The following is a 57,671-nucleotide window of genomic DNA, read 5'->3' on the forward strand; positions in this document are numbered from 1 at the left end:
AATTTTTTTATGCTGTATTTCTTCGCTTGTATTCATGCGCCACCGATTTACACAATCGAACGAGGGGCAAGCTAAGGAACCCGGACGACAATTTTTCCGATGTTGGCGTTAGATTCCATATAATTATGGGCAGCGGCAATATCCTCGAAATCGAATACCGAGTCGATAACAGGATGAAAACGGCCGTCCGCAAATCTCGGCAGCGCAAAATCGGCGAACTGTCCGGTAAGCTTTATTTTATCCTCGACCGTTCGCGACCTTAAAGCGGTCCCGATGATTTGCAATCGACGGGAGAGAATTTTGCCGAGATGGACGCCGTCGACGGATGCGCCTCCCAATGTGCCGATAACAATGAGCTTACCGTCCATGGCAAGCGCCGAAATATGGTCCGGGAAATAGGGTGCGCCGACGAAATCCAGCACGATATCGACGCCCTCGCCTCGTGTTTGCTCCCTCAGCCAGGGGAGAAATGAGCCTTCCCGGTAGTTCCAACAAGCAGCGGCGCCCAGCTCCGTCGCTTTATTCAGCTTTTCGGGAGTTCCGGCCGTTGCGTATGCCTTGCCGCCGATCTCGCGGATTAACTGGATTGCGGCTGTTCCTACACCGCTGCCGGCGGCGTGAACAAGCACGCGCATTCCCGGCTGAATGCCGCCCAACCACACCAAGTTTAAATAAGCCGTTAAGAAAGCTTCCGGAATTGCGGCGGCCTGTTCAAAGCTTAACGGTTCCGGAATTCGCATGGCCATGCCGGAAGGGATCGCTGCGTACTGCGCGTACCCGCCGCCGGGCAGCAGCGCGCATACCCGGTCCCCCGGTTTCCAACCGGTCGCGTCCGGCCCGATTTCCTCCACTTCTCCGGCCATCTCCAGCCCTAATATATCCGTTGTGCCGGGCGGGGGCGGATATTTTCCCATTCGCTGAAGCAGATCCGCGCGATTTAACGCGGTCGCTTTGATGCGTACCAATATTTCTCCTTCACGGACCGCCGGAACAAGCCGGTCGACGATCGTCAACGCCTCCGGTCCACCAGGAACAGTTACTCCAATAGCTTTCATACAAATCCCTCCGGCAATCGCAATTAACTTTCGGGAAGATGCCCGGACGCTCCAAGGCCGTTGAACACGTAGCGAATCGTATCGTGAATTCTGTCTTCCATCGTTTGCTCGCCTTCCGTAAACAATGGGCTGAAATAGTAGGATCGCTTATAGAAAAGCAAAGATCCGAGGACCATCATAAGTGTGGAATCCAAGGACCGGAAATGAAATACTCCTTGTTCCCTGCCCTTCTGCAGCAGGTCTCTTAACTTTGTCCAGACCGGGAATGCCCGGCTTTGAATGTATTCCATCCTCGGGGAGCGCATCAAAATTTCCTGCTCGATGATATTCGCAACGTCCGGAGCGCGGGTCCGGTAAACCGTGATTTGCTCTATCAGGAGCATCAGTCCGGCGATCGGGTCGCGGAGCACTTCACCGCTCTTTTCCAGCATTTCCGCACTGGGAAAATATTCATCGACGATCGAGTAGAAGACATTTTCCTTGCCGCCGAAATAATAAGACACAAGCGCAACATTGGCTCCGGCTTCCTCGCATATTTGCCTTACGGTGGTCGCCCCGAAGCCTTGCTTTGAAAATAGCCGTATGGCGGCATTTAATATCTTCGTTCTCATATCCAAGCTTGAATCTTGTTGCATACCATAACTCCTTACACGATAATGCGAATGTTTGGCAGCGCTTACCTTAATTAAACCGTAAATTTTCGATTCTTTCAAATATGGAAGTTTCAATTGAAAGGAGCGCCCCGAAGGACGCTCCGTTATAATCTAGACGGTCGGTTTCGCATGAAGGGCGGATGATTGTGCCGGCTCGGCAGCCGAACTTGCAAAGGCATGCTTTTCCTTGCGCGCCAGCACCGCCAAAACGCTTAAACCTAGTGCGGCAAGTATAATCCATAGAAGTGCGAGCGCAGGCTCGGATACGTCCGGACCGCCGAACAGAACGTTCATCACACCTTCCACCGCATAAGTAGCCGGGAACAGGCCGCCAAGACGGTAGAAGAAATCGGAGAGCAACTCCCTCGGAACCATCGCTCCGGATGAGACAAGCTGCGCGGAGAGCAAAATAATGTTGAAAACCATTCCCGCCGGTCCGAGAAGGAGGACGAATATTTGCGCCGTCGACATGAACGCGAACAAGAACAACGCTTGGAAGCCCCATAAGGTTATGAACCCTTGTGCCGCAGAACCTCCAAACAGTACGACAAGCGTTGTGCCGATCAGCGAAACGGCGATCGCAGCCGCCGCGTTAATGATTTGTCTTGCGGCAAACCGCTTCCACTTGGAATGCCCCCCTGCAATGGCTGCGGACGATTGCTCCACGTTCATTGCAAGCAGCATGGAGCCGACATAAGAGGCCAGCACCATCATCATGGGAACCATTTGCTTGGACATGCTGGACACCGGATTGGTGTAGTGAAACTCATTCGTAACCCTTTCCGATATTCCTGCGGCCATAGCGGCCGCTTGCTCCGCCGGAACGTTCAACCCGGTCAATACGGCTTGCGTTCCGTTCTGCACAGCTATGCGATTCACTGCGGCGGTGATGCCCCCGGCTGCACCGGTCATCATATTTTTCACAGTTGCCGGGTTCGACTCGTTGATATAGAAATCAAGCGTCCCTTTCGACTCCGGGGACATTACGGCTGCGCTGAACTGCGCCGGAATATGGACGATCATCTGGACGTCGCGTCGATCCAATTTTTGTTGCGCTTCTTCCAAGCTGTTCATTTCCACAACCGCAAAAGGCATTTGTTCGCCAATGCGTTTGGCCACCGTTAGGCCGAGCTGTTGATCTTCATTGACAACCGCCACCTTTAAATTACCGGCGTTGTCGCTCACTCCGTCGTATCCGGTCATCCAAACCACACTGAAAATGAGTTGGAACATGACCGCCACGGCGATTCCCACCCTGGTCGTCGGCATCCTAAGCAATGCTCTTAGTGTATTTCCCATGCTTCTCTCTCCCATTAAACAATTGTTTTAATTAAACGTTTGTTTAATATTGTAGGCGGAGATATTTGCATTGTCAAGAGAACAAAATGTGTTGCAATCAAGTCTTGTTGTCGAGCAACGAAAAATTAGCGAAACAATCGAAAGAGGTACATAATGAGCGACCCGACCACACTGATGACAATGCATGTCACGACCGGGAAATAAAACCGGAAATTTTCACGCTCAATCGCTATATCTCCAGGCAGCTTGCCGAGGAACGTCAAGTACTTCCCGCCGAGTTGCCAAACCAATCCTGCTATGACACAGACGATTCCGATGATGATTAGAAATTTCGCCGTCGGGTTCAAAGAACTCAGGCCTCCCCGTCACACATACGGATTATGTTCTTTCTCATAAGCGATCGTGGTCTTCGGACCGTGTCCGGGCAAAACAACGGTTTCTCCCGGCAAACGGAACAGCTTGTCGTGAATGGAGTCATACAGCTCGCGGGAGCTTCCTCCGTACAAATCCGTACGGCCTACGCCCAGCTTAAACAACACGTCTCCGGCAAAGGCATATCCGCCCCATACAAGCGTGACGCTCCCGGGCGAGTGTCCCGGAGTATGCAATATTTTGAATGTTTCACCTAATAGCTTTAACTCCATGCCTTCGTCCAGCGCAAATTCCGCCGGCTCCGAAACGACCGGCTCGGTCGTGTCCGGCCATCTTAGAGATCCGTTTAGTTCCGGGTCCGTCAACCAATCCGATTCCGCGTCGTGCAGATAAACCGGACAGCCCTTCTCTTTCCGGATCTCGTTCAGCCCGGCGATATGATCGAAATGTGCGTGAGTAAGGACCACGGCTTCAATGTGCATTCCTTCGATCCGTTTCAACAGCCTTCCCGGCCGCTGCCCCGGATCGATGACGAATCCCTTATTCGATTCGGGATCGAACACAAGATATGCATTGGTGGCTAACGGACCGAGAGAATACGTTTCAATATTGAGCGCCATATAATCACCTAGAATGAAGAAATCAATTCACGAAGCTCTTTGACGATTATGTGCTGATATCCCGTTCCTTCGCCGTACCGCTCGCCCATCTCTTTTCTCGCTTGCGCGAGCTTCTCTTGATAATCGGGCGCTTCGCGGTCCGGATTGTCCGTCTTGAACTTTGTCATCACATCTTGAACATGACTCGGACGCGGCCCCCAATGGCCCAGCACGAATCCGCCCGTATCGGTGAAGATGACGACCGGAATCGATCTGCCGCCCATGGTTAAAAACTGATCCATCACGTCGAAGTTCTGTTCGAGGATCAGCACTTCCGTCGGAACGCCGCTAATTTCAAGCGCCTTGAACACGGCCGGAACGTTGCGGACGACGTCTCCGCACCAATCGGCCGCAAGGATGAGGCAGCGCAAGTCATCGCGGTTATTTAAGCTTTCGAAGAACTCCTTATCCTCCTCATTCATCCATTCGAACTTCTGCAGCCAATCCTCAAATTTATCCTTGTTTTTCGTCATGCCATCGATGAAAGCTTGCGGGGTCAAACCCGTACCCAGTTTTTCGGTAAGTGGTTTCGTCACAAACATCCGCCTCCGTTCGTTTATTCGATCCGTACTAATTGTATCAAACGGTGCCGACTGCACCAAATTTTGACTGATTATTTCACCGTATGCTCGCGGATCGCCGCCGCGATGCGCTGCACATTGCGCGCGTCAAGCGGTCTCTTTGAGCGGAAAGCGTTCATATAGTGCAGCAGCCGATCCGCTCTCACCGTCGCAAACGCAGGACTTTTCCCTAGCAATCTGACATCGGGATGCGTGAATACAAGAACGCCGGTGACGTCGGTTTCGACCCCAACGGACCGAACGAGCTCTTTCAACACATATTCGTGCCGATACAACTGCGAGGTCGGATCTTTCGACGGAGCGCCGTCACGCAGCATTCCGCCCGCTTCGAACGCAATCTCCCCGCTCCAATGCTTGGACTCGAAGTGGAACACGCCTTTCGGTCCCACCGCAATATGATCGAACTCTTGGACGCGGCCTCCTGCACGCAGCTTCACGCCATGGAATATGACGTGATCCTTGCCCAGGAAACCTAACTGGTGAGCCGTTTCCCGTTCGCCTTGTTCTCCCGCGCGGCGTATGCCTTCTTCACGTTGACGCCTGGACTCGCGGCGGCGCCCGCGCACCCATTTCCACCCGACGTAAAACACAAGCAGCGCCACTGCAACGATCATTGCCGGTTGTATGTATTGTCCCGCCACTTCGTCAATCGTGTCCCATTGCTCCCCGAGCGTCAAGCCGAGCCAAACAAACAGAATCGACCATGGAATAACCGCCAGCGTCGTAAGCAGCGTGAAACGGCCGATCGGCATTCTCGCGATGCCTGCGGGAATCGATATCGCATGGCGGACGACGGGGATAAACCTTGCCGTAAAAATAACGCCTGTCCCGTAACGATCGAACCATTTTTCCGCAACGTCTATGTGATGTTTATTGATTAATATATACTTGCCGTATTTCTCAAGAAACGGACGTCCTCCGTATTTGCCGATCCAATAGACGAAAAGCTGCGCGATCGTCCCTCCGATCGTACCGAACACCACGGCGCCCGTAAAAGATATTTTCCCTTGAGAAACAAGATAGCCGCCGTAGGACAGCACGATTTCGCTTGGAATAACCTCGATCATCAATCCGATCATAATGCCCCAATAACCCAACTGCTCCAACCACGCCAATAAACCTTCAATAATATCGTGCATAATAGACCTGCCTTTATCCGATAGTTTCGATAACCATTGTAAAGCATTCGGACAATGAAAGGAACATGCCCGAGAAAGACAAGCGACATAATCGCAGGGACAGGACATACACTGTTACAAAAACAAGGAGGATCGGGACTTGTATGTATAAGACCATTTTTGTTCGCAGAGGGCAGCTGATTGTGCTTGCCGCCGGTATTTGCGCGATCGCATTCATGACGGTTCTTTGGGAGAGGAGCCAAGCGGTGCCGGCCGATGCGATGCCTGTGAGCGAACGCGTCATTCATATGGTGACGGGGGAGTTCAAAACGATAACGAAAGACGGCGAAGAGCTCGAAGCTTACCGTTGGGATCCCGGCACCGTCTTTGTAAACAAAGGAGAAAATGTGAAGCTCGTGCTGCTCGGCGTAAACGGGGAAAACCATCCGTTCGTCATCGAAGGGTTGAACATTCAAGGGAGCGTCACCAAAGGCAAAGAAACGATCGTCAACTTTCACGCTTCGAAAGAAGGCATCTTCCGCATCATCTGTCTCGCTCATCCGGACGCCTCCAACAACGGGCCGATGATCGGTTATATTGTGGTCGACTGACGCCCGCGCCTTCCCCTGCATACGATGTGGGGAAGGAGTGAGTCGAACATGAAGCCGAATGAAAAGCACAAAGCGCCTCTGCCTTCGCCTCGCGGCATAAGGCGGGCATGCAGCCGGGAATTATACCGTACGGTGAAGCGGTTGGGCGTATACATTCCCCCGGAACGTCTGACGGAAGCGGAAGAATTATATTTTAAGAAAGTGGTCGGAAACTTGATTTATATTTTCGAGCATCGGGACAATAAGAAAAAACAAGCCGATTGGTGGGAGGAACACGTGGCTCCCGACATTGCAAAGCTGTGGCAAATCGACGAAGGCGCGCTCGTTCGCGCGTTTCGCAGCGGATACGGCGGTTGATTGACGGCGGTTCACAGCTGTTCTCGGCGGTTAACGGATCGAAGGCAAAGCGAACAGCCTGGCATTTCGTCGGCAGACGGTTGCCAGGCTGTTCTTGGCGTTACCCTTTGTTCGGCTTCTGGAACATCTCCAACCGTTCGCCGCTCGGTCCATAGAAGAATGCGATCCGGACGCCGTCCAAAATCGTGCGGGGCTGTTCGTCGATCAGCGAAACTCCGGCTTGCTTTAAACGCTCCAATTCTTTATCGATGTTATCTACCGTAAATGCGATATGGTTCACGATGCCGCTGGCGGCAAGACTGTCGTCCCATCGCGAAATGAGCTCCACTTCGACGCTTTCCTGCCCCGGGAAGTGAAGAAACACGAGCTCAATATCTTCGTTCAACCTCTCTCTTCTGTCAAGCCTCATTCCCAAAACTTCGGTATAAAACCGGATCGATTGTTCCATGTCTTTCACCATCACGCCGATATGTTCCAGTTTCTTCATCCCGCTCATCCCCTGTCTCAAATTTTATTGCGGATTTTTTATTCGGTTTTCGGAAGCTTGTAAGTGAGTATTCCCAGCAATGGCAAGATGCTCGCTCCCACGATGACGGATTTGAGCCCGAATACGTCGGCCATGCCGCCGAGCGCCACGGCTCCGAGCGCGCCCATGCCGAAGGCAAGCCCGACGATGAGACCGGAAGCCATCCCGATACTGTTCGGCATCAGCTGTTGGGCGTAGACAACGGTAACCGAGAAGCCGAGCATAAGAATAAATCCTAACGCCATCATTACCGGCGCTACCCATAACAAGCTTACGAACGGCAACAGCAGGGCAAAAGGCGCAGCTCCCGCCATCGATAGAAAAATGATGTTCCTGGGACCGAAACGGTCGGCTAGCGGCCCGCCGAACAGCGTTCCGGCGACGCCCAATATGCCGAAGAGGAATAATGGAATTTGCGCGTGCGCCACATCGAGCCCGTAAGTGGATTCATAATAGTATTGATAATAGTTTGCGATGGCGGCGTGATACGTCGATCGGGCGAACACCAAAACCACGAGCAGTCCCAGGCCGATCCAAACGAAACCGGCGGTTTGTTTTTTCTCCGCAGCCGCTGCGGCTTCGCCGGTTTGCGGTACCTTCGAAGCAGGCTTGCGAAGGCGGAGATGAAGGTTGCCCTTATACCAACGGGAGACGATCAGCGAAACGACGACAGCCAGCGCGGCCACCGCCGTAAACCATAATGCCGCGATTTGCCCGAAAGGCAGAAAAATATATTTTGTCATCAGCGGGCCTGTTGAGCTTCCCCCGTTTCCGCCTACTTGATAGACGGATTGCGCCAATCCCCTTCGATTCCCGGCCGTCATGTACACCACCTTGGAAGCTTCCGGGTGAAAGACGGCCGAGCCTAATCCGACCAATACGACGGATGCGAGCAAAACCGGATAATTCGGAGCGAAAGCGATGCCGATCATGCCGAGGAAGCTCATTGTCATTCCGATCGGCAGCATGAACGGTGACGGCTTCCGGTCCGAATAGTAACCGACAAGCGGCTGCAATACGGATGACGTCATGTTCAGCGCAAACAACACGAATCCGATTTGAGTGTAAGTCAACGCCAACGTTTGCTTCAACGCAGGCACGACCGCGGGCACGACCGCTTGCATGCTGTCATTGAGCATGTGAATGAGACTCACCGCAAACAGAATCGGAAAGACGGTCTTCTCTGCAGCGGGTGCGGGTGCGGCCCGCGCATTCGTTGCGAGTTGAGTCATGGGATGGTTTCTCCTTTTTTTCTAATTTAGTAACAGTCTAGAAACCGCTCCCCGCTGCGTCAAGTGTTTTTTCGCCCCGGCGGCAGGCAGTACCTTCGAAAAACATAATATACATGACTCCGGTGAAGGCGTTTGTCCCAAAGTGTTGAAGTTGCCGGATAAAATCGACGACATTGCGTGAAAATGCTCCTGAGTTATGTACATCATTCGTTGTGAGGGATACATGCGCCGTTGTGATGAACCTGAGTCATGCACATGCGCCGTTGTGATGAACCTGAGTCATGTACATGCGCCGTTTGTGGCAAAGGTGTATGCAACATTACAAAACCGCCGCCGCGCTGTCCGCCCGCGGATCGACGCCGCCGATCAGCACGCCGCCCGGGTCGCGCACGATGATTTGTCCGCGGCCGAACGAGCCCGATCCAAGCGCCCGGCGAACGTTGTGGCCGCGCCGCGATAAGGCGAGCGCGATCGATTCCTCTACGCCGTGCTCCAGCTCGACGGTCATTCCCTCCGTCCATTGCCAGCGGGGGGCGTCAAGCGCCGCCTGCGGATTAAGGCCGAAGTCGATCATATTCATGACGACCTGCAGGTGTCCTTGCGGCTGCATGAAGCCGCCCATGACGCCGAACGGGCCAACCGGAGCTCCGTCTTTCGTCAGAAAGCCGGGGATAATCGTGTGGTACGTCTTCTTGCCCGGCTCGAGACCGTTGGCGTCGCTTTCATCGAGCGAGAAATTGTGGCCGCGGTTTTGGAGGGCGATGCCCGTGCCGGGCACGACGAGACCGGAGCCGAACCCCATGTAGTTGCTTTGGATAAACGACACCATATTTCCGTCGCCGTCCGCTGCGGCCAAGTAGACGGTGCCGCCGGCATCAGGCCTGCCGGCTTCGGGCTGGCGAGCCTCATGCCCTATGAGGGTGCGGCGTTCCGCGGCGTAACGCGCCGACAGCAGCAATGCGGGATCGACCGTCATCTTTTCCCGCTGCGTAATGTACCGTTTGCCGTCGGCAAACGCGAGCTTCATCGCTTCGATTTGCAGATGGTACGAAGCGGCGTCCTCCCGTGAGGCGAACGTATCTCCGGACAGCATGTTAAGCGCCATAAGCGCGATCAAGCCTTGTCCGTTCGGCGGGATTTCCCACACGTCGTATCCTTTATAGCGGACGCCGATCGGTTCGACCCACTCCGGGGCATACGCCGCCAAATCGTCCCCGCGAATGAAGCCCCCGTGCTCCCGCGAGAACGAGTCGATACGCTCCGCCAGCTCGCCGCGGTAGAAGGAAGCGGTGCCGGAAGCGGCGATCAGCTTCAACGTCGCGGCATGATCCGGGGATCGCCATAATTCGCCGACCGAAGGCGCGCGCCCTCCCGGCGCGAACACGTCAAACCAAGTCTCGAATTCCGGGCCTTTGAGGATGTCGCGATACCGCTTGGCGGCGAGCGTCCAGTAATAGCCGACCGTCGGCGATACTGGGAAGCCTTCTTCGGCATACCGGATCGCGGGAGCGAGCGACTCGGCGAGCGGCAGGCGGCCGAACCGCCGGGAAAGCTCCGCCCATGCGGCCGGAGCGCCGGGCACGGTTACCGGCAGCCAGCCGTGGGCGGGCATCGTTTCGTGGCCGGCGGCGCGAACGGCATCGATCGTGAGCAGCTTTGGCGCCGGACCGCTCGCATTCAGGCCGTGCAGCTTGCCGCCGGTCCAGACGAGCGCGAACGCGTCGCCTCCGATGCCGTTCGACGTCGGTTCGACGACGGTCAGACAAGCGGCGGCGGCGACAGCCGCATCGATCGCGTTGCCTCCGCGGCGAAGCGCCTCCAGGCCAGCTTCGGCGGCGAGCGGTTGAGACGTCGCGACCATGCCGCGGCCGGCGTAGACGGCATTTCGTCGCGAAGGATACGGGTAATGCAGCGCATCGAACGAAATCATGGAAACAAGTTCAACTCCTTCGCGGCGGAGCCGCATAAATGAGGTACAGGTCATTGCCGTCCAAGGGCTTGCTTATGACATGTAATCCGTGCTCCTCCAACAGGCGGCATAACCGATCCGCCTCAGAGGCAAGCTCGTCGGCGAAGCAAAACCGGCCGCCGGGCTTCGCAACGCGAACCATCTCTTCCACCGCAACCTCAAGCTGCGAGTCGTCCAGCAAGCGCAGCGCGTAGCTCGATACGACGAAATCAAAGGACGCATCGAAGAAGGGGATCGCCAATGCGTTGCCAAGCCGGGTCTCGACGTCCGGCAGCTTCGATCTGCACCTCCTCACCATCTCGCGGGACTGGTCGACGGCGCTCATCAGCGCACCCGCTTGCACAAACAAGCCGCTTAAATTGCCGGTCCCGGCGCCGATATCGATGCCCTGTTCTCCGGGCTGGGGTTCGATTGCCTTCACAATCCCGGTAAGAGCTTCGTCATAACCCGGATGCCTCGAACGGACATCTTCGTCGTGAGTCGCCGCCCGCACGTCGAACCCCCAGCGGTCTGCCCAGCCGTCCCTCACTTCCCGCATGCGCCGCGCTTCCGCGGCCAATTTATCCGCGCGTTCGGGCCGCAGGGCGCCCCGCGCCCGCACTTCCGCTATCGCATCGTCCGTCGTCGCGAGCATTTCCCGGGTACGCGCCATCTGCGCGTGCAATGCCGACCGCTGCACTTCCAAGTAGTACAGCGTCTCCTCCGGGTCACCCCTGTCGACACCGGCGAGCAAATCGCGGATCGCAGCGACCGGCATCCCCGCTTCCCGAAGCGCCGCTATCGTCTGCAAACGCCACATATCGGATTCGCCGTACATCCGGTAACCGTTATGCTCCATCTTTCGGGGCGACACGAGCCCCTTTGCCTCATAAAACCTCAGCGCCCGCGGCGTAAGACCAAGCGTGCGGGCCATCTCTTGAATCGTCATCATCATGGGATTATTATACATAGTAAAGAAAGGGCGGAAAAGCGATGTGCGGAAGATTTACGTTATCGGCCGAATGGGGTCTCGTGCGGGACTGGTTTTTCATCGAGTTGGCGGAGCAAATGGAGAAAATCGCTCCCCGCTACAACATCGGACCCGGGCAAAATGTGCTTGCCGTCATCGCGCATGATGGCAAACGGCGGGCAGGCTTCCTGAACTGGGGGTTTCAGCGCTCCCTGATCAACGCGAGAGCGGAGACGCTGGCCGTGAAGCCGACGTTCCGCTCGCTGCTCGCTCGCAAGCGCTGCATCATACCGGCGGACGGCTTTTACGAATGGCAAGCCGGAGAAAATAACAAAAAACAGCCGCTCCGCATTACACTGACGGACCGGCCGCTGTTTTCGTTTGCCGCTTTATATGAGACGTATGTTCAACCTGACGGCGCGAAGCATCATTCGTGCGTCATCATTACTACGGCTTCGAACAGCTTCATGTCTCCGATACATGAACGGATGCCCGCCATCCTTCGCCGCGAAGACGAAACCGTATGGCTCGACCGCAGCATCACCGACGCGGACCGGCTGCTGCCGCTGCTTGTTCCGGGCAACGGCGGCAATATGCGGGCGTACCCCGTCTCCACAGCGGTCGGCAACGTCAGGTGGGACGCGCCGGAGTGCATCGAGCCCGCAACGCTTTAACCGAACGCTTCGCGCACGGCTGCAACGATTTCGTCCGCCATGCCGATCACCCGGTGAAGGGATGTCGTTTGCAAAATCGCGTATTTGCGCACTCCGGCCGTATTGACAATGCCCGCGATGCCGTAATCGCCCACCCCCGGAAGATTCCGGCCGAGCGACGCGCCAGGCATTACAGGCCCGTCCGATATTTGATACTTCCCTATAGATTCGGCGCGTCCGAGTCCGGCGTCCACCGCAATGACGATTCCGCCGGACAGCGGGCCCGACTCCAGTTCGAGAAGCCGGGCAGGCAGCGTATTCGCATCGCACGGGGCGTCAAGTGTGCCTATGACGCGCTGAAATCCCGCTTTGCGCAGACCTGTGCCGACGAGCGGTCCCAGCGCGTCGCCGGAAGACCGGTCCGTTCCAATACAAAGAAAAGTTACGGAGCGATCCCCAATCTGCTCCTTTAACTGCCGCAGAAACAAGCGCAATCCAGCTTGATCCACCGTTTCGCACCACGTCATCCGTTATGTTCCCCCTCGCTGCTCGGTCCTGGTCAAGCATTTTTCCATAAACCGTGTTACAATGATCCAAGAAACCATTTGCGAAAGGACGCGTGTTATGGATCTGAACAAACCGTCCCCCGAGAATGCCGAATTCATGGTGGAAGAAATCAAGAAAAAACTGCGGGTAGCGACCGGCGCGGCCATTAAAGCGACCCACTTCAACGAAGAACAGTTCGAAGAACTGAAAGATATTTACGATATGGTCATGAGCAAGGACCGATTCAGCATCAGCGAAATCGAAGCGATCGTTTCCGAGCTCGGCAAATTGCGCAAAACCTAATCGGTAACGTCGTAATAGTCCTTGTACCATTCCACAAACCGCCGCAAGCCTTCCCGAAGCGGCGTGTCCGGACGAAAGCCGGCATCCCTCCGCAAATCTTCGATGTCCGCATACGTTTCGAGCACGTCGCCCGGTTGAAGAGGTTCGTACTTAATAACCGCCTTCTTCCCCAGCACGTCCTCCAGCGTTCTCACAAATTCCATTAACGATACCGGCTTGTTGTTTCCGATATTATACACCCGATATGGCGCGTAACTTTCCGCCGGATTCGGCCGGGTTCGGTCCCATGCCGGATTCGGCGCGGGCGGACGCTTCACGATCCTAACGACGCCTTCCACAATATCGTCAATGTATGTAAAGTCCCGTTTCATATCGCCGTTGTTGTATATTGAAATCGTTTTTCCCGCCAAAATGTCCCTCGTAAACGAAAAGTACGCCATATCCGGACGCCCCCACGGGCCATATACGGTGAAGAAGCGCAATCCCGTCGCCGGCAAGCCGAACAAATGGCTGTATGAGTGCGCCATGAGCTCGTTCGACTTCTTCGTTGCGGCGTACAAGCTTAGCGGATGATCGACCGGATCGGCCGTCCGAAACGGCATGCTTACATTCGCGCCGTACACGGAGCTGGAAGAAGCGTATATCAAATGCCCGACGCGGTGATGCCTGCAGCATTCCAAAATATTTAGAAAACCGACCACGTTCGATTGGACATAAACATGGGGATGCTGGAGACTGTAACGCACTCCCGCCTGCGCCGCCAGATGGATGACTGCCGTAATGGGGCCTTCCTCTTGGAACAGAGTTTCCATTGCGTTCATGTCGGCGATATCGATCTCGCCGAACGTGAACCGTTCGTGCCGCTCCAACAGGCGCAGCCGGTTCCGTTTCAAGCTCGGATCGTAATAATCGTTCATATTGTCGATCCCGACGACGCGGGATCCTTGCGCCAGCAATCGCTCCGCGACGTGGAAACCGATAAATCCGGCGGCTCCGGTTACGAGTATCGCTGAGGATTGCGATGCATGTGCGTTAGGCAACAGACGCTCCACCTTTCTTTTTGGACAAAAACATCATATCATGTGGAAAACGGTTGAAACCAGCATTAAGATCGTAAATTTTGGAAATGTAAGGAGCGTTGCGCTGTGGCAGAGTTTATGCTGCCGGCCGCGTTCGAGCGGCGGATACGGGATTTGTTGAGGGAGGAAGCGGACGGGCTGCTCGCCTCTTATTCGGAGCCGAAGGCGCAAGGGCTGCGTGCGAATCCGTTAAAAATTTCGTCTGAGCTGCTATTGCGGACAGTGCCGTTTCGTCTGGAGCCCGTTCCGTGGTGCGGCACGGGCTTTTATTACGGCGGCGGTGGCGACGCCCCTGGCAAACATCCGTACCACGCGGCCGGCTTGTATTATATTCAAGAGCCGAGCGCGATGTACGCGGGGGAAGCGCTGGAAGCGCAGCCGGGCGAGCGCGTGCTCGATTTGTGCGCCGCACCGGGCGGGAAGACGACGCACATTGGCGGCGCGATGGGCGGACGCGGGCTGCTCGTCGCCAATGAACTCGAGTCGAAGCGGGCAAAAGCTCTGTCGGAAAATGTGGAACGGCTAGGTGTGACCAACGCCGTCGTCTTGAACGAGACGCCTGAGCGCCTCGCAGCCTTCTTCCCCGGATTCTTCGACCGGGTGCTCGTGGACGCCCCGTGCTCGGGCGAGGGCATGTTCCGGAAGGACGCGGAGGCGGCGTCCCATTGGAGCGAAGCGCACGTCGCCGCGTGCGCGCGTCTGCAGGCCGGCATCTTGGATGCGGCCTATACGATGCTTCGGGAAGGCGGGATCCTCGTCTACTCGACGTGCACGTTCTCTCCCGAGGAGAACGAGCGGACGATTGACGCCTTTCACGACCGCCACCCCGATATGTCCGTGCTTCCGCTGCCGCATGAGCACGGAGTTTCCGGCGGCGTGCCCGAATGGGCTGCGTCTCCCGGCGGGCGGCGCGCGTCGGAGCTTGCCGCCACTGCAAGGCTATGGCCGCACCGGCTTCGCGGCGAGGGTCACTACGTCGCGAAGCTGCGCAAAGCCGGTTCGGAGACGCCCGCTTGGAGGGGCCGCGCCGCCTCATCCAACGCCGGACGCCAGCCGCTGTCGTTATACCGCGAGTTTGAGAAGAAGACGCTTGCGGTTTCTCTGGACGGCGGTGCGTTCTCGCTGCACGGATCGCAGCTGTTCCTTCTGCCGGACGGTGCGCCCGACCTATCGGGCTTGCGGGTCGTTCGGGCCGGCTTGCATCTTGGCCAAGTGAAGAAGGGCCGCTTCGAGCCGAACCATGCGCTGGCCCTCGCCCTGCCTGCGGAAAGCTTCGCGCACCGCATCGAGACCGATCCCGCTAACGCCCATGCCTACTTGCGCGGCGAAACGTTCCCCGGCGGCGGCGACCGGGGCTGGCTCGCGGTCACGTACGGCGGCTTCCCGCTCGGTTGGGGGAAGGAGTCCAAGGGTACGGTCAAAAACTTTTACCCTAAAGGGCTGCGTTGGGTCGGCTTGTAGCCTCATCCGCACGCTGCAGCGGAAACAAATTTCCGCTGCGATTGTTCATCCCGAATAATCCGAGCTATAGCGGAAAATAATTACCGTTACATTGATTTCGATGCTTAAAAGAAGACCCATTAGTAGCTATACCGGAAACTTTTTTCCGCTGCATCTATCAAATCCGTGAAATCATTGCTGCAGCGGAAAATATCTACCGTTACATTCCTCTTCGGAATGCCATCTTAAGCACGCCATTTTCACTTTCTATAGAAAAAGACGAGACCAAAGATGGTACCCAACGCGATCACTGCGGATAACAACCAAAACAGACGCGTGTCTGCGCCCCAAACAGGAGAAGCATCTTTCGGCGATTGTATAGTGTAGCCTTTGTATTCGGCAAAGTGATGCAAACGACGCTGCAATGAATCCGTTTCTCCTCTGGGCAGTCCGACGACGACTCGGCCGTCTTCCACCAAAGAGCCCGTTCTATAGGATGGGGAAAGCAGTTGTAAGTTAGGCGGTATATCCGATAAGAAAAATATATACTCCTCGCCGGTCTTGAATTTCATTGAGAAGTCTGGACATTCATAGCCTGCAGGGTATTTATTTCTATCATCGACGGTTTCCGGCATATGGATCCGCTTTGGCGGCTCATCCGGTCCTGCATAAGAAATGACGTCGACTGTCGCTTTTCTGCCGTCATTTGACGTATCGATGACCTTCCCATAAACCATAGCCTTCGATTCATAAGCTTCCTCAAAGCTCCAAGGTGCGGGCGAGCAGGCATACGCATGGTTAAGGTTTGCACATACCAATAAGTAAAAGGAAAGCACCGCTAGAAGTGCAACTTTATTCCCCATAACCCACACTCCCTTACAATAAAGGCACCGTCACGTGGCGCCGGCTCTCCGTCTGCGCAGCAGCACGATCAACACGGCGATGGCCGCCGCCGACACGATCGTATCCGCAAAGCTGCCTTCTAAACCGAACTCTCCGCCCGATATGAACTCGTTCAACCGCTCGAGCTTCAATATCGACTCCGTCTCCAAGCCGGAAACAGCCATCCCGTAAACGTCACCTTGGAAGAAGTTCCAAGTGATGTGCACGCCGATCGGCAGCCACAGCCCGCCGCTCCATTCCCTGAGCAGCGCCAGCAATACGCCCGCCAGAAATAAGTTGATTATCGGAAAAGGCGTCGAAAACACGGCGGGGTTGAGCGAATGGAGAAACGCGAACAAAAGCGAGGAGACGATCACCGCGGTCACGATGTTTGAGTTCCTCTTCACAAGACCGTATACATAACCGCGACTGAATATTTCTTCGCTGAAGCCTACGGTGACGAATAACATAAGATCAAGCAGCAAACCGACGGCTATGCCGGAGTTGAAAGCCGCATCTACGATCCTTACGCCTTGCAGCGAGAGGATAATTAGAAATCCAGCCGAGATAAACAGGATCCCCAGACCGAGTCCCGCCGCCAATTCCGTTCCCGCTCCCTGCCGGAGGAAACCGAGCTTCCATCCTTGTTTGCGTTCAAATGCCGTATACATGATAAGCGCCGCGCCGATGGCCGTGGCGGAACTCAACGTATGCATGATTCTGCCGACCGCCATATTTTCTTCGAGCCATTCGGTAATGACCTCCGGATTTGCGGCAATCTGCTCCATCCCGATATTAATGACCGCGATCACAGTAAACGGAATGGTGACCATCGTGGCGAACGCAAACATCAAAACATGCAAAAGCGTTAATTTTCCTGCAACCTTCCAAAACCGAACCATTCAAGCACCTCAAGTATAAAAAGGATAACAACCTCCTAATTATACCAGCCTTACCTGATCTTCCGAAACTATGTATGTCTCGAGCTCCGAAACCGCCACTTCGAGTTCATTTTCATCCGTCAGTCCGACAATCGTTCCCTCGCCTACTTGGTCGATTTCGACCCTTTGTCCCAAAGTAAGACCGTCATTATGCACAAAAAAGCCCTCCAAGCGTTTTTCTTAGTTTGCCTTGGAGGACTTTCCGTATGCGCGTTACAGTTACTAGTTTTCGAAGCCGACGGATCGCATAAATGCGTCAAACGCCCGTTGACCGGCATCGTCGCGCTTGAATACGCCGGCGCAAGTCAATACTGCCATAAATATGCGTCCGACCTCGTCGCGAAGAAGCGCTTGCGCATCATCCATGCTCATGCTTGTGCCGTGCTTCTCCGCCACGCTTTGAATCCACGGCCCGTGTTTGTGCAGCGGATTAGCGGGATCGGCTAAGATTGTCTCCAGTTTGCGGTCGCCCGTCAACACTTCCGCAAGATCGCTTAATTCATCCTTAAGGCGGCCCGGAAGCACGGCCAACCCCATCACTTCAATCAGGCCGATGTTCTCTTTCTTAATGTGGTGCAGCTCCCGGTGCGGATGGTAAATGCCCTCCGGATGCTCCTCGCTCGTGCGGTTGTTGCGCAGCACCAAGTCGACCTCGTATTCACCGTTCGGCGTCATTCTCGCAATCGGCGTAATCGTGTTATGCGGCATATCCGCCGTGAACGCGAATATGCCTGCGGACGGATCGCTGTATGCGCGCCAGCGTTCCAACAGCATGCTGCACATCTTTAACAGCAGCTGGCGGTCGTAAGACTGCACGCGGACGACCGACATCGGCCATTTCACGATGCCCGCCCGCACTTTCGGGAAGTCCGGATGGGTGAAAGCCCGCTCGATGGGCGCCTTCTCTTCCGGAAACACGTGCCGCCCGCCTTGGAAATGATCGTGGTTCAAAATGGAACCGCCCACGATCGGCAGGTCGGCGTTCGACCCGATAAAGTAATGCGGAAATTGATCCAAGAAATCGAGAAGCTTGTAAAACGTGTTATCCGATATTTTCATCGGCACATGCTTACTGTTGAACAAGATGCAGTGCTCGTTATAGTACACGTAAGGCGAGTACTGCAAGTACCAGTCTTCACCGTCGAGCTTTAACGGGATCACTCGGAGATTTTGTCTTGCCGGATGGTTCAAGCGGCCCGCATATCCGACGTTGTCGACGCACAGCAAACATTGCGGATACGCGACGGACGGCGCCTTCTTGAGCAGCGCGATCTCGCGCGGATCTTTCTCCGGCTTGGACAAATTGACTGTGATTTCCAAGTCCCCGAACTCGGTCGGTGTCATCCAGTACAGGTTCTTGCGGATGCGGTCCATACGGATGTATGCCGAATCGATCGACAGCTTGTAGAAGTAATCGGTCGCCGCCCGGATGCCGGATATTTTTGCCGCTTTGCCGAATTTGGATACGACTTCCGATGGCCGCGGCATGAGGCAGCCCATCAGCTTCGTATCGAACAAATCGCGGTGCGTTAAGGTGTTTTCCGGAAGGATGCCGGTTTCCGCCGCGTAATCCAGCAGCCTCTCGAGCACCTCTACCGGCGACTCGAGCGTTTCGGCGGGCGGAGCGCCGTCGAACGGCTCGGCCAAACCGAGCAGTTCCAGCAGACCGTTGCGGGAATACACCATATCGAGCGGCTCGATCAAACCTTTCTGCGCCGCGTATTGGAGCAGCCTCTCGATCTCATAGGCAGCATTAATGTTACTCACGGGTCACGCCCCCTTTAATCATCGGCTCACTCGTCGCCGTAGCCGCGCGGATTCGCTTGGTGCCACTTCCACGCGCTCTCGATAATCGCTTCGAGCGACGCGCGCTTCGGCTGCCAGCCGAGCTCCGCCTTCGCGCGCTCCGAAGACGCGACGAGCGCCGCCGGGTCGCCTGCCCGGCGCGGCACGACGCGGGCCGGGATGTCGTGCCCGGTCACCTTGCGCGCCGTCTCTACAACCTCGCGCACCGTGAACCCCCGGCCGTTGCCGAGGTTGAACACGCCGCTCTCTCCGCCGGACCGCAGCTTCTCCACCGCCAGTACGTGCGCGTCGGCCAAATCCATTACGTGGATGTAATCCCGGATGCACGTGCCGTCGTGGGTCGGATAATCGTCGCCGTATATTCCGATAAACTCCCGCTGCCCGAGCGCGACCTGCAGCACAAGCGGAACGAGATGCGTCTCCGGTCGGTGGTCTTCGCCGATCAGCCCCTTCTCGTGCGCGCCGGCCGCGTTAAAATACCGCAGCGATACGTACTTAATCCCATGCGCAACGTCAAACCAGCGCATCATCCGTTCCATCGCGAGCTTCGTCTCGCCGTACGTGTTCAACGGATCCGTCCGGTCGCCCTCCGTAATAGGCACCCGCTCCGGATCGCCGTACGTCGCCGCCGTAGACGAAAACACGATCCGCTTGACGCCCGCTTCGTTCATCCGCTCCAGCAAGCACAATGTTCCATACACGTTGTTGTCATAATATTTCGCCGGGTCCGTCATGCTTTCGCCCACCAGCGAATTCGCGGCAAAATGCACCACCGCATCGATATCGTTCTCGCGGAATACGCGCCGCATCGCTTCCGTGTCGCGCAAATCGCACTCGTACAGCTTGCCGCCGAGCACAGCCTTCTTATGGCCGGTCTGCAGGCTGTCGACGATCACCACCGTGTCGTCGCCGCGCGCCAGAAGCTCCGCCACCGTATGAGAGCCGATATAACCGGCCCCGCCCGTCACTAATACAGTCATTTCTCTCCACTCCTTAGATTTATAGAAAATGTCCCGCCTTAACTGAAACCTTTTGCCGAATTACAATTTCTTAGCCCCGTCCCCGATGTCCGCCACGTAGAACGAAGCTTCAAGCCCCGTGCGCTCCTTATATGCCGCCCCTACCCGCTCGCGGAACAAGCCGATGCTGTCTTCGTGCACCAACGACACCGTGCAGCCTCCGAAGCCCGCCCCCGTCATGCGGGAACCTAGGACGCCCGGCACGCGGCGCGCCTCTTCCACAAGCACGTCGAGCTCGAAGCAGCTCACCTCGTACAAGTCGCGCAGGCTGTCGTGCGAACCGTCCATCAGCTTGCCGAACGACTCCAAATCGTCCGCCCGCAGACGCGCCACCGCCTGTTTCACGCGGTCGATTTCCTCCACGACGTGCCGCGCCCGGCGCAAAACCGTCTCATCCTTGATGAGCTTCGCGTGTGCTTCAAACTGATCGAGCGAAAGCTCGCCCAGCAAGTTCAATCCCGGAACCGCCGCCCGCAGGTCGGCTACCGCCTGCTCGCATTGCGCCCTCCGCGTGTTATACTCCGAGTCGACCAATCCGCGTCGCTTGTGCGTATTCGAAATAACGATTTTGTACTCCCCGCTGTTGAACGGTACCAAGTCGTATTCCAATGTGTCGCACATGAGCAATATCGCGTGGTCCTTCTTGCCGTTCGCCACCGCGAATTGGTCCATAATTCCGCAGTTTACGCCGACGAATTCGTTCTCGACCTTCTGCGCGAGCACCGACAGTTTCACACGGTCGATCTCGTGTCCCTCAATGGACAGCAATCCGTATCCCGTAACGACTTCGATCGAAGCGGAAGACGAAAGGCCCGAGCCGTTCGGGATTTCCCCGTGATACAAGATGTCGTAACCGGAGCGAATGGCGAAACCGGCTTTCTTCAATCCGTCGACGACGCCTTTCGGATAATTGGCCCAGCCGTCCCCCTCGTCGTAAACCAACCCTTCCATGGAAAAATGTTTCACCTCGTCCGGAAAGTTCGTCGAAGCGAGACCCAACCGGCCGTCATCTCGCGCCCGGATGAGCATCGTCGTCCCGAACGTAAGCGCCGCGGGAAATACGTAGCCGCCGTTATAATCCGTATGCTCGCCGATCAAATTGACGCGGCCCGGCGTGAAATATGTTTCGATGTCGTCGGCGCTTCCTCCGAACAATTCCAAAAACTTGCCTTGAAGTTCCTTCAAATCCGCCATCGTTTATCCGTCCTTTGCTTGATTGTTGTGACCTCTTAAGTACAGTATAGATACTTTTCGAATAGATCGCTATGGAACGATGTTAGTACGCTATGGAGTAATGTGATTTTTTTCGTTAAGATGGAAGGGGAAAAATGTTTTGGAGGCGATATGATGGCAATGGACCCCGGCAGTTTACAGTATTCGTATTCCGTCCTATCGAATCCGTTCCCGGAACAAGGCGATCTGCAGCTTCTGTTCACCGGAAGCAGCCAGACGAGACCTTCGCACCGGTCGGGTCCGAAGGTGGTCGATTATTTCCTGATTCATTATGTGGAAGAGGGATCCGGCACGTATGTATGCGACGGCCGGGAATACGCTTTGGGTCCCGGAGACAGCTTTATCATATATCCCGGTGTCTTGGTCAGCTATATATCCGACGAAGCCGCGCCGTGGAAATACCGGTGGATCGCCTTTAAAGGACCGTCGGCGCAACGGCTTGTGGAGTCCGCCGGGATCGCGCCCGAACGGCCGACGGTGCGGACGGCCCCGCGCCGGCGCAGGCATGTCCGCATGTGCTTCGAGCGGGTGCGCCGCACGTTTGCGGAAATGCCTCCGGGTACGAACCTGCGGGCGGCGGCCTGCCTGCAGCTGCTGCTGGCGGAATATGCGGACGCGGTGCTCGCCGCCGAAGACGTATCGCTGCCGGAAGGAGCGGGTGGCGACGCCTCCGAACGGTTGGTGAAACAGGCGATTCATTATTTGACGGCGCAATACGCCGAACCGATCTCCATCGAGCTCATGGCCGAGAGCTTGGGTTACAACCGTGCGTATTTATCGCGCTTGTTCAAGCGGCACACCGGAGTGAGCCCGGTGACGTTTCTAGTGCGGCTGCGGCTCGACCGCGCGCGCCGGCTGCTGAGAGAGCGAACCGAGCTCACGGTCGAGCAGGTGGCGTCCTCCGTCGGCTTTCAGGACGCGCTGTACTTCTCGAAGCAGTTCAAGAGCGCTTACGGGCAATCTCCGACCGAATTTCGCGCCGCGGTTGCCCGGAATTAACCGATCCCGGCATCGGAATACCGGTGCTGGATTTTCAATATTTCAGGCAAATGCTCAATAAACAAATCAACGAGAACGGGATCGAAATGCTTGCCGCGCTCTTGTTGAAAGTACTGCAATATTTCGTCCAAGCTCCACGCCCGCTTGTACACCCGGGCGCTGCCGAGCGCGTCAAACACATCGGCAATCGCCGTAATGCGGCCGTAAATATGTATTTGCTCGCCGGCTATGCCGCTCGGATATCCTTGGCCGTTGTATTTCTCGTGGTGTTGATGGGCAATAATCGCCGCCGTTTTTAATATTTTGCGCTTGGAGTGGTTTAACATCGCGTAGCCGTAATTTGCATGATCCTTAATAACCTCGAATTCTTCCTGTGTCAGCTTGCCGGGCTTGTTCAGTATGGCATCCGGAATGGCGACTTTACCGACATCGTGCATCGGCGAAGCTAACCGCAGCAGCTCCGCTTCTTCCTCGGGAAGTCCGTACTTTAATGCGAGCAGCTTGGAATATTCGGCCACTCTCTTTACGTGATTGCCTGTTTCTTTCGACCGGGTCTCCGCAATCTCGCCCAATGTAAAAATAATTTCTTTCTGAGTGTTTTCCACTTCTTCGTTCAAATAAATATTTTCGAATGCAACCGATACGTTGGAGCAGTAAATTTCAATCAAATACTTGTCCCATTCGTCCAGGCTAGCAATGCCTTCCAAGTAAATAACGTTCTCGGTCCCGGTCTTGCTCCGGAAATAGCAGGTGAAGCGGCTGTCATAAAAGCGGCCCTTCTTCTCACGGAACGTATCTTCAATGCACTCGAGGGCGGACGGCGGAACGATCTCCCGGACATTCTCCTTATCAACCGCGTATCCTCCGGCAGCCGCCAAAATATAAATATCTTCCTGCCCCTTGGAGACGGCGAAGCTCTTGCAATGAACGGCGTTTTGCAGGTTCAGCAAGGAGGTGAGCTGCGTCAGAACGCCGCTTGCAAATTTCTTCAGCGATTGCAGCTCGAACAAAGCCCCCGACGACTTGATGATCTCTTCGAGACCTTTCTTGTTATTTTCAATAACCGTAATATCCCGGTAGGAGCGAAGCGCAGCCACGACGGTCGTGAATAACTTTTGGCTTGTCAGCTCCGTCTTCTCTTTATAGTCGTTAATATCGTAATCCATGATAACGGTCTTTTCGGGCGCTTGTCCGGGCTGTCCGGTTCGAAGAATAATGCGGACGGATTGGTTCCTTAGTTCGTTGCGGATATACTGTACGATCTTTAAACCCGAATCTTCTTTTTCCATTACGACATCCAGCATGACAAGCGCGGTATCGGGGTTCTCTCCGATGACCCGGTAAGCTTCCTCCTCCGAATAAGCGCTAAGAAAATGCAGAGTCTTGCCGGCAAACTCGAAATCGCCAAGCACCATCTTCGTCAAACGGTGAATTTCCGGTTCGTCATCGACGATCATTACTTTCCAATACTGCTCAGCCGATGCGGATTCGGGTTGACTGCCGTCGTCATCCGCAAATAAAAGTAACTCTTCGCTCATCTCGCTAGCCATTGCCTTCTCCTTCTTGAAGCGGAATATGAATGGTGAATGAAGTTCCGTGCCCGGCCTTGCTGTCGCAAACAATCGTTCCGCCGAGAGATTGGGTGACAAGATTGTATACGATGTGCATGCCCAAGCCCGTACCGCCTCCGCCGCGGTTCGTCGTGAAGAATGGTTCGAAAATCCGGGAACGGACTTGTTCCGGCATGCCTCTTCCGTCATCACTGTACTTAATCACAAGCCGATTCGCTTGTTCGACGATGTCAATGCGCATTCGTCCTTGATCTTCTTCATCGTAAGCGTGAATAATCGAGTTCATGATAAGGTTTGTAATAATTTGAGAAACGGCTCCCGGATCGCTGAAAACTTCGAAGTTATCGTTTCCGTGAAGCTCGACTTGATGTTTTGTCTTCTTAATTTGCGGCTTTAAGCTGATCAGCACTTCTTGTATGTATTCCTTCACGCGGAACTTCCGTTTGGCTTCCATCGACCGGTCAACGGCAACTTGTTTAAAGCTTTTAACCAACTCGGAGGCCCGCAGCAGATTCGTTTGGATCATGCCCGCCGTATCGCGCACCTTATGCAAATATTCTTCCAGATCCGAACGTTTCATTTTATTTTCCCGATAGAGAGCCGAGAAAGCTTTCGTTTTCTCGTCTAGGTAAGAAACCGCGGTAACTCCTATGCCGATCGGAGTATTGATCTCATGGGAAACACCGGCAACCAGGTTGCCGAGCGCAACCATCTTCTCCGACTCTACCAGCTGTTTTTGCGCATGCTGTATGGTTTCGACGGCATTTTGCAATTCACGGTACCGTTCCTCCAAATTATGAACCATATCGTTGAAGGCGGACGCCACTTCGTTAATTTCTTGACTGGCATTCAATTGTATTTCTTTATACCCCGAGCCGTGCTTAACGGAGACGGCGGCTTCCCGAATGGTCATAAGCGGCTTTATCAACAGTTTTCGGATAATGAACGACAGCACGGCAAGCAGCAGCGCAGTTGCCGATACGCCTACCGCAATGATGAGCCGAATCCGGTTCTGGATGAGGGCCGTATTCTCCGATGCGTTCAACAACAGCTCAATGGCGCCCACCGTTACGCCGTCTTCTTTCAGCGGAGCGGTCAAACGTACTTTGGATATTCCTCCGGCATCCCTCTGAATAGGAGATACGAGAACACTGCTCGCTTCCAAGCTTTGAAGCAAGCCTTCCGGAGAAGGCTGTCCGATCAAGTCTCTGTCGTTGGAGGCGAGCACCTCTTCTTTGCCGAAGAGCGTAAGCTGCAGAACGTTCTCTTCTTTATATTGGATATAGTCGAAGATTTGCTGTACGTCTTCGATGGAATGGGATTCTTCGTATCTTCCGTTAATCGCCGTCGTAATGCCGTGTAATTGGCTGATATACGTCTCTTCTACGGACTTCTGCAGGCTGTATGAATCGAAGCCGACGATGACGGACATCATCGCGATAGTTACCGCAGATACCAAGATGACGGTTTTCAATTGCAGGCTCATTTTTCGGTACACGTCTATTCTCCCGCGTCCCTTCATTCAATGACGAAATCTATCGTTTTCGTGACGTCGTAAGGGGTATGATCGTTGTTATGCAAAGAAACTTTAAGCGTATGCTCGCCCGGAGCAAGGTCGGGAAACACTTTTTTCGCATGCTTCACTCCGATTTTTTCGCCGTTGTCCAAGTACATGTGTATATGGCCTTCTCTGGCCTTGCGTTCTTGACCGTAGTGCTCCTCGGATATGACCAAATTTGTGTTCACCGTAACCGTTACGTCATCGCCGGAAATATCCAACGAGACTTCCAAGTCAGGCTTAAACTCCTTCCCTGCATCGGTCCCGGATGCCGGCGTATTTTCGCTTCCGCAAGCGGTCAATAAAGAACAAGCTAGAACAAGCCCCAATAGTTTTCTCACTATAACACCTCAACAATTTGGCAAAGCTGCAATTTATGATCTTATTCGACAAAACCTATTCGACAAAATGAGTACATTTACCTGCTTCTTCAAACCTCAATTTCACGAGCGTCATTGTATAGAGAAAAGCTTCTATTGAATCGCCTTCAAAGGACTTTACGGAACTATTATGGAAAGAGATGTATAAAAATTGTCGTCGGATTGCCGTAAATGTAGCGAATTCCGATGAGCGGGATCTATTATGGCAATACTCTGTTCATAAACGGTTGTTTGGACGACACATTACGTACACACTATTGCCATAGTCGCAGAAGTACGAAAAAACTCACCCGATGGACATACACAAAAACGACCATTTGTGTACATTCCGTTGCCATAATGATCATTTGCTAGACAAATGTACCACACGTTTGAAAAATAAGTTTCGTGAAGATCACCTATTCGGACAATTAATGTCCGGATATGTGTGCTGCGAATGCCGGATACAGGCGCTGAAAATAGAAATCTTCAATTAATCGATAGTCTCTATGCGACCGTTCATACCGCCGATAAAGCAAATGGTTCGTTAATAACGGCGATTTTTACCGCTAGCCATCGTAACGAATCGTCGTCCCCTGCCCGTCTTAATGCCCATGTCGAGCGGCCCCCATCCCCCGGCATTTAGCTGCCTTCACTTAGCAACCCCGTATGCGGCGGTAACTTTTGCATTCATTTCATCTATCGGCGCTCGGCACTATGTGAAAACGACAAGAACCGCTTTTCATACAACGCAGTATCGATCGCTAATCAGCGTCTTTCGCACAAAGAAGGACCTTTCGGCGCCTCCCGCCGAAAGGTCCTCATCATCGTTTATTCAAATGCAAGTACGTCGCAGGCAATGCAATTTGCTTGTCGACGGTACAACTAAATGTCCGCTTGGGAAAAACGAATGTCGCGCTGCGTCATACCCGTTCTATGCCTTGTATGATGTAGGAATATTTCGTCCCGATATTCAAATAGATGTACCGGTCGGCGCCCATCAGATCGCTGATTTGCTGCGCCACGATAGGTCAGTTCAAAGCCTCCGTCCGTCTCTCGACTTTTCCTTGTTGCTCCTATAAAGTTGGTCATTCGAGGTTTGTCGTTTTTCAACTTCGGATCGATATACTCCAGGATAAACGGAGATCTCATAATTGTCCGCCACTGCCCTTGGCTCGTTTCCTCCGGCCAAGCCGACGGATCGGGGAAAGAGTTCCAGACCGCCCCGCTTCTTCTGTCCTCCACGATGAAATACCCGTGTTCGGATCGTCCTTTATTTGCAGCCGTTCGTTGCTTGCCGCCGGCTTCAGGATACAGGGTTACCATGAAATCGGACTCTCCGCTCGGTGTTTTGTGGTGTGGTAACCAACAAATTCCACTCGAAAGCCAAGAGTCCTTGTTTCTTTTAGAAACATGACAAAACTAGTGGTGTTGAAACAAAATATTACAAAATGTTATTTCAACGGCTCAACAAATGCGCCAAATCCTGCATCATATCTTTGCGCATGCTCTCCTGACGGTTTACATCGCCAATCAAGTCATTCATCGTTTGAATGACTTGCCTCAATTCTTTCGACCCTTGCACCGGTATGTCCGGAATACGGCGCCCTTGCTGGACGCGCAAAGCGGATTGGCTCAATACATCCGTATTTTCGGTCAGTTTTCCCGCCGCGATATAACTCAACCAAATAAATAACAGAACGATCGATGCAGCATCGTAATCTGCAAACCGTTGGAGACTGGCGTTCACCATTACATTACTTTCATTAGGATCAAATGAAACGGTCACGTGTCCATGGAGCTGTCCTTTGGCAATGAAAGGAAGTTCAACGTTTTTGCTTCCCGAAGCGGTTGACTCGTTGTCCCATGAATTCCCCTTTCAAATCCCGATATGAGGTTAAGGGGAATGCTGCGACACCGGACGTTAGTATTTGCTTCTTTTCTGGGGATTGTGCTGTCATTAGCCGTTATTCTTTATTTTTTATATGAAAATAAAGAAAAAGCCAACAAAGAAGCTGTCTTTGAAGAAGCGTTGATTACAAAGGCTTTGACGATCATTGCAATTATGAGGGAAACCAAAGTGTATTCCCTGCCTTTCTCGGAAGAAGAGGCGCAATGGTTGTCGAGTCTGACGCAGGGCGCCGGATTCCATTATGTAGGAGTATTCATAAGTTCGGTCCGCGTATAGCGTAAATTCGGGATGCGTCTTTGCATGCCAGCTGTCGTCGCCGCCGACGCCCATCTGACGGCAATTTACCCTGACTACCGTTTTGTCGGACGGGGGCAGCTTATACGCGTGGTCATGCGCTTCGAGCTCGGACGGCGTATATGGAAGCACGTTGACCTCAACCGTCGAACAACCCCGGATCAATAAACCGTCGCCATCGCTGTCGGTTATTTCCGCCCAACGGACTTCGGTTTTGTTCCCGCACTCTTGCGGCTTTAAATACGGGACGAATTGCTCCGCCGCCTTGCCTTCATAGATGCCCAGCTTGGCGCCGGTCGCCCGGTCGCAATAATTTTCATGCGGGCCTTTGCCGAACCAACTAAAATTGTCGAATGACCGGTCCATGGCAAACATCATGCCGACTTCCGGGATCTCGGGCAAGTCTTGACCGGGTTGAAGTCTTTGTACGACTCCGATTTCCCCGTTGCCAAAAACCGTATAGGTCACACTGCAGATGGAAGGGGATGCGGTCGCCAGCATATACTCGGCTTTCACTCTAACCTTGTACGGGGATATTTCCACATTGAAATGCGCAAGCTCTCCATTTTCGCCCGCTCTCTTCCAAGTCGCGCATCTGACCGGCAGCTTGCTGCCCCTGTCATTGTCGGTTGGAGCACGCCAGAAGTTCGGCGCAGGAGGCCGTTTTATCAATTCCTTGCCTTTTATAGCCGACATTTGCAAAAAGAACATCAATACGTTGAGCATTCGGTGCAGTCTTCAACAGTCCAAGCTGCAAATTTCCGATATCGCCAAAAAACTGAATGTCCATCGCGCTTATATTAGCCACTGTTTCAAAGAGGTTTACGGAGTGTCACCGAAATATTACGCTCTGCAGGTCCGGATCAAGAAGGCCAAGGAGCTGTTGCAGCGGTCGGACTTGCCGGTCAGCAGCATCGCGGCGCAGCTGTCGTTTTCATCGACCGGATACTTTTGCCGTTTCTTCAGAAACCACGTCGGCTTCAGTCCTCATCAGTACAGAACATACGCGCGGACTATATCCCTATAATGCCAAAAAAAGACCTTTCGACGATGCCGAAAGGTCCGAAATAAGGTATCTGCTTTCTCTACTTCTCTGTTGTTTATTCAAACGCAAGAACTTCGCGCATCGCAAGCCGGGACGCTCTCCAAGCCGGCAGAAAGCTCGCGGCCGCGGAACAGACCAGCGCGCCGCCAAACCATAGCAATATGCCGTGCGCCGGAAACACATAGTCGAGCGTGTTTTTGAACAGCGACTCTCCGACGGCATCGGCCAGAAGCTTGCTGACCGGTACCGCCAACAGCGAGCCCGCCGCCCAACCGATAAGGCCGACGATCATCCCTTCCGCGACTACGATGCTCCAGATCGAACGGTTCGTAGCGCCGATGCTTCGCAAAATGCCGAAATCTCTCGTTCTCTCCATGACGTTAATGCTCATGCAGCCAAGCAAGCCCAACGTCGACACGACGGTAAGCAATGTCCCCATGACGGCGAGAAATCCCAACATAATCCCGAATCGGCTCTGCTGCAGCTCCCGGTATTCGGAAGTCAGCGAAATGCCCGCCACAGGTATTCCCTCCGCTTCCAACGCGGCTTGAAGCTTCTCGGCCGTCCTGGCCTGCGCGACCCGGTCATGCTCGGCGGTCACAATATGCAAATGAGATATTTGACCGGCAAGCCCGGTCGTCTGTTCCCATGCATCGTATGAAACGAACGACTCCACTTTGCCGACGACTTTGCGCAGGATGCCGACGACCTTCCATTCCGAAGGCTTACCGTTCCACTCGAACGTTACGGTGTCGCCCGCACGTATGTCCCCGGGGTCATCGTTAAATATGTACGAATCGATGACGATCGCATTGCGGTCGTCCGGCGTCAGCCAGCGGCCATCGGTAATAATGGGCGTCATCAGTTCCGTTCCGGGAGGAGGGGCGGCCATGCTCCAATCGACGCTCTCCGAACCGTCCTCCCTTACGCGATTCGCAATGGAAGCTCCCCAGCCTTCGACGGCCGCAACGCCTTCAACAGAAGCGGCCGCTTGTTCCGCACGCGATTTCGGCTGAGGAGACGGGAAAGCGATTTGCAGGTCGTACCCGGCGTATTGAAGAGACCGCTCCAAAGTTAAGTCCATGCTTGCGTAAATGCTAATCACGGAAACAACGATAGCTCCGCTCAGGCTTAACGTGGTTATGGTAAGCGCCAATCTTCCTTTGCGGCGAAACGTATTTCGCAGCGAAAGCATCAGCGGACGGGGCAAGCCGCGCGCCCGCTCCAACAACCGGTCTATCCAACCCGTTCCGAACCGTTCTCCGCCTGCGCCTCCCGTCTGAATCGCTTCGCGTACGGAAATGCGAATTCCGCGATAAATAGGCAGCGCCGCTGCGAGGAACGGCACGCAAACACCAATAAACATTGCGGCGACGATGACTTGCGGCGAATACCCGTAACCCGAGCTGTCGAAGTTCAACAGTTCGTTCGTTCCGGCCATGACCGCTGACGCGCCGAACAATCCGAGCGGCAGCCCCGCGGCGATCGCAAGCGCGCCAAACATAATAACGATGAATGAGTACATTGCAAAAAGCGCCCGCGGAGTCGCCCCTATGACCTTCATCACCCCGATTTGCCGAAGCTGCCCTCCAAGAATGGCTAATACGGTATTTACGACCAGCGTCATACCCAACAATAGCGCAAGGGTGCCCAACGTTTGAAGGATGGCGATCATCGATCCGACGATGTCCGCCCCCCAATGCTTGCCGGGCTCCGGAATATTCGTCGTATGTACTTGAATGTTTCTTGCGTATAACACGTCCCGAACCGCCGCTGCGGTACGCTCGATTTCCCGTGTCAAGCGGCCCGCTTCCGTCTCTCCGGTGTCCGCAATCGCGAACGAAACGGCGTTATACAGCCGCGGAAAGCCGAAATCGTTCAATGTATCCAATGTAATATACACGTACCCAGTCCCGGACAACGACGCCGTCTCCCTTACGGGATCGCGCGCCGTTCCCGAAATCCGCAGCGGCTTTAACGTTCCTCCGGGCGTTTCCAACCAAACCGTATCTCCGACGCTCAGCCCGTAATACGAGAGAGCTGTTCGTTCGAACAACGCTTCTTCGCGGCCCGGCGGATAGGAGCCCTGTTCAGGCAGCAGCCGGTCGCTGCTTATAGAAGAAAAGTCGTCGATAGCGACTAATTGCACTTTGCGCCAATCCTCGGCAGCCGGCGAATCCAGGGCGCTCATGCGAACGGATGCGGCGAAGCGGCCCTCGGCCGACGCAACCCCGTCGGCTTCCCGGACGGCATCAAGGACGGAGCCGTCAAAGCCGCTTGTGAACACGACCGCATCCGACGGATTCGCAGCTTCGTAGCTTTCCGCCATACCCCGGTTCAACGTATGCAGCGTCTGGCCGATTAAGCTCACACCCGCAACGCCGATGGAGATGGACAGAACCGCAAGGAGCGTACGCCCCGGATCCGAAAGCAAATCGCGAAACATCTTGCGCCATCGCGTGTTACCCATGGCTCAATTCTCCTTGGAGCCGGTGCAGCTCGCCCAACCGTTCGCGAATGCTGCGGTCGATGTCTTCCTTTGTCATAGCCGATTGGGTAAGTATGCCTCCGAACGTTTCACGGTCGAGCTCGTACACCTCCAACGTCTCCTTCGCGCCGGCACGAATCGTGGCCGTGCGCCGTCCTCCGCGCACCAAGGCGATCTCCCCGAAATATTGCCCGGGGCCAAGGCTGCTCACCAAAATATCGTTCCCGCCAGGGTGCTTCACAAGCACCTCCGCTTCGCCCTTCGTCACCACATATGCGCAATCCGCTTCATCGCCCTGCCGCAGCAAAATCGTGCCGGGAGCCACTTCAACCTTGCGAAACCGCTTCGCTAGCGCGGTAAGCACGTCGACATCGAGGCCCGGGAACGCGTGAACGATATGCTGGTTGACGATTTCGCCGTCGGCGACGATGATGCTTCGCTGCACGCGATGCGCAAGATCGTTGTCGTGGGTCACCATGACGACCGTCTTGCCTTGCTTGACGAGCCCTTCAAACAATTGGAAGACGCTCTCCGCCGTCTTTGAATCGAGACTCCCCGTAGGCTCGTCTCCGATGATGACCGGCGGGTCGTTCGCAAGCGCCCTGGCGATCGCCACGCGCTGCTGCTGTCCTCCGGATATGGCGGACGGCATCTTGTAGGCATGGCCGGCCATACCTACGCTGTCCAGCAGCTCCATCGCCCTGCGTTTGCGTTCCTTCGCCGCCCACATGCGGCAAAAATCCATCGGGAGCATTACGTTTTCAATTAAATTAAGTGTCGGCATCAACTGGAAAAATTGAAAAATGACGCCGAGCTGCCTTCCTCTCCACTGCGCCAAAGCGCTGGATTTCAGCTGACTCAGCCGCGTGCCGTTCACCGTCACTTCCCCGCTTGTCGGCTCATCTATGCCGGTAATCATGTTTAACAGCGTCGATTTCCCGCTGCCCGATTTGCCGACAATCGCGACGAACTCCCCGGCGGCGATGTCCAGATCGATCCCCTTCAACACGGTAAACGCCGAACCGCCGGTTCGGAACGTCTTAACCACTTTCCGGCAGCTAATCATGACTTACTGACTTCGCCGGCGCGCGCGGCCGCAGCTGCGAACCGCTCCAACGCCTCCAGCAGTAACGGCCGCGGGCATGCGCAGTTCACCCGCAAGAAGCCGGATCCCTCTTCATCGCCGAACACCGATCCTTCGCTGAACGCGACTTTCGCTTCGGCAAACATGAGGCGTTTCAGATCGGCAACACTCATCCCAAGCCCGCGGCAGTCGATCCAAAGCAAATACGTACCTTCCGCACGAACCGGCCGAATGACCGGCAGCCGCCGCTCGAAAAACCCGATCGCTGCATCGATGTTTTCTTTCAGGTAAGGCAGCAGCTGATCCAGCCAATCCCCGCCTTCGTTATAAGCGGCGATGGTCGCCGTATGGGCGAAAAAGTTTTGCATATGCAACGAAAGCGTCTTAATGCGGTTCGCCAGCTTCGTCCGAAGCTTGGCATCCGCCGCGACGATGAAAGACGACTGAACGCCAGGAATATTAAAGGTTTTCGTAGGAGCAAGCAGCGTGATCGAATGGGAAGCCGCGTAATCGCCTACCGTTGCGTATGGTACGTGCCGCGCGGGCTGAAACACGAGATCGCAATGAATTTCGTCGGAGACGACCGTTACGCCGTACTTGGCGGCCAATTCCTCCAAGCTCGACAGCTCCTCGCGCGTCCACACTCGGCCGCCCGGATTGTGCGGGTTGCACAGAAGCATCAGTTTCGCACTGTCTTGCATGAGCTTCTCCATACCCTCCAAGTCCATACGGTAACGCCCGTCTTCGCCCAGTATGAGCGGGTTGCGGGCGACATTTCGCCCGTTCATCCGGATCACGTCGAAGAAAGGATAGTACACAGGCGGCTGCACGATGACATTCGCGCCGGGTTCCGTAAACAATTCCACTGCCAATGAAAGCGAAGTGACGACGCTCGGGCTCATGAGGATCGATTCGGCGGGGATGCTCCAGTTATGCCTCCGCTCGAACCACCCGCGAATTGAGTCATACCAATCGTCGGTTCGGATTGTGTATCCATATACGCCCTCTTGAGCGCGGCGGACAAGAGCGTCCACAATCGGCTGCGCGCAAGGAAAATCCATATCCGCCACCCATAGCGGCAGCACGTCTTCCCCGCCAAACAAGGCGGTCAGTTGATCCCATTTGTATGAAGCCGTATTCCGGCGGTCGATCATACGGTCAAAATCATATTGAATCGGCATACGTTCCCTCCACTTGCCAGTTTATTGAAATTGTACTCTTTCAAGCGGAAGTGCTCAAGGCCGGGTCTTCCAATACACGAAATTTTTGAATCCATTGCGAGGCGATCACTTCCCCTGCCTCATTGATCAACCGAACTTCCAAGCTCTTGGCTCCCTCAATGGCGGCTCGAAGCTTTTCGGCGGATACTCCATCTTTGACATTAAACATGCTGCCGTACACGTGGCTTTCGTCGCGCAGCAAGGTGAACCGCTGCCCCATATAGTGGTCGGCCACGCCGGGGTCCTGCTCAAGCAGATCCGACAACGCCGGGTCGGCGATATTGATCCTGAAGGCGAAAGGATCCGTCGTGCTGCCGGACTCGTTAACGACGGTGAACTCCACGACCAACACCGTCTCAGCTTCGGTTTCTGCGTAGCTGGCTACCGACTTGCCCGGCACGAATGAAAGCTTGTCGTTCAAACCTTGCCGGTCCGCTTTAGTCAGCAAGACCAATTCCGACAGCGCATGCGAGTTAACGAAATCTTTAGTTACTTTCCAGTCCCCCTCCCGTTTCTCGATTTGTATATTCCCGCTTACTTGTTGTTCTTTGCCGCTTCCGTTTGCCGCAACAACTAAAACCAATGAATATTCCGTAACAAACTTTCCGCCGCTCTCGAACGGATCGCTGAATGAAACGTCCTTCACTCGCACATCCGATTGGTGCGCTCTGGCTATTTCCAAAGGAATGCTGACAATTCTGTCTGCGGAGATGTCATTCAAAGCTTCATCTGAAACATATTTGCTTACTGCGGCGGTCCGCTCCTCAACCGTGGGAATCTGCTTGTAGGCGACTTCAAATAGCGCTTTCTTGTATTCAGACGCAAATTGAAGCGCCGAGTATTTATCATTCGGTTGAGCATTGCAGGATATCAAGGGAATTAGGAACGCCACATAAAGAAGTACGCTAATAACCTTTTTCAGAATCAATCTCCCCTTACAGAAAATAATTCCGTACTTCCAACCAGTTGTTTACTCTAACGTATCCCGTTTCATTCACATTGTGCGGCGCCGTAAACAAAATTCCTTGACCCTCAAAACGTTGAAAATGTCTCGAATTATCGTCAATCAGGTAATCCGCTCGGATAACGCTTTTATCTCCGCAAAACACAAAATTCATCTCATTCAGAAAGGGAAATTGTTCCTTAAGCCATTCGTACTTTGAGGTGAATGAAGCCGGAAACTCCATCGCCGCCGTTGTGATGAAAATTTCATATTGTTCACTTAATTGTTTGATAACCTTTTGGCTGTCTCTCATGACATCCAAATCGCGGAAAAAAGCGGGATCGTTTAAGTATGCAGTAATCTCGTTTTTTAAATGAGGACGTAATTCCCTAAGCCGAGTTCCCTGCAAGTCATTCACAGTAAAATTCTCATTGTAGTCGCGATTAAACACTCGTAAATGTTTCGCGTTAAAATCCGCTATCACTTCGTCCATATCTATTGCAATTCTCTTTTTCATAAAACATTCTCCACTCCTTGTACTCTTCTTTATTTTGACGATATTGAATACGAACTCGCGCAGTTTCTCCAATTGTGCGGCATCTTTCGTTATTTCGCAATTCTTTTCATCTCTCCTCGTGCAATGCGGCTTTCTCTTGTCATTCGCGGAACCTTTTCACATAATGGGATAAAAGTCAGCAGGTTCAATGAAAGGGGAGACGGCGCATATGAAGAAGAACCGGTTAGGGTCGTCCGATCTGCTGGTCGGCGAAATAGGATTGGGCTGCATGTCGCTCGGCACGGAGGAGCGGAAGGCGGTTTCCATCATACATGAAGCTTTAGATAAGGGCGTAAACTTTTTGGATACCGCCGACTTGTATGATGACGGCCGCAACGAGGAGCTGGTCGGAAAGGCGATCCGCGGACGCCGCAGCGGCGTTATCGTCGCCACGAAGGTCGGCAACCGGCGCATTCCCGGACAAGAGGGATGGGTGTGGGATCCGTCCAAAGCGTATATTCAATCGGCGGTAAAAGAAAGCTTGCGAAGACTTCAAACCGATTATATCGACTTGTATCAGCTGCACGGGGGAACGATCGGCGATCCGATCGACGAAACGATTGAAGCGTTCGAGGAATTGAAGCGGGAAGGAGTTATCCATTATTACGGCATTTCCTCTATCCGGCCGAATGTCATACGAGAATATGTAAAGCGCTCTTCCATCGTCAGCGTTATGAACCAGTACGGCATCCTAGATCGGCGTGCCGAGGTAGAGGTATTGCCGCTGCTGAAAGAAAGCGGAGTCGGCGTCATCGCACGCGGCCCGCTCGCACGCGGCGCGCTGGCGGAGAGCAGGCAGCCGGAGAAAGGTTTTTTGGACTACAGCGTTGAAGAACTAAGGACGCTTCGCGAGCGGTTGATCAAGCTGGCTGGCAACGAACGCGAACGCAGCATCTCTCATCTTGCGATCCGCTATTCGCTTGCGCATCCCGCGGTCGCAACCGTCATACCGGGAGCAAGCTCCCGCGAGCAGCTGATAAGCAATCTTGAAGCGGCCGGCATCCCTCCGCTGACGCCGGAGGAAGTTCATCAAATCCAGCGGCTCAGCAAAGCTAATGTATATACGGATCACCGGTAATTCGCTCAAAAAAAGAGCAGTCGGTCAAGCAACATATGCAAATATAACTACACCGTAGAAACCGGCACTGATGCCGATTGGTACTTTAGCATTGTAATCGTGCAAGCACCCGTATGCCAGGAGATTGTCGCACGTGTCAAAGCCCCGTCCATGGATTTTTTTCCATAAACGGGGCTACTCGGCCGATACTTTATTCACTTGTATACCTCAACCCTCCGATACATGCACCGCATATTTATCATTACAATTCCCTCTTACAAAAACATGCCTGGCATGTAACCACACACGTTTCATACTACACTCACCTTCGTCCCCGCATGCCGGGAGGTGTGCTGGCATGCTTCGCCTCACCTACTTCACCGGATGATTCTCCCTTCTATGTAGAATGTATATTAATCAGTACAGGCGATGCATTATTGGGTGTGAACCGTCCGATCCGTATGAGTGTGGTTACGGATCGCCATTAGGTCACCTTCGATTCGCCTGAAGCTGAATAATACCGCCGTTAGGCTTGTCCTTTCGATGGCTATATTGTATATCGATTTCGACAATAATGTAAATATTCAGATTTTTCTGATTTATTGGATAAAGCGGTTTCATTCTCGCGAATGCTCTCACATGCTTCTTCGTTGGCATTTTTTGTCGAAATATGGTCCGGCCTATTCTAATCGCTCTTCGTCCAAATAAAAAACAGCCGTCCCTGCAGGAACGGTTTGGTTCTACAAATCCTTCCGTTGAAATGCCCTGATCCCGAGAACGAGTGCAAGGATCGTATACAGAGCGCAATAGACGAGGAACGAATTTGAAGGGATCGTCGAGAAGCTAAACGGCCCAAGATCGTTTAAATCCATAAAGTTCTGTATTTCCCTTACGGAGAACAATTCGGCCAGCATTCGCCTTTGCAGCGTATCCGCGGGCATCACCAGCGACATTATCCCCGAAACCATGTTCAGCGATTGCTGCGACTCCTCCGAAAACAACCCGACCGCGGTAACTTTGTCAATCATCCCGCCCAGCCAGCCTGCGCCATACAGCGTGATCATAAAGACGCCGTTGCCGAATGCGGGGAAAAAACACGAGCCCAACATCGCCACGGAAACGAGCATCGGCACAACCCAAGCGAACAAGGCAAAAGCTTTAAGCAGCAAAACCGCATCTTTCGGCACTCCGGCATACATGTCGGTGATCACTAATAAAGCGGTGAAAAGGATTGCGCAATACGCGACGCCGAGACTGACATAACCGATCCACCTGCCCATATACCATTTCCATCTGCTGATCGGCCGGGGCAGCAACGCTTGCAGGACCCCTAATTCCGCCTCCCCGCCAACTGTGGAAAATGAGCTGAATATAGATAAAAAGGCGACAACAAAAGTACCGAAGAAAAACCCGAGAGACAGGATAATCGTTCCGTTGCGGAATTGTTCCAACACATATTCCATACTTGAAGGATCGAAGCGATCCGACGCCATGTCGCTTCCGATCGTCTTGGCCACATACCAGAAACCGATGAGGAACACGGCCGTCATTATCAATGTTAAAGACAAGACGCGTTTGCGCATCATTTCTTTCCATGTCATAGCGATGATGCTGTTCATGCCCGCTCCCCCCTGTGGTTCAGTCCGGAGACGGCGTTCACGAACCATTCGTCCAGTCTGTTCTTCGCCTTGTTCACTTCGTACAACGTCATGCCCTGTTCAACAATGAGACTGTTCAACCAGCCGATCTGCTCGTCGTCCTTCAACTGTGCTTCCAACCACACGAGATCGCCTGTCTGCAAAGATACGATTGAGGCGATCTTCATCGGCAGCCCGGTCGTCTCACGAAGCCATTCCAGATGCAAAGGCGTCAAGCCGCCCACACGCAGCTGCCAACGGTTTTTCTCCTGCAGCACTTCCTCCACCGAACCTTGGGCCATAATCTCCCCGTTATTTAATAAGGCCACCCGGTCGCACAAAACTTCAACATCTTCCAACAAATGCGAGTTTAAAAATATGGTCTTCCCCTGTTTGCGCAGCTTCTGCAAAAGCTGTCTAACCTCATGCCTGCCGACCGGATCCATCGCCGAGGACGGTTCGTCGAGGAATAAAAGCTTGGGATCGCTTATCATCGCGCACGCGAAACCGAGCCGCTGCTGCATTCCTTTGGAATAATGCTTGATTCGGTCGCGCCCCCGCAATCCGATCCCCACTTCTTCCAACAATTCGGCAATGCGCTTCTTCGCGTACGAGTGTTCCAAATTGCAAAGCTTCGCATGTAGCCATAGCACTTCTTCGCCCGTCAGCCATTCTTGGTACCGGTACAATTCCGGCAAGTATCCGATGTGACGGCGTGCTTCAATCGTTCCGGCCTGCGCCCCGAAGAGGGAGGCTTGTCCCGCTGTCGGACGGATCAGCCCGACCAGCATCTTAACCAGAGTGCTTTTCCCAGCGCCGTTAGGGCCGAGGAAGCCAAAAGCTTCCCCAGCCCTAACGGTAAGTGTAATATTTCGGCAACCGCGGCCGTTGCCGTAATCTTTCGTCAGACCGTTCGTTTGTATAACCGCTTCGCTCATTGGCGGATCAGCTCCGCGATCCGGGCCTCAAGCTCTTCTTGAGAGCCGAATCCATTTCCCGAAAGTGTATATATATTTCCGTCTTTAATCCACATCGAGTGATAGTAAGCACCTCTCTGTTCCCCGTATTTCTCCAGCAATACGTCATGACCTTCAACCTTAACCATTGTCGTGCGTTCATCGGCAATAACCGGAAGCGGCACGGACCCGCCGTCAAGAATGCTGGAGGATTTCAGGCTGCTCTTGAGATGTTCCGGCAGCAGCGGGAAATCGATGAGCGCATCGAGCGCTACTTTAACGTCGACCGACGGATCTACATGGATTTTCGGGACAGGCTGTTGAGTGAAGGAAACATAGTTATTTTTTCCGTTGTTCATATCCATTTGAACCGATTCTCCAAGCTCGATCGTAATCGATTTGCCGTCAACCGATTGCGGGAGAAGCTTTGAAGCCCCCAGCCTGCTCATCGCTTTGTTCACTTCCGCCACATTGATCGTTAAAGTGACCGTATCCGAAGGGCCGACATACACTTTATCGCTTTTAAAGCTTTCCGGAACCACAATTTTACGGTTTAATACGTTGGAAACTTCGGTTACATCGAATTCGCCGTGCATCGTTCCGGACTCTCTTGCGAAATTGCCGAATTTGTTTTCCGATTCGCGCAGCTTGCCGTCCGCGGTGAACGTATTAAACAGCTGCTCCGCCTCATTTTCTTGAATGGTTGTGATTTGTTCCATTTGGAATTGGTTAAGGATGGCTGCTAACGCATTATTGCCTGCCGGCGTGACTATGATCAATGCCAGCACGCCGGCTGCAACCGCACCATTGATCCATTTTGCGTGCTTGTTGCGTTTCCAGCGGTTGACGAACGTCGGCTTGGCAACCGGAGACGTATCTTTCATTCCCTCATTGCCGGTTTCCGGAACGGTCGGCTCGAGATCGTTTTTCGATTCAGGCGCCCACATAATTTCTTCTCTTAACTGTTCGCTATCCCATTGAGTCCATCTGGGATTCACCGGCTCATCCTTTAATTTTTCCTGCAGCTTTTTCCAAGCTTCATCCAGATGTTTTCCATTCTTATCATTCCATTTATTGTTTTCCGCCATATCGTCATTCTCCTATTCGTATTGATTGCGCATATTCAACTCCGCTTGCTTCCTAAGCTTTTCCGTCGCTCTTAACAGCATAGTGCCCACTAAAGGCCTTCGAACACGCAGCTTCTCTGCGATCTCATTGTAGCTGTATCCCGAATATTTCAGCATCAGCAGCCGGCGGTCCCGCTCCGGCAACTGATCCAGCCAATCGCGCACTTCTTTCTGCTCCATCTTCCGCAGTGTAACATCTTCATTGGACAGAGCGCGGTTTTCGTCACCGATTACGAGCTGTTCCTGCTTTTGAATCAAAGCCCGCTCCCGTGTTCGTTTATTTAAATAATCGTACCCGACGCGGGTCAGCACCCGGTGAAGCCATGCGCCCACGGCCTCCAGCTCATTCGGCGGATTTCTGTACAGACGCAGAAAAACTTCTTGAGCAAGATCCTCCGCAACGCCCTCATCCTGTACCAAAAGAGTTAACTTCCTCACTACGGAAGGGTAATGCTTGTAAAATATATCTTTAAATGTATCGGACAATTGTTCCTGCTCCTTTCCGCTGCAGCTATATATAAGACGGCCGAAGGCCGGATTTTATATCATTATCACATAAAAATATTTTAACTATTTTTCACTGAGCTTTGATCATCCAGATAATGTAATGAAGCTAAATGGATTAGGTGCGTTGCCTCCTGAACGGGTGTTGGTCATCTTTAATGCTAATTCTCGGCGAATCATCAAGAATGAGACTTGCATATTTGGCGCTCCTGCAGTGGATGATAATCACAAACCAAGGATTTCATTTACAGAGGAGCGCTAATTATGAGACTGAGAAGTTTTTTTTCGCTCTTTTTTGGATTTTTGCTCTTATTAGGATGCAGCGGCCAAAGCGCGGAACCGGCGCCGATCCCGGAAAACAAAAAGCAGGCGCTCAATCGCGGCATTTCACAAGTTCGCGCGTATGCCGCCACTATCCCAATTCATAATCTTTACCTTCCACCCAAATATTCGTACCCCCGGACCAACAAAGTCACACATGTCATGATTCACTTTATTTCTAATGCCGTACAGAAACCGCTGAACCCGTATGATGTAAAAGATGTTTATCGCATTTTTATCACCTACGGAGTCTCCGCTAATTACATGATTGGGCGGAACGGAGAAATTTACCGGTTGGTGAGTGAAGACCGCGTCGCATTACACGCTGGAAAAGGGAGTCTGCCAGGATTCCCGGAGCACACAAACAAAATGAATGAGTATTCGATCGGAATTGAGATGTTAGCGATTGGAACACGAGATGAGATGCTCCCTCTCATGCCTCGAAAAATGTATGATTTGATCGCCCCTGCCAATATCGGATATACCGATGCTCAGTATCGCTCTCTAAATCGCTTATTGAATGAGATTCTTAAACGCCACCCTACTATTCAACGGGACAGAAAACATATTGTGGGCCATAGCGAGTATGCTCCGGGAAGAAAAACGGATCCTGGGAAGCTATTTGATTGGTCACGCATCAATATTATCACCGTTCGAAACTATACAGTGAAACCTGGTGATTCATTGTGGAAAATTGCGCAAAAATTTGGTGTGAGTATGCAGACGATTATCAAGTATAACAATCTAAATCCGAACGTTTACCTCAAAGTCGGGCAAAAGTTAAGGATCCCTCAATAATGCTTTAGACGGCAATTCGATCCTAAAAAATCCATTAGCGGGAATATCACATCTTTCTATGTAGCAACATCATACCGAAGCCAGTTGTAATGAATAAACCGGCTTAACTCCATATGATTCGGAACTTAGGAATGCGCAGGAGACGTTGCCCTTGATTTTACTTTTACTCGCTGGACTGAATTTACTCTTTAATAATGATGAAGAGACTCGCGCACTGTTGCCGAGTCTCTTTTTGTGTGACGATCACCGACAAACGGCGAATATACAAGTGTCGTACGATGGGCCGTTTCTTCTACTCTTTCACCGACCCGAGCGTAATGCCGTGAATGAAAAACCGCTGCAAGAACGGATAGATCAGCAATACAGGGATCATCGCGATAAAGATTTTCGCCGCATTCAACGTCTGGTTGGAAAGCTCACTCAGCTTCTTGTACTCGTCCTCCGTCATGCTGGTCGTATCGATCACCACGACGAGCTGCTGAATGTACGTTTGCAGCGGATAACTTTCAGCCGACTTCATGAGCACCAGCCCGTGGAAAAACTCGTTCCAGTGATACACAATGCTGAACAAGGTGATCGTCGCCAGCACCGGCACCGCAAGCGGAATAAAGATACGGATGAGCATATACCATGGACCCGCTCCGTCCACCAACGCCGCCTCCTCCATCTCCTTGGGCAAGTTGCGGAAGAAGTTGACGACGAGAATGACGTGGAACACCTGAACGCCGCCGGCGAGCACGAGCGCCCAAATCGTGTTCATCAATCCGTAAGCTTTCACCGTCATATACCACGGGATCAATCCGCCGTTAAACAGCATGCAGAACACGAGAAGCCACATAAACACGTTGCGCATCCGGAATTCTTTCACGGATTTGGACAACGGATAAGCCATCAATACGGTTACGATAAAGTTTAATGCAGTCCCTAATACAACCCGCTGCAGCGAAATGCCGAACGAATTAATAAATTTCGAGTCCGTCATGATCGTACTATACGAGATCAAGTTGAATCCGACCGGCCACAGCCGGACGATGCCGGCGGCGGCGGCGGCTTTGTCGCTTAACGAGACGGCCAGCGTATACCATATCGGCAATACGCACACTAACGCGATACCCAGCAGAAGGACTAAAAGCAGGATATCAAAGACTTTGGAGCCGAACGTCGTTTCTCTGACCATGCTGATCCTCCTTCTAAAAGATGCGGTAGTTTGCAAATCTGGATGCCAAGTAATACGACAGGACGATCAACACGAAGCTTACCACGGATTTCAAAAGTCCCATCGCCGTCGCCAAGCTGAACTGGAGATTCAATAAGCCGGCACGGTACACCCACGTGTCGATGATGTCCCCGGTCGAATATACAAGCGGGTTATACAAGTTGAAAACTTGATCGAATCCCGCGTTCAATACGTTTCCAAGGCTTAACACCGCCAACAGCACGACCGTTGTCGTTATGCCCGGCAGCGTAACGTGCCGCAGGCGCTGCATCCGGGTCGCGCCATCCATGGCCGCAGCTTCATACAATGCCGGGTTGATACCGGTCAATGCCGCCAAATATATAATCGTGTTAAAGCCGAATTCTTTCCACACGTCGCTTCCGACGATGATGTAAGGGAACAAGTCCGCCCGGGCGAAAAACAGCACAGGCTCTATGCCGAAGACGGCCAAGATCGAGTTTACCGGACCTTTGAAGGCGAATACGTCCAACAAAATGCCCGACAAAATAACCCAAGATAGAAAGTGAGGCAAATAAACGATCGTCTGCACCCATCTCTTCACGATCTGAATCCGCAATTCGTTCAACATGAGCGCAAAGACGAGCGGAACGACGAGATTTCCTATGATCTTGAGCACCGCTATATATATGGTGTTAAAGAACACGACCCTGCTGTCCGACAGCACGAACATGTATTCGAAGTTCTCCAACCTGACCCACTCGGAGCCAAAGATGCCGGCGCCGGGATTGTAGTCCTGAAAAGCCATCACAATGCCGAACATGGGGACAAGGCTGAACAAAACCAACCAGACCAATCCCGGCAGAAGCATGAGATAGTAATGAATTTCAAAGCTTCTGTTTTTCATGCTTCAACTCACTCCCATCCTTGTGGTCATATAAAGGCGCCGGAACAAATCCGACGCCTCAGCCGATCATTTATTCCTTTATCGCTTCTTCCACTTCACCCGTAATTTTGTCTCCGCCCTGCTTTTTCCAATCATCGACGAATTTATCGAACGACTCGAGCGGAGCGGCGCCCATAATGATTTTCAGGAACGTTTCCGTCTCCAGCTTCTCAAGGTTCGCCCAACGGCTTTCCATCGTCTTCGTTTGGGAATAAGTCAAGCTGTACACTTCGTTGCGTTTTTCGAAAAGCGGCGCCCCGCCGACAAACAAGGAGTACTGCCGGCTCCATGTTCCGATATCCTTCGTGTTCCAATATTGAATATCGTATTTGTCATAAGGCTCCAGCTTGACGTTCTTCACTTTCTTCGCATCGTCCACCAGAAGCTTATAACCAGGGATGTCGAGCTGTTCCGGCGTCGTCGTGCCTGCCAATACTTCTTTGAGCTTCTCCACCGTGAACTCGATCTCATCGACAGGCGCATATACGATCCGCACCGGATAGTGGTTCAAGGAGACGCTGACGTCAAATTTCGCTTCGTCCCTGACGAGCAGGTTCATCAATTTGACCGCGGCTTCCGGATGCTCGAAATCTTTCCGGACCGCAAGGAAATTCGTGGACGGTGTCGCCATATGCGGGCTGAATTCGCCGTTTTTGTCGAGCGGCAGCGCATACGCTTGCCAGTTCGCTTTCGGATCGTTCTTGATCGCGTCCGGCAGCGGCCAATAGCCCATCCAGAACGGACCGAAGAAGATGCCCGTCTTGCCGCTCACTACCGGCTCGGCGGAATCTTTGCGTACGCTCATTTCCGGATCGATCAAGCCGTCCGCGTACATTTCGCGCAATTTGGCGAGCGCTTCTTTCACTTGAGGCTGAATGGAACCGTACACCGGCTTGCCGTCTTCGCCTTCCAACCAGAAGCCCGGGTATGCATTAAATGCCGAGAAGATCGGATCCAAGCCGAATACGTTATTGCTGGATGCGATAAAGTTCGCGTGCAGCTTTCCTCCCGCCTGCGGTCCCGAAATGCCGATCGTGTCTTTCTGGCCGTTGCCGTCCGGATCCTGCTCGACGAACGCTTTGGCCGCCTTCGCCAAATCGTCCACCGTCTTCGGAACTTCCAATCCGAGCTTATCGAGCCAATCTTTGCGGATCCACATCGTATGCACTGCGTCGCCTCTGGCGGTGACGCTCGGAAGCGCCATCATTTTTCCGTCGAAGGTGACTGCCTTCATCGCGCGCCCTTCGGTCTTCTCAATGATTCCTTTAATTCCGGGCGACGCGTATTTTTCATATACTTCGGTCAAATCCGCCACTTGCCCGGCTTTCACCATCTGTCTAAGCTGCGCGTCGTTGACGACGACCATATCCGGCAAGTCGTTGCTCGCGATGGCCAAGTTGACCTTCTGGTCATAGTCTTTGCCCGTGGCCGTCTGCCAAATGATCTTCGTATCGATATTCAACTGCTCTTTAATATGTCGGGTATATTGATTGTTTTCAGGCGTGTCTCCCGCCGGCAAGCTTGTGTCGGTAGGGTCGATCGCTTGACCGACATTGATCGTGACCGTCTCTTCGTATTTGCCGAACGGATCCGCCGGTTCTTGTTCTCCGGCAGTCGCTCCTGTGTCGGAGCCCGCACCGCCTGCAGCGTCATTGTTTGCCGCTGTGTTTGAGCCGTTGGAACCGCATGCGCTCAACGCTACAAGAATCACCGCGAGCAATAACACCAAACCTCTTTTCAAGTGCTGCATTTGCTCCCCTTCTTTCTATCGATTTATTCTACATAGAATAAGATATCATGATTGAAAGCGCTTAACGGTTAGAGAGCGGTTGCGGATTAGGGTAGAACGTTGAACATAAATACAATGCCTGAAGACATTTGTCACCCTATGCATCGGACATATTTCTACCTTCGCGGCTTTGCCTAAACTCGCTCGGAAGCATTCCCGCATGTTCGCGAAACAGCCGGCTGAAATATTTCTCATCCATATAGCCCGTCCGCTCGGCGATCCATTGAACGGATTTGTTCGTATGAATCAAATACTCCTTCGCCTTCTCAATCCGCACGTGGCGCAAATATTCGTTGAACGGTTTCCCTGCGATATCTTTAAAGCATTGGCTGAAATAACTGCGGCTCATATTCACTCTTCTCGCCACATCGACCGCAAAAAGCTGCTTGTCCATCTCCTCTTGAACGATCTTCACCGCTTTCATGATGCAATCGGCCACTTCTTGCGAATATTGTGCTTGATTTGTGATTTGCGCGGTAAAGCCGCGAACCGATTGCAGCCAACTTTCAAACTCATGCCAACTGTCGATCCGTTCCGGCTGCACGATGCTTTTCTTCGCTACGGATGAATAAACCCGGTTCCACTCGTTCTCCAGCAGGTAGAGCAATTGAACGATTCTCGGCACCGGGAGGCGCTGCATTTGTAATTGGTCCCTAAGTTTGTTGTAAAGCTCTTCTTGATGGATCCATTCAAGCGACAACCATTGTTCTTTCAAAGATGCGAAAGATTCCTCGTCCGCAGCGGGATGCCCCGCTTGCATCGATTCGACGGACTTTTCGAAGAACCGCTCCGAAGGATCGTAATCATAGAAGAAGTCCTTTTGACGGTATCCTCTTAATAAACGGTGGATGAAGCTCTTCTTCTGTCCTGAGAGTCCTTGCAACTTCATCACCGTCCATCCGGCATGGCCGGACAGTCGTTCTGTTAATTCGGATCGCACCTCGTCAGCCGCGATCGTATCGTCGTCCTGCGCCCAAAGCCATACGTTGGCATCGATTTCTTCCGGTTCCCTTTCCGCCAGCAGCGGCAGCTCAAACAGCCGGCCCGTATCCGGTTGGTCGTCCTTGGAAAGGAAAACATAGCCTGTATCCGAACCATAGGTGTCGGCGGCATCCGCGGGACCGGCTTTCTTCAACTCCTCCTTGATACGCGAATGCACTCTTCCGAGCACTTCTTCAAACCGTTCTTTCTCAAGCTGCACCTTGGCGATGTAATCGATCGCCCCAAGTCTCAACGCTTCTTGAATGTAATCGAAATCTTGATGGAGGGTCAGCACGACGATAAACAGCTTCGGGTATTTCCGGCGGGCGGCGCGCATCAGTTCAATGCCCGACATGACCGGCATCGCGAGATCCGTTAGCATTAAGTCCACTTCATTAGACGCAAGGAATTCCAACGCTTTCTCTCCGTTATTCGCTTCCCCGACGACCTGCATGTCGAAATCGGCCCACGGCATTGCCGATATGAGTCCTTTGCGGACCAATTTATCGTCGTCAACGACAAGCACTTTAATCACGCTTCTGACACCTCCCGAACCGGCAAGCGCAACGACACGGTTGTTCCTCTCCCGATTTCGCTCTCGATTTCCATCTTCGCTTCGCCGTTATAATGGGCTTCGAGCATGCGCTTCACGTAATTCATTCCGATTCCCATGCCGACTTTTTGCTTCTCCGCCTGTTCGTTATTCAGCAGACGCTCGACCGTTTCCACAGGGATGCCCGCTCCGTTATCGCGAACGGCTATTTCAATTCGGTCGTTATATTTCACTTCCACATGGATATGCCCTTTGTCGTCCAGACCGTGATAGAGAGCGTTTTCGACCAACGGCTGCAAAATAAACCGCGGGATCGTCATATCCAACACATGTTCTTCGGCGTCGATCCGCACGTCGAACTTGAAGTCGTAGCGGATTTGCTGCAGCGTAACGTACTCCCGCAGCGCATCGAGCTCTTCTCTCACGGTGGAATGCTCGCCCAGCTTGCCAAGATTGTAATACAACAGCTTGTTTAAGGAAACGATAAGCCTGTCGATTTCGTTCTGCCCGTTCATGACGGCCAGCCAGTGCGCCGTGTCGAGCGTATTCATCAGAAAGTGCGGGTTGATCTGATACAGCAGCTTTTCGATTTCCAGATCGGCCCTGCGCTTCTCCTTCCGCTCCACTTCCGCAAACAGTTCCCGGATTTGTTGCTTCATCTTCTGGAATTGGTTCAGCAAGTAGTCGAATTCCGGGATGTTCGTCTTCGCGGACTCGGAATGGAAATTACTTTGGCCCGCCCATTTGATTTCGTTATGAAATTTGGTCAGCGGCCGGTACACCATCTTCCACAGCAACCACGCCAGAACGAGACTGATCGCCAGCACCAGCAGTGAAAATAATGCGGTCTGCATCATCCAGCGGTTTTTTTCCTTGTTGTATTCTGCCTCCGGGACGACGGAAACAATGCTCCAGCCCTGATTGCCCGTTCTCTTGTACCAGAAATAACCGTTTCCGACGCCGGAGCTTTCTTTGCCCGGATCGCTTTTGAACACTGCGTTCTGCGGAAACACGTCCGGCACCTCGCTGTATGCGATTCGCCCGTCATTATCGAGAATGAGGAAAAATACGTTTTCGCCGATACGGTCGGTTTCCAAAATATTTTGCGTCAGCTTCAGTCCTGTTTCAATATATACATATACATCGTCCCGATCCGGAAGATCCACCTTCCGTAAAGCGGACAATACGTACTGATTCGTGAATGGGCCGTTGCTTATATGCGGGCCGTAATAAGAGATGCCGTAATATTCGGCAAGCAGCGGATGCTTGTCCGGCGCAAAGCTTTTCTTCACCGGCAAATTTTCGAAAAGCGTCGTCCCGTCGTCTTTAAAGTAATACATCGTTAACCCGATATTCGGATTAGTGAATGTTATGGCGGCTAAATCGCTCTTAATATCGCTTACGAGCCGGGATCGTTCGTAAGGTTCGTTCTCCGTAAGAAATTTATCCAGCTTTTTGCCGACGGTACCCTGGATAGCGAGCTGCTGGGACACATGATTCAAGTTATTGAACGTATTTTGCAACGACAACTGAACCTGTTTCACATTGCTTTGTATGGCTGATTGTATTTTATTGGTTAAGATCGAATCGATCGTATAGTACGAGATGAGTCCGATCCCGATAAACGGAATTATGGAGCTTGCCACGAATAAAATAGTGATTCTTCTCTTGAGGGAAAAATATTCGTACATACTCTTAATGAATCCCATTGTCTCACATCCTTTCCCGTTGTATCCCTTTACATGATAGTCTTTGCTAGTTCCCTCTACAACAGAGATCTGATGGAAGAAAAAAAGACGTGCGCAACCGAACCGATCGGCCAAGCACGTCTCCGCTGGAATTCCGCTTTAACACTTTAATGCTTTTATCGGCAATCTCCCCGGACGGGATGCTCCACCGCCAAAGCCGATCACCATAACTCCGGAGCTTTTTCTGCGACTATGGTACCTTTTATTCCTGAGTTACGTACATTGTGTCTCGCTTAAGAGGCATATAGAAATCCTCGGGGGGGCTTTTTCCAATATGAAGCAAGTTCTTCAATGTACTTTTCAGCCATTTCACTTTTCTGATCGGAGACTCCAACGAGACAAAATGCGTGCAAATAATCATCTCCGGCCAACTGTTTTACCGGAACCCAACAAAATGCCGGCTCGATGCCGACGTGACTAAAGGTTTACGTCAAATCAATCCTTGCGCCTTACCGGCCCTCGACATCGCGTCCGCCGCGAAATCGAGCTCTTCGCGCGTATGCATCGCCGTGACGATCAGCCGCACGCGGCCTTTATCCATTGCGACCGTCGGATAGACGATGCCTTGGGCGAAGACGCCTTCCGCGAGCAGCGCGTCCGAAAACCGCATCGTCCGTTCCGGCGCTCCGCAAATGATCGGGATGATCGGCGTCTCCGACGCGCCGGTGTCGAAGCCGAGCGAAAGCAATTTCTCGCGGAAGTAGCGCGTATTATCCCACAGCCGCTCCACCAGCTCCGGATGGTTCTTCAACACGCGCACGGCCGCCAGGCAGGAGGCTGCGACGGACGGCGGGGCGGACGTGGAGAACAGAAACGAGCGTGCGCGATGAATGAGGAAATCTTTCAGCACTTGCGCTCCCGCGACGTAACCGCCGGCTACGCCGACCGCTTTCGACAGCGTCCCGACCTGCACATGCACCCTTCCGTGCAAGCCGAAATGATCCGTCGACCCTTTCCCGCTGCGCCCCAGCACCCCGCTCGCGTGCGCATCGTCGACGTACACAAGCGCGTCGTACTTCTCGCACAGCGCCACAATATCCGGCAGCGGCGCGATGTCGCCGTCCATCGAAAAGACGCCGTCCGTTACGACGACGCGCTGACGGAAGCCGCCGCTGTCGCGAAGCTCCGCCTCGAGCGCGTCCATATCTTTGTGCGGGTACACTTTCCGCGACGCCTTCGTCAGCCGGATGCCGTCGATGATCGAGGCGTGATTAAGCTCGTCGCTGATCACGACGTCCTCCGGGCCGAGTATGGAAGACAGCACGCCGACATTCGTCGCATATCCGGACTGGAATACAAGCGTCGACTCCGTGCCTTTGAATGCGGCAAGCTCCCGCTCCAACTCGTCGTGTATGTCCAGCGTGCCGGTAATGGTGCGCACGCTGCCGCTGCCGACTCCGTACTCGTCGACCGCTTCCTTCGCCGCCGCCTTCAGCTCCGGATGGTGCGTCAATCCCAAATAGTTGTTGGAGGACAGCTGCAGCACCTTCCGCCCGCCGATTGTCATCCACTTATCCGAGCGGCTATCCCATACCGACAGGGGCCGGTAGCGGCCCTCCAGCTTCAAACGCTCCATCTCTTCCGTAAGCACTCGCCAATCCGCCATACTTTTATCCTCCTATTTCGGTTTATTCGCCGATCGCGAAGACGACTTTCCCGCAGCGCCCCGATCGTACAAGCTCGAATGCCGTTTCGTATTCCTCCAGGCGGAACCGGTGCGTCACAAGCCCGCTCATATCCAATCGTCCGCCGCCGAGCAAGCCTTTCATTTGCTCCCATGTCTCGTACATCCGGCGTCCGGTAATTCCGTGAACCGTAAGGCCTTTAAATATGATATCCCTGCCGAAATCGACAGAAACCTCCTGTGCCGGAATTCCGAGCATCGACACCCGTCCCCCGTTGGCGGCCGCGGCGAACGCGTCCGGAATGGCCGCAGGATGTCCGCTCATCTCGAGCACCGCATCCGCTCCCCATCCGCCGGTCGCTTCGCGAACCGCGTCCGCCAACGGCGTTGCCGCCGAATTAATGCAAATATCCGCACCGAACGATTCCGCCATCCTCAGCCGGTAATCGTTGACGTCCACCGCAATGATCCGCCCCGCGCCGCAAGCGCGCGCGACCGCAACGGCCATCAAGCCGATCGCCCCGACTCCGATCACAGCTACGGTACGGCCCGCAACGGGACCGGACAGCACCGTATGCACCGCGTTGCCGAGCGGATCCTGCAAGCAGGCGATTTCATGCGGCACCGACGGATCGTTCTTGATAATGTTGGACGCTTTAACGACGGCATATTCCGCAAAGCAGCCGTTCGTCGTAATTCCGAAGCTGACCGTGTTCGGGCACACATGTGCGTTGCCTGTGCGGCATGCTCGACATAGGCCGCACACGATATGCCCTTCCGCCGATACATGGTCGCCCGGCTTCACGTGCCCTGCATCTTCGCCGGTTTTTTCGACGACACCGGCAAATTCATGCCCGAACACGATCGGCGTGCGGACCGTGTTGGCCGCCCATTCGTCCCAGTTGTATATATGAAGATCCGTCCCGCAAATCGACGCCGCCTTAACGCGCACCAACACTTCATCGGGGCCGATGTCCGGCACGGCGGCGTCAACCAGAACGGCGCCCGGACCGCGTTCCGTCTTCATCAACGCCTTCATTGTCGTTCTACTTGCACCGGCGCGGGACAATGTTCCCGCCAGCTCTGCAACCGCCGTTTTCACGTCTTTCATCGCGTCCGTTCCCCCGTTCGTGGTGGTATGGATGTATCATGGATCATTTTGCCTGTGTGTATTATATTATACATTTGGTTTATTATATTGTACATAAGCGTATATATGATAGTGATTTCTCATGTTGCGGCGCGATATTTTTTGTTATGATACTGTCAGTCAATGAGAGGGGAGACGGGACATGGAACCGATTCACAAGAAAGTTGGAAAAAACCTGCAAGCCATTAGAAAGTCCAGAGCGTTAAGCCTGGACAACGCGGCGGAGCTAACGGGGGTTAGCAAAGCGATGCTCGGCCAAATCGAGCGGGGCGATTCCAATCCGACCATCTCGGTATTGTGGCGCATCGTCAACGGTTTGCGGATTTCGTTCACGGCGCTGATCGACGACGTCGAACCGGAGGTGACCGTCGTTTCGCCTGAAGAGGTCGAACCGTTCATGGAAGAGGAAGGCGCGTACCGGGCGTATCCGTTATTTCCGTACAATCCGAGAACGAAATTCGAATCTTATTTGGTGGAGTTGGACCCGGGCTGCACCCATTTGTCCGAGGGGCATAACGACGGTGTCGAAGAATATATTTTCGTGCAAAAGGGCGCGTTGGAACTGACGGTCGGCGAAGAAACCTTTACGGCGGAGACGGGGTGTTCGATGCATTTTTCGGCGAATCGCACTCATGCATACCGCAATACGGGGGCGGAGACGGCCAGGTTCTATACGGTGATTTTCTACGCCGATGCGGCGGCTCGGGGGTAGGCTGCTTCAGTCGCTGCGTGCAGCAGAAAAGTGATCTGTTGATTGTTGCTGTAAAAGACACCTGATACTTGTTTTATCTGCCCAATTCATCTGTTTTCACTCCAGTTTAATGACAATAACCCGCCATTGATTTCATCAAGGAGACGGGTTATTTCTTTTCTGGCGGCAGTGTTACTTGTTATTTCTACTGCGGTTCAATCTCATAAAAGTGATAAATGCAGCGATAATCATCGCCCCCATGGCGATATTGCCCGTGCTTTCTTCGTTTACCCCGAGTGCAAGGCAGATCGTCGACGTAATATTGTGTACGAAAAAGGCCACGGCGAGCAGAAGCAACGGACGCATAATATTGAACTTTCTCAGATAGCGTCCCCCTTGTCGTGATAGATTTATGCCGATATCTTATCACAAATCGGTATGCGTTTTCATCCCGTACGTCTATGTTCTAATTTGATTTCGTTCATGGTGAAGAAAACGCAGGCCATTCGTTCGGAACGAACCGGTCGGCACTTCCCTAACGGGGCCGTATGACACCTGTCCCCGGCTTTAGAAAAAGGAGCCTCTCGAAGCAGCTCCTGTATTAATTATGGAAACGACGCTCCGTTCAATTGGTAGACCGTCAGGCTTTCGAGCGTCACGTTGCCGCCGATACTATACAGCTCGAGACCGATGTCCGCCGGATCCGGGAATAATTGATCGGTAATAACGGCCTCGCCGTCGTTGCCGAATACTTCGACCGACGAACGATCCACGAGAATTCGCATTTTCACCCTGTTGTTCTTCGGCGACATCGCCGCTTCATGTCTCGCCGCAAATGTCCCCTCAAATCCGGATTCTCCCGATGATGTACGGTCGACCGCTAATTTTGATTGGATATTATCGTAGGCGACTGTCGTCCAACTGCCCCCGCCCGTGCGGACCTTGAAGCCGAATTCGTCCGCAGTCGCCGTATCCGTCCGGAATTCGGCGATAATCTCCAGTTCGCTTCCGGTCACTTTGGACAAGAGGTTGCTGCCTGGCCATATAGTCCGGTTCGCCCAGCTGCGGCCGGTTGCGCGCAGCGCGGCAAGTTCGGCAACCGGATTCTGAACGAGCCGGACACCGGACACCGTATCCGCCAGCTTCACTTCACGAGGTATGGTCATGGCGCCCCGCCAGTTGGAGGTCGGGATGTTGTTGGCGTACTTCCAATTATTCATCCAACCGAGCCAGATGCGGCGGCCGTCCGCTTCCGGAATGCCGTTCCATGACAGGCCGGCGTAAAAATCCGAACCGTAATCGGTCCACAGTACGGTGCTTGACGGGTTGTCATTGATGAATTTCTCACCGTCAAACCGGCCGACAAAATACTGTACGCCCGAACCTCCCGCAGGCGCTCCGTCGTTCATGCCGACCGTCAATACCCACTTGGTATTTCCGGGATTGCCGTCGACCGGCAGTTCGAACAAGTCCGGCACTTCCCAGGTCCCGCCGTGCGAGCCGTCGGCACTGCCGAACTCGCCGGAATATGTCCAGTCCTTCAAATCGGAGGAAGTATAAAACCTTACGCGGTCGCCCGCCGAAATCACCATGACCCATTGATCGGAACCGGTATGCCAAAACACCTTCGGATCGCGGAACACATGAAGTCCCGCCGGCATGGATATTACCGGATTTCCGGCATATTTCGTCCATGTCCGCCCCTTATCATTGCTGTATGCAAGGCTCTGGACCTGCACTCCTCCTTTTTCTTGCGTAAAGATCGCGACCAACGGTTTATCGGCGCCGGTCTGAAAGCCGCTCGAATTGTTCCGGTCGACGACGACCGAGCCGGACCAGATATAGCCGTTCGAATCGGGCTCGAGCGCGACGGGCAGCCTCTGCCAATGGATCAGATCGGTGCTGACGGCATGCCCCCAATACATGGGACCCCAGGTAGTGCCCGTCGGATTATGCTGGTAGAACAGATGGTACTCCCCATCGTAGTACACAAGCCCGTTCGGATCGTTCATCCAATTCCGGTCCGGCGTAAAATGGAATTGAGACCGGTACTTCTGGTACCGGTCTCCGTTAGCCACCTCATCGGGCGTATTGTAGACGTGAAAATCGTCGACGTTCACATGTCCCCAGCTTCCGGCGGCATTGTCCGCCAGCTTGATAAAGACTTCCTCCCCGACATGGGCTGAAGCGTCCCAATATACCCGGCGGTAAGCTTCGTCATTGCGCCCCGTCTCCTTGAGCAGCTCGGCTCCGTCGGAAGCCCGGACCAGCGCCGCGTACAAGTTGCCGATGTCGCCGCCCCCGCCGATCAGAAAATCGATCCAGCCGCTGCCGTGAAGGGTGAAGTGATTCGATTTCAGGAAGCCGACCTGGCTGTCGCCGCCGTCTTTGAACCCCCAGAGGTGATAAGTGCCGTTATGATTGAACGGACCGCCCCAGCCCCAGCCGCCGTCCGAAGTGACATCTTGGCTGCTGAACGCATTCCCGCTTTCAACGCTCCATCCGGTCAAATCCCCGGTTTCGAAATCGGGATTGGCAAGGGTGGCTTCGGCCGGTGGCTGCACGGGAACGTTCACATCGTCGATGTTGATATGCCCCCACCCGCCGGTGGCATTGTCGACGATCTTGATATAACACTCCGTTCCTATATATTCGGAGGCGTCCCAATACACTCTCGTATAGCCTTCCCTGTTTCCGCCGCTTGCCTTGAACAGCTCCCTTCCGTCCGAGACTCTGACAAGGGCGACGTACAGGTCGTAAATGTTGTCTCCGCCGGAGGCGAGGAAATCGATCTGGCCGTTTCCGCCCAAAATGAATTTGTGCGACCTCATCGCGCCGACTTGGGCATCGCCGCCGTCTTTCGCACCCCACAGGTGATAAGCGCCGTTCTGGTTGAACGGGCCGCCCCAGCCCCAGTCATTCGCCGCGGTCACATCGAGGGAGCTGAAAGCATCGCCGCTCAGAATCGTCCATCCGGTCAAATTGTCGTCAAAATCGTGATTGATCAATTCGTCGTGGGCAGGCTCCTCAACGACGGTAATCGCGGCTTCGGCCGTAAACCCGCCGACTCTTGTTTTTGCCGAAATAACAGCGGTACCGGCCGCCTTCGCCGTCACCTTTCCGTTGACCACCGATGCCACGGACGGGTTGCTCGAAGTCCAGATCACATCCTTGTTCGTGGCATTAGCGGGCGACACAATGGCCGCCAGAAGCTCGCTGTCTCCCTCAATAAGCTGCATGGCGGACGGCGTGACGGCAATCCCTGTCGGATTCACGTCCGGATAGGCGGACTTCATTCTCCAGACTTTCAACGACTTGACCGTAACCGTATGGGAATCCGCATTCGCCCAGAGCCTAAGCCCGGTTGCGTCGCTTCTGGTCGGATATGCTCTTGTGGTCAATCCCTTCAATCCGTTCAGGTACGCTTCGATCATCGAACGGTCGATGTACAGCCGCAGCTTTACATTTTCCCCGCCGATATCAACAAGACCGCCCTGGTACCATTTTTCAACGTCGGGGTGGAGGCTCGATTTCGTCCTGTTCACCCAGAACTCCTTCGCGCTTCTCTTGTAATATACGACCGTTTCTTCTTCGGCGCCGGGCGAACGTCTGACACTGATGCCGGCTTCGTTCGCGGTACCCGTGTCAAGCTCCAATTCGATTTCGAGCATGTCCCCGGCGATGCCGGACAGGGCCTGATTCGCTGCTTCAAACGAGGTATCCGCCGTAATATTGATCAACTGTTCGCCTCTCAAGGATTGAAGCTCGGCGATCGGCTCGATGCCCAGCCTGCCGTCCGGACGAAGGGAAACGCTTACAGGGAGCCCGAAATTATGGGCATAACCCGCGTTGTAATCCTGTGTCGCCGTCCTTCTCCCTTGCGCGATACTGTAGATGACCGTCCGGCCGTCTGGCGTCACAAACCCCGCAGGCCCGGTAAAATGTTCGCCGACATCGAGCAGCTGAGGCTCCGGATTGTCCGGGACGAATCTCGCGGTCGTCTTCTCCCACGTCCCGATCCAGTACCAGGTATATCTCGATTGATATTCCTGACGCTCCATTTTCGCCGGATTGATCAGGAAAATATGCTTGCCCGAATTGCCGAGCGGAAGCAGGATCGGAAGCTCCCATACCCTTCCGGTTTTCGGATAAGCGGAATAATCGCCCACATACAGTTCCCCTCGGTACGTCCAATTCCGGAAAGAGGAGTCCTGCGTCGAGTAGACGAGTGCCGTGCCGCCAACATTCTCGACACCTGACGTCACCAGCATAAACCACGTGTCTCCGTCTTTGAATACGAACGGATCGCGGAATTCACCCATGATGCCCTGTCCCGGTTCCTGGTCCACAACCACCTCAGGATTTTTATTCCACCGGTTGAGATCATTGTCCTCATCCCGGGGGTACGTGCTTCTGGCGATATTGATCCGCTGATTAGGAGATTTGCGGTCGTCTCCGGCCGTATAGAAAATAACCGGAACGCCGGAATCGTCAACGACGGCGCCGCCCGCCCACGCGCCTTCCGGGTCGACATCGTGCCGGCCGGGAATGACCGCATCCTGCGCATCTCTCCAGTGCACCATGTCTTTGCTCACCAGATGCCCCCAGCGAATATGGTTCCAGTACGGTCCCCGCGGATTGCTCTGGTAGAATACATGATACTGGTCGTTAAAATAGATCGGGCCGCCGGGTTCGTTCTGCCAGTGAACGGGAGGCGCGGCGTGGAATTGAGGACGGTGGACATCATGCTCCAGCTTGCTTCGATCGATCCTTACGTTGGCCGTCGGCACATTTCCGCCCAATGCATTTACATACGCGTCATATTCGTTCCGCACTTCCGCCGCGCTCAAAGATTTGCTTCGGATTTTCACTTCATCGATCAGTCCGCTGAACATATTCAGCGTATAACCGTAGAGCCACATGCCTTGATTGTTTTTGCCGATCAGCAGATCGGTTGCGGAAGGAGCGATCGTTTCCCCGGCGGGAAAATTCGCGGATGCGACCTGTTTCCCGTTGAGGTAAAGGACCGTCTTGCCCGCGGCGCTGTCATACGTGGCTGCCACATACGACCACTCATTGAGCGGAAGCAGCGTGTCCGACATCACTTCACGCCATTCGGTACCCGTCCCGAACTGAAATCCCCACGTTCCGTGCCGATAGTTTCCAAGAATAAAGCCTTCCTTCGCTTCGCGGTTATGCTGGTTCACAATCGCTGATAAGCGCCCTTCATCGCCGTGTTCAAAGTTTCTCGGCGCAACCCACGCTTCGACGGTGATCGCTTGCCGGGGTGCAGGGATTTTGTC

General features: G+C 53.7%; 52 protein-coding genes and 1 pseudogene (1 of these 53 running past the window's edge). 10 read left to right on the plus strand and 43 right to left on the minus strand.

The features are described 5' to 3' along the window. Positions 1-71 precede the first annotated feature (71 nt). The 8 genes and pseudogenes from JET16_RS11515 to JET16_RS30085 form a co-directional block, all read right to left on the minus strand. Positions 72-1,055 carry an NAD(P)H-quinone oxidoreductase gene (locus JET16_RS11515; RefSeq protein ID WP_199616063.1) on the minus strand — a complete coding sequence of 328 codons (984 nt, stop codon included), beginning with the start codon at positions 1,053-1,055 and terminating at the stop codon, positions 72-74. Positions 1,056-1,078: 23 nt separating this feature from the next. Next, entirely contained in the window at positions 1,079-1,690 is a 612-nt protein-coding gene (locus tag JET16_RS11520) for a TetR family transcriptional regulator (RefSeq protein ID WP_199616064.1), read from the minus strand. 129 nt (positions 1,691-1,819) lie between these two features. Continuing rightward, positions 1,820-3,007, minus strand: coding sequence for a YhgE/Pip domain-containing protein (locus JET16_RS11525; RefSeq protein WP_199616066.1), 1,188 nt, complete (start codon positions 3,005-3,007; stop codon positions 1,820-1,822). Between the two features lie 125 nt (positions 3,008-3,132). After that, positions 3,133-3,354: a DUF2905 domain-containing protein gene (locus JET16_RS11530; RefSeq protein WP_199616068.1), complete on the minus strand. Its 222-nt coding sequence runs from the start codon at positions 3,352-3,354 to the stop codon at positions 3,133-3,135. 18 nt (positions 3,355-3,372) lie between these two features. After that, entirely contained in the window at positions 3,373-3,999 is a 627-nt protein-coding gene (locus tag JET16_RS11535; RefSeq protein ID WP_199616070.1) for an MBL fold metallo-hydrolase, read from the minus strand. Positions 4,000-4,007: 8 nt separating this feature from the next. Next, entirely contained in the window at positions 4,008-4,574 is a 567-nt protein-coding gene (locus JET16_RS11540; RefSeq protein WP_407673129.1) for a thioredoxin family protein, read from the minus strand. Between the two features lie 77 nt (positions 4,575-4,651). Then, positions 4,652-5,185 carry a nuclease-related domain-containing protein gene (locus tag JET16_RS30080; protein ID WP_325176685.1) on the minus strand — a complete coding sequence of 178 codons (534 nt, stop codon included), beginning with the start codon at positions 5,183-5,185 and terminating at the stop codon, positions 4,652-4,654. Beyond that, positions 5,168-5,758: pseudogene (locus tag JET16_RS30085) on the minus strand (DedA family protein); the annotation flags it as partial. The pseudogene JET16_RS30085 and the gene JET16_RS30080, both read right to left, overlap by 18 nt. 143 nt (positions 5,759-5,901) lie before the next feature. On the opposite strand from JET16_RS30085, the gene JET16_RS11550 reads away from it, so the two are divergent. Then, the gene (locus tag JET16_RS11550) at positions 5,902-6,348 is read left to right on the plus strand and encodes a cupredoxin domain-containing protein (RefSeq protein WP_199616076.1); all 447 of its coding nucleotides are present in this window, start codon (positions 5,902-5,904) and stop codon (positions 6,346-6,348) included. A 48-nt stretch (positions 6,349-6,396) separates the two neighbouring features. Beyond that, entirely contained in the window at positions 6,397-6,705 is a 309-nt protein-coding gene (locus JET16_RS11555; protein ID WP_199616078.1) for a dehydrogenase, read from the plus strand. Between the two features lie 100 nt (positions 6,706-6,805). Here JET16_RS11555 and JET16_RS11560 read toward each other — a convergent pair whose 3' ends face one another. The 4 genes from JET16_RS11560 to JET16_RS11575 all read right to left on the minus strand — a co-directional run bounded on the left by JET16_RS11560 (position 6,806) and on the right by JET16_RS11575 (position 11,366). Next, positions 6,806-7,192 carry a VOC family protein gene (locus JET16_RS11560; RefSeq protein WP_199616080.1) on the minus strand — a complete coding sequence of 129 codons (387 nt, stop codon included), beginning with the start codon at positions 7,190-7,192 and terminating at the stop codon, positions 6,806-6,808. Between the two features lie 38 nt (positions 7,193-7,230). Beyond that, on the minus strand, positions 7,231-8,463 hold the full coding sequence (locus JET16_RS11565; RefSeq protein ID WP_199616082.1) for an MFS transporter: 1,233 nt from the start codon (positions 8,461-8,463) through the stop codon (positions 7,231-7,233). A 319-nt stretch (positions 8,464-8,782) separates the two neighbouring features. Continuing rightward, positions 8,783-10,393, minus strand: a complete 1,611-nt coding sequence (locus tag JET16_RS11570; RefSeq protein ID WP_199616084.1) for a gamma-glutamyltransferase family protein — start codon at positions 10,391-10,393, stop codon at positions 8,783-8,785. Positions 10,394-10,403: 10 nt separating this feature from the next. Next, a complete protein-coding gene (locus JET16_RS11575; protein ID WP_199616086.1) occupies positions 10,404-11,366 on the minus strand; it encodes a MerR family transcriptional regulator in 963 nt (320 codons plus the stop codon). A gap of 38 nt (positions 11,367-11,404) precedes the next feature. On the opposite strand from JET16_RS11575, the gene JET16_RS11580 reads away from it, so the two are divergent. Further along, complete coding sequence (locus JET16_RS11580; RefSeq protein WP_199616088.1) at positions 11,405-12,055, plus strand: SOS response-associated peptidase; 651 nt, start codon at positions 11,405-11,407, stop codon at positions 12,053-12,055. Here the strand turns inward: JET16_RS11580 and yyaC are convergent. Beyond that, positions 12,052-12,561, minus strand: a complete 510-nt coding sequence (gene yyaC / locus JET16_RS11585; RefSeq protein WP_199616090.1) for a spore protease YyaC — start codon at positions 12,559-12,561, stop codon at positions 12,052-12,054. The two genes, JET16_RS11580 and yyaC, sit on opposite strands and share 4 nt — an antisense overlap. A 97-nt stretch (positions 12,562-12,658) precedes the next feature. Here yyaC and JET16_RS11590 point away from each other — a divergent pair, with 97 nt between their 5' ends. Then, on the plus strand, positions 12,659-12,883 hold the full coding sequence (locus JET16_RS11590; RefSeq protein WP_199616092.1) for a DUF1128 domain-containing protein: 225 nt from the start codon (positions 12,659-12,661) through the stop codon (positions 12,881-12,883). Here the strand turns inward: JET16_RS11590 and JET16_RS11595 are convergent. Beyond that, positions 12,880-13,923, minus strand: coding sequence for an NAD-dependent epimerase (locus tag JET16_RS11595; protein WP_233531440.1), 1,044 nt, complete (start codon positions 13,921-13,923; stop codon positions 12,880-12,882). The genes JET16_RS11590 and JET16_RS11595 overlap by 4 nt on opposite strands. Before the next feature lie 117 nt (positions 13,924-14,040). On the opposite strand from JET16_RS11595, the gene JET16_RS11600 reads away from it, so the two are divergent. Then, on the plus strand, positions 14,041-15,423 hold the full coding sequence (locus tag JET16_RS11600; protein ID WP_199616451.1) for an RsmF rRNA methyltransferase first C-terminal domain-containing protein: 1,383 nt from the start codon (positions 14,041-14,043) through the stop codon (positions 15,421-15,423). 239 nt (positions 15,424-15,662) lie between these two features. Here JET16_RS11600 and JET16_RS11605 read toward each other — a convergent pair whose 3' ends face one another. The 6 genes from JET16_RS11605 to JET16_RS11630 all read right to left on the minus strand — a co-directional run bounded on the left by JET16_RS11605 (position 15,663) and on the right by JET16_RS11630 (position 21,244). Next, complete coding sequence (locus JET16_RS11605) at positions 15,663-16,265, minus strand: hypothetical protein (protein ID WP_199616094.1); 603 nt, start codon at positions 16,263-16,265, stop codon at positions 15,663-15,665. A gap of 30 nt (positions 16,266-16,295) precedes the next feature. Beyond that, on the minus strand, positions 16,296-17,186 hold the full coding sequence (locus JET16_RS11610; RefSeq protein ID WP_199616095.1) for a CPBP family intramembrane glutamic endopeptidase: 891 nt from the start codon (positions 17,184-17,186) through the stop codon (positions 16,296-16,298). A gap of 39 nt (positions 17,187-17,225) precedes the next feature. Continuing rightward, positions 17,226-17,381: a hypothetical protein gene (locus tag JET16_RS11615; protein WP_199616096.1), complete on the minus strand. Its 156-nt coding sequence runs from the start codon at positions 17,379-17,381 to the stop codon at positions 17,226-17,228. Between the two features lie 66 nt (positions 17,382-17,447). Beyond that, on the minus strand, positions 17,448-18,992 hold the full coding sequence (locus JET16_RS11620; protein WP_199616097.1) for a UDP-glucose--hexose-1-phosphate uridylyltransferase: 1,545 nt from the start codon (positions 18,990-18,992) through the stop codon (positions 17,448-17,450). Positions 18,993-19,018: 26 nt separating this feature from the next. Then, the gene (galE, locus tag JET16_RS11625) at positions 19,019-20,011 is read right to left on the minus strand and encodes a UDP-glucose 4-epimerase GalE (RefSeq protein ID WP_199616098.1); all 993 of its coding nucleotides are present in this window, start codon (positions 20,009-20,011) and stop codon (positions 19,019-19,021) included. 60 nt (positions 20,012-20,071) lie between these two features. Beyond that, positions 20,072-21,244, minus strand: a complete 1,173-nt coding sequence (locus JET16_RS11630) for a galactokinase (protein ID WP_199616099.1) — start codon at positions 21,242-21,244, stop codon at positions 20,072-20,074. A gap of 150 nt (positions 21,245-21,394) precedes the next feature. On the opposite strand from JET16_RS11630, the gene JET16_RS11635 reads away from it, so the two are divergent. Next, on the plus strand, positions 21,395-22,282 hold the full coding sequence (locus JET16_RS11635; RefSeq protein WP_233531441.1) for an AraC family transcriptional regulator: 888 nt from the start codon (positions 21,395-21,397) through the stop codon (positions 22,280-22,282). Here the strand turns inward: JET16_RS11635 and JET16_RS11640 are convergent. The 6 genes from JET16_RS11640 to JET16_RS11665 form a co-directional block, all read right to left on the minus strand. Then, entirely contained in the window at positions 22,279-23,832 is a 1,554-nt protein-coding gene (locus tag JET16_RS11640; protein WP_199616100.1) for a DUF3369 domain-containing protein, read from the minus strand. The two genes, JET16_RS11635 and JET16_RS11640, sit on opposite strands and share 4 nt — an antisense overlap. After that, on the minus strand, positions 23,825-25,351 hold the full coding sequence (locus JET16_RS30815; protein WP_199616101.1) for a sensor histidine kinase: 1,527 nt from the start codon (positions 25,349-25,351) through the stop codon (positions 23,825-23,827). The genes JET16_RS11640 and JET16_RS30815 overlap by 8 nt, the downstream gene beginning before the upstream one ends. A gap of 20 nt (positions 25,352-25,371) precedes the next feature. After that, the gene (locus JET16_RS11650) at positions 25,372-25,752 is read right to left on the minus strand and encodes a hypothetical protein (RefSeq protein ID WP_199616102.1); all 381 of its coding nucleotides are present in this window, start codon (positions 25,750-25,752) and stop codon (positions 25,372-25,374) included. A 903-nt stretch (positions 25,753-26,655) separates the two neighbouring features. Continuing rightward, positions 26,656-27,096: a hypothetical protein gene (locus JET16_RS11655; RefSeq protein WP_199616103.1), complete on the minus strand. Its 441-nt coding sequence runs from the start codon at positions 27,094-27,096 to the stop codon at positions 26,656-26,658. A gap of 133 nt (positions 27,097-27,229) precedes the next feature. Further along, a complete protein-coding gene (locus JET16_RS11660) occupies positions 27,230-27,523 on the minus strand; it encodes a hypothetical protein (RefSeq protein ID WP_233531443.1) in 294 nt (97 codons plus the stop codon). A 228-nt stretch (positions 27,524-27,751) separates the two neighbouring features. Next, positions 27,752-28,702 carry a beta-galactosidase small subunit gene (locus JET16_RS11665; protein ID WP_199616106.1) on the minus strand — a complete coding sequence of 317 codons (951 nt, stop codon included), beginning with the start codon at positions 28,700-28,702 and terminating at the stop codon, positions 27,752-27,754. Between JET16_RS11665 and JET16_RS11670 the strand changes: the two genes are divergently transcribed. Beyond that, a complete protein-coding gene (locus JET16_RS11670; protein ID WP_199616107.1) occupies positions 28,695-29,003 on the plus strand; it encodes a helix-turn-helix transcriptional regulator in 309 nt (102 codons plus the stop codon). The two genes, JET16_RS11665 and JET16_RS11670, sit on opposite strands and share 8 nt — an antisense overlap. A gap of 73 nt (positions 29,004-29,076) precedes the next feature. Here JET16_RS11670 and JET16_RS11675 read toward each other — a convergent pair whose 3' ends face one another. From JET16_RS11675 to JET16_RS11695, 5 genes are read right to left on the minus strand one after another with little or no spacing between them, the layout of a single operon-like run. After that, positions 29,077-31,491: an ABC transporter permease gene (locus JET16_RS11675; protein WP_199616108.1), complete on the minus strand. Its 2,415-nt coding sequence runs from the start codon at positions 31,489-31,491 to the stop codon at positions 29,077-29,079. After that, on the minus strand, positions 31,484-32,575 hold the full coding sequence (locus tag JET16_RS11680; RefSeq protein WP_199616109.1) for an ABC transporter ATP-binding protein: 1,092 nt from the start codon (positions 32,573-32,575) through the stop codon (positions 31,484-31,486). Before JET16_RS11680 ends, JET16_RS11675 begins: the two co-directional genes overlap by 8 nt. Then, positions 32,572-33,774: a MalY/PatB family protein gene (locus JET16_RS11685; protein WP_233531445.1), complete on the minus strand. Its 1,203-nt coding sequence runs from the start codon at positions 33,772-33,774 to the stop codon at positions 32,572-32,574. Before JET16_RS11685 ends, JET16_RS11680 begins: the two co-directional genes overlap by 4 nt. A gap of 40 nt (positions 33,775-33,814) precedes the next feature. Further along, positions 33,815-34,741, minus strand: coding sequence for a hypothetical protein (locus JET16_RS11690; RefSeq protein ID WP_199616110.1), 927 nt, complete (start codon positions 34,739-34,741; stop codon positions 33,815-33,817). 7 nt (positions 34,742-34,748) lie between these two features. Beyond that, positions 34,749-35,273, minus strand: coding sequence for a 5' nucleotidase, NT5C type (locus tag JET16_RS11695; protein ID WP_199616111.1), 525 nt, complete (start codon positions 35,271-35,273; stop codon positions 34,749-34,751). 208 nt (positions 35,274-35,481) lie between these two features. Here JET16_RS11695 and JET16_RS11700 point away from each other — a divergent pair, with 208 nt between their 5' ends. Further along, the gene (locus JET16_RS11700) at positions 35,482-36,390 is read left to right on the plus strand and encodes an aldo/keto reductase (RefSeq protein WP_199616112.1); all 909 of its coding nucleotides are present in this window, start codon (positions 35,482-35,484) and stop codon (positions 36,388-36,390) included. 719 nt (positions 36,391-37,109) lie between these two features. On the opposite strand, the gene JET16_RS11705 is transcribed toward JET16_RS11700, so the two are convergent. Genes JET16_RS11705 through JET16_RS11720 form a run of 4 tightly spaced genes read right to left on the minus strand, consistent with a single transcriptional unit; the run spans position 37,110 to position 40,575 of the window. Next, positions 37,110-37,988, minus strand: a complete 879-nt coding sequence (locus tag JET16_RS11705) for an ABC transporter permease subunit (protein WP_199616113.1) — start codon at positions 37,986-37,988, stop codon at positions 37,110-37,112. After that, the gene (locus JET16_RS11710; RefSeq protein ID WP_199616114.1) at positions 37,985-38,944 is read right to left on the minus strand and encodes an ABC transporter ATP-binding protein; all 960 of its coding nucleotides are present in this window, start codon (positions 38,942-38,944) and stop codon (positions 37,985-37,987) included. Before JET16_RS11710 ends, JET16_RS11705 begins: the two co-directional genes overlap by 4 nt. After that, a complete protein-coding gene (locus JET16_RS11715) occupies positions 38,941-40,050 on the minus strand; it encodes a hypothetical protein (protein ID WP_199616115.1) in 1,110 nt (369 codons plus the stop codon). The genes JET16_RS11710 and JET16_RS11715 overlap by 4 nt, the downstream gene beginning before the upstream one ends. 12 nt (positions 40,051-40,062) lie before the next feature. Continuing rightward, a complete protein-coding gene (locus JET16_RS11720; protein WP_199616116.1) occupies positions 40,063-40,575 on the minus strand; it encodes a sigma-70 family RNA polymerase sigma factor in 513 nt (170 codons plus the stop codon). Positions 40,576-40,857: 282 nt separating this feature from the next. Between JET16_RS11720 and JET16_RS30575 the strand changes: the two genes are divergently transcribed. Further along, positions 40,858-41,712, plus strand: coding sequence for an N-acetylmuramoyl-L-alanine amidase (locus tag JET16_RS30575; RefSeq protein WP_325176676.1), 855 nt, complete (start codon positions 40,858-40,860; stop codon positions 41,710-41,712). A 292-nt stretch (positions 41,713-42,004) separates the two neighbouring features. Here JET16_RS30575 and JET16_RS11730 read toward each other — a convergent pair whose 3' ends face one another. The 7 genes from JET16_RS11730 to tdh form a co-directional block, all read right to left on the minus strand. After that, complete coding sequence (locus JET16_RS11730) at positions 42,005-42,889, minus strand: carbohydrate ABC transporter permease (protein WP_199616117.1); 885 nt, start codon at positions 42,887-42,889, stop codon at positions 42,005-42,007. 13 nt (positions 42,890-42,902) lie between these two features. Beyond that, complete coding sequence (locus JET16_RS11735; RefSeq protein WP_199616118.1) at positions 42,903-43,793, minus strand: ABC transporter permease; 891 nt, start codon at positions 43,791-43,793, stop codon at positions 42,903-42,905. Between the two features lie 70 nt (positions 43,794-43,863). Then, positions 43,864-45,582, minus strand: coding sequence for an extracellular solute-binding protein (locus JET16_RS11740; RefSeq protein ID WP_199616119.1), 1,719 nt, complete (start codon positions 45,580-45,582; stop codon positions 43,864-43,866). 136 nt (positions 45,583-45,718) lie between these two features. Next, complete coding sequence (locus tag JET16_RS30820; protein WP_199616120.1) at positions 45,719-47,137, minus strand: response regulator transcription factor; 1,419 nt, start codon at positions 47,135-47,137, stop codon at positions 45,719-45,721. Further along, entirely contained in the window at positions 47,134-48,864 is a 1,731-nt protein-coding gene (locus JET16_RS11750; RefSeq protein WP_199616121.1) for a sensor histidine kinase, read from the minus strand. The genes JET16_RS30820 and JET16_RS11750 overlap by 4 nt, the downstream gene beginning before the upstream one ends. Before the next feature lie 469 nt (positions 48,865-49,333). Continuing rightward, entirely contained in the window at positions 49,334-50,509 is a 1,176-nt protein-coding gene (locus JET16_RS11755) for a glycine C-acetyltransferase (RefSeq protein ID WP_199616122.1), read from the minus strand. A 22-nt stretch (positions 50,510-50,531) separates the two neighbouring features. Continuing rightward, a complete protein-coding gene (tdh, locus tag JET16_RS11760) occupies positions 50,532-51,566 on the minus strand; it encodes an L-threonine 3-dehydrogenase (RefSeq protein WP_233531495.1) in 1,035 nt (344 codons plus the stop codon). A gap of 253 nt (positions 51,567-51,819) precedes the next feature. On the opposite strand from tdh, the gene JET16_RS11765 reads away from it, so the two are divergent. After that, positions 51,820-52,389, plus strand: coding sequence for a helix-turn-helix domain-containing protein (locus JET16_RS11765; protein ID WP_199616124.1), 570 nt, complete (start codon positions 51,820-51,822; stop codon positions 52,387-52,389). Positions 52,390-52,973: 584 nt separating this feature from the next. On the opposite strand, the gene JET16_RS30825 is transcribed toward JET16_RS11765, so the two are convergent. Further along, positions 52,974-57,671, minus strand: the 3' portion of a protein-coding gene (locus tag JET16_RS30825; protein ID WP_325176677.1) for a GH32 C-terminal domain-containing protein. Its footprint extends 1,269 nt past the window's final position; only the last 4,698 of its 5,967 coding nucleotides appear in the window; the start codon falls outside the window, past its right edge; the stop codon is at positions 52,974-52,976.

The sequence above is a fragment of the Paenibacillus alkalitolerans genome, assembly GCF_016482785.1.
Lineage (GTDB): Bacteria > Bacillota > Bacilli > Paenibacillales > YIM-B00363 > Paenibacillus_AE > Paenibacillus_AE alkalitolerans.

Excerpts from the sequence above, each read along its gene's own strand:
- JET16_RS11515 (WP_199616063.1), bottom strand. The coding sequence starts at position 1,055 with ATGAAAGCTATTGGAGTAACTGTTCCTGGTGGACCGGAGGCGTTGACG.
- JET16_RS11520 (WP_199616064.1), bottom strand. The coding sequence starts at position 1,690 with ATGCAACAAGATTCAAGCTTGGATATGAGAACGAAGATATTAAATGCC.
- JET16_RS11525 (WP_199616066.1), bottom strand. The coding sequence starts at position 3,007 with ATGGGAAATACACTAAGAGCATTGCTTAGGATGCCGACGACCAGGGTG.
- JET16_RS11535 (WP_199616070.1), bottom strand. The coding sequence starts at position 3,999 with ATGGCGCTCAATATTGAAACGTATTCTCTCGGTCCGTTAGCCACCAAT.
- JET16_RS11550 (WP_199616076.1), top strand. The coding sequence starts at position 5,902 with ATGTATAAGACCATTTTTGTTCGCAGAGGGCAGCTGATTGTGCTTGCC.
- JET16_RS11555 (WP_199616078.1), top strand. The coding sequence starts at position 6,397 with ATGAAGCCGAATGAAAAGCACAAAGCGCCTCTGCCTTCGCCTCGCGGC.
- JET16_RS11560 (WP_199616080.1), bottom strand. The coding sequence starts at position 7,192 with ATGAAGAAACTGGAACATATCGGCGTGATGGTGAAAGACATGGAACAA.
- JET16_RS11565 (WP_199616082.1), bottom strand. The coding sequence starts at position 8,463 with ATGACTCAACTCGCAACGAATGCGCGGGCCGCACCCGCACCCGCTGCA.
- JET16_RS11570 (WP_199616084.1), bottom strand. The coding sequence starts at position 10,393 with ATGATTTCGTTCGATGCGCTGCATTACCCGTATCCTTCGCGACGAAAT.
- JET16_RS11575 (WP_199616086.1), bottom strand. The coding sequence starts at position 11,366 with ATGATGATGACGATTCAAGAGATGGCCCGCACGCTTGGTCTTACGCCG.
- JET16_RS11580 (WP_199616088.1), top strand. The coding sequence starts at position 11,405 with ATGTGCGGAAGATTTACGTTATCGGCCGAATGGGGTCTCGTGCGGGAC.
- yyaC (WP_199616090.1), bottom strand. The coding sequence starts at position 12,561 with ATGACGTGGTGCGAAACGGTGGATCAAGCTGGATTGCGCTTGTTTCTG.
- JET16_RS11590 (WP_199616092.1), top strand. The coding sequence starts at position 12,659 with ATGGATCTGAACAAACCGTCCCCCGAGAATGCCGAATTCATGGTGGAA.
- JET16_RS11600 (WP_199616451.1), top strand. The coding sequence starts at position 14,041 with ATGCTGCCGGCCGCGTTCGAGCGGCGGATACGGGATTTGTTGAGGGAG.
- JET16_RS11605 (WP_199616094.1), bottom strand. The coding sequence starts at position 16,265 with ATGGGGAATAAAGTTGCACTTCTAGCGGTGCTTTCCTTTTACTTATTG.
- JET16_RS11610 (WP_199616095.1), bottom strand. The coding sequence starts at position 17,186 with ATGGTTCGGTTTTGGAAGGTTGCAGGAAAATTAACGCTTTTGCATGTT.
- galE (WP_199616098.1), bottom strand. The coding sequence starts at position 20,011 with ATGACTGTATTAGTGACGGGCGGGGCCGGTTATATCGGCTCTCATACG.
- JET16_RS11630 (WP_199616099.1), bottom strand. The coding sequence starts at position 21,244 with ATGGCGGATTTGAAGGAACTTCAAGGCAAGTTTTTGGAATTGTTCGGA.
- JET16_RS11635 (WP_233531441.1), top strand. The coding sequence starts at position 21,395 with ATGATGGCAATGGACCCCGGCAGTTTACAGTATTCGTATTCCGTCCTA.
- JET16_RS11640 (WP_199616100.1), bottom strand. The coding sequence starts at position 23,832 with ATGGCTAGCGAGATGAGCGAAGAGTTACTTTTATTTGCGGATGACGAC.
- JET16_RS11655 (WP_199616103.1), bottom strand. The coding sequence starts at position 27,096 with ATGGTAACCCTGTATCCTGAAGCCGGCGGCAAGCAACGAACGGCTGCA.
- JET16_RS11660 (WP_233531443.1), bottom strand. The coding sequence starts at position 27,523 with ATGGTGAACGCCAGTCTCCAACGGTTTGCAGATTACGATGCTGCATCG.
- JET16_RS11665 (WP_199616106.1), bottom strand. The coding sequence starts at position 28,702 with ATGCTCAACGTATTGATGTTCTTTTTGCAAATGTCGGCTATAAAAGGC.
- JET16_RS11675 (WP_199616108.1), bottom strand. The coding sequence starts at position 31,491 with ATGGGTAACACGCGATGGCGCAAGATGTTTCGCGATTTGCTTTCGGAT.
- JET16_RS11680 (WP_199616109.1), bottom strand. The coding sequence starts at position 32,575 with ATGATTAGCTGCCGGAAAGTGGTTAAGACGTTCCGAACCGGCGGTTCG.
- JET16_RS11685 (WP_233531445.1), bottom strand. The coding sequence starts at position 33,774 with ATGCCGATTCAATATGATTTTGACCGTATGATCGACCGCCGGAATACG.
- JET16_RS11695 (WP_199616111.1), bottom strand. The coding sequence starts at position 35,273 with ATGAAAAAGAGAATTGCAATAGATATGGACGAAGTGATAGCGGATTTT.
- JET16_RS11700 (WP_199616112.1), top strand. The coding sequence starts at position 35,482 with ATGAAGAAGAACCGGTTAGGGTCGTCCGATCTGCTGGTCGGCGAAATA.
- JET16_RS11705 (WP_199616113.1), bottom strand. The coding sequence starts at position 37,988 with ATGAACAGCATCATCGCTATGACATGGAAAGAAATGATGCGCAAACGC.
- JET16_RS11710 (WP_199616114.1), bottom strand. The coding sequence starts at position 38,944 with ATGAGCGAAGCGGTTATACAAACGAACGGTCTGACGAAAGATTACGGC.
- JET16_RS11715 (WP_199616115.1), bottom strand. The coding sequence starts at position 40,050 with ATGGCGGAAAACAATAAATGGAATGATAAGAATGGAAAACATCTGGAT.
- JET16_RS30575 (WP_325176676.1), top strand. The coding sequence starts at position 40,858 with ATGAGACTGAGAAGTTTTTTTTCGCTCTTTTTTGGATTTTTGCTCTTA.
- JET16_RS11730 (WP_199616117.1), bottom strand. The coding sequence starts at position 42,889 with ATGGTCAGAGAAACGACGTTCGGCTCCAAAGTCTTTGATATCCTGCTT.
- JET16_RS11735 (WP_199616118.1), bottom strand. The coding sequence starts at position 43,793 with ATGAAAAACAGAAGCTTTGAAATTCATTACTATCTCATGCTTCTGCCG.
- JET16_RS11740 (WP_199616119.1), bottom strand. The coding sequence starts at position 45,582 with ATGCAGCACTTGAAAAGAGGTTTGGTGTTATTGCTCGCGGTGATTCTT.
- JET16_RS11750 (WP_199616121.1), bottom strand. The coding sequence starts at position 48,864 with ATGGGATTCATTAAGAGTATGTACGAATATTTTTCCCTCAAGAGAAGA.
- JET16_RS11755 (WP_199616122.1), bottom strand. The coding sequence starts at position 50,509 with ATGGCGGATTGGCGAGTGCTTACGGAAGAGATGGAGCGTTTGAAGCTG.
- tdh (WP_233531495.1), bottom strand. The coding sequence starts at position 51,566 with ATGAAGGCGTTGATGAAGACGGAACGCGGTCCGGGCGCCGTTCTGGTT.
- JET16_RS11765 (WP_199616124.1), top strand. The coding sequence starts at position 51,820 with ATGGAACCGATTCACAAGAAAGTTGGAAAAAACCTGCAAGCCATTAGA.